This window comes from Rhodococcus sp. AG1013 (assembly GCF_003350365.1).
In the GTDB taxonomy this organism is placed as follows: Bacteria; Actinomycetota; Actinomycetes; order Mycobacteriales; family Mycobacteriaceae; genus Prescottella.
On record NZ_QQAT01000001.1, the window covers coordinates 375147 to 431629 of the forward strand.

Here is a 56483-nt window from a genome sequence, read left to right on the forward strand (position 1 = left end):
CCGTGGGCAGCGTCCCGTCCTTGCAGTGCGCGTCGAAGTCCGTCAGGTCCCACCTCGTCATCGCGTCGATGTATCGGGGATCGTCCTCGGCAAAAGCGTGGAACTGGGGGAAGTACTCGAGGGCGTTGTCCTCGTAGTTGCCGTCCCGCTCGTCCAGGCCGGGCGTGTGGTACACGCGCCAGGAGACGCCGGCGTCCGAGAGACGCTCGGCATACGTCGTCCAGTCGCACACCGGGCTCTCCGGCAGCGGCGTGTTGTCGATCCACGGCCCGGTCGTGCCGTCGCGACCCGGTCCCACCGTTCCGGTCCACAGGTAGAGGCGGTTGGGGCTGGTGGGGCCGGCCATCGAGCAGAAGTACGCGTCGCCGATCGTGAACGCGTCCGCAAGCGCGTACTGATAGGGGATGTCCTCCCGGGTGAGGTATCCCATGCTCTGCTCGCCCTTGGCCGAGGTCCAGCGGTTCATCGCACCCTGGTTGATCGCATCGTGACCGCTCTCCCAGTCGTGCGGCAGACCCTCCGCATTCTGGGCGTTGTACCGAGTGGAGTCCATCCGGAACGGCAGGAGCACACCACCGTCGCCCCGGGACAGCGTGGGCTGCCGGAAGACGCTGTCGCCGTTGGGAAAAGTCAGGGTCTGCCGGTCCTCGAACCCGCGGACGCCGCCGAGCGTGCCGAAGTAGTGGTCGAAACTGCGGTTCTCCTGCATCAGAATCACCACGTGGCGGATGTCGTCCATGCTCAGTACCTTTCGACCGAATGCAACAGGGAGGCGAGGAAGGCGACGTCGGCCCCCTCGAGTGAGTCCAGGATCGTTCGACCCGCCGCCGGCGGGACCGCGACGGAAGGAACGACGAGCACGGCGCATCCCGCAGCCTCGGCCGCCGCCACACCCACGGGCGTGTCCTCGACGGCGACACATGCGCGCGGGTCGACCCCCAGGGCCGCCGCGGCCGCGAGATAGGGGTCCGGCGCCGGCTTGGAGCAGACCGTGTCCTCGACGGCGATCGTCGTCGTGAACCGCGTCGCGCCGAGCGTCTCGCGCACCACGTCGACGACACGTCGTGGTGATGCCGTCACGATCGCGGTGGGAATCCGCGCGCGGACCAGTTCATCGAGCAGCGACAACACGCCGGGACGCGGAACCACGTCGTTGGCGACCAGGGCTGCGAACGCCTCGTCGAGCTCGTGGGCAAGCGCATCCGGGTCGGGCGCCGCCGGCCCCAGTGCCCGGCACAAGTGGGCCGCGGTGTGATCGGCGGGCCGCCCCACGACCGCCGGCGCGTCGGCATCGGAGAGGGGGCGTCCGAGCCGTGCCGCGACCTGCTCGACGGCGTCCCACCACAGTCGCTCGGTATCGACCAGTGTCCCGTCCATGTCGAAGAGGACGGCTGCCGGGGCACCGGGGAGGGTATCAGGGCTCATCGGGCGCGCCTCCAGAATCGACGACTGGACGAAACGGATTGCTGAACTGCACTTCTGACCGGTTCGGCGGTCCCGCTCGGACGGTCCACCAGCACCGGACGGTCCGGTAGTGCGAGGGTCACGGCGGTGCCCGCGCCGAGCGCGGCGGCGGCGGTGGTCGACACGTCCGCAATCACCACGCGGCCGTCCGGCAGCTGCACGGTCAGCCGCGTGCCGGCGCCGCGGAATGCTGCACCGGTGATGCGGGACGTTCCGTCGTCGGACGCCGTCACGCCGAGGGATTCCGGGCGCACGAGCACATCGACGTCGCGGGCTCCGCTTCCGGACTCCGCAGAGCCCGGAAGTTCCCCATGGACGGGCAGCCTGCGGCCGAGGACGTGCACCGCCCGCCCGCCCGCCTCGAGCCGTCCCGGTAGTCGGCTCATGACCCCGACGAACTCGGCGACGAACGCCGTCGCGGGGCGCTCGTAGAGCTCGGTCGGAGGTGCGCACTGCTCCATCTGCCCGGACCGCATGACCGCAACCCGGTCGGCCATGGAGAGGGCCTCCTCCTGGTCGTGGGTCACGAACAGCGTCGTGATGCCCAACTGCTTTTGTAGACGGCGGATCTCGTCCCGCAGAGTCTGTCGCACCTGCGCATCGAGCGCGGACAGCGGCTCGTCCAGCAGCAGGACCCGGGGCTGCAGCGCGAGGGCACGCGCCAAGGCGATCCGCTGCTGCTGCCCGCCGGAGAGCTGGCTCGGGAACCGCGCGGCGTGCTGCGGCAGCCCGACCAGCTCCAGCAACTCCATCGCGCGGGCACGCCGGGCGGACTTGCCCGTCCCCTGCATCCGCAGACCGAAGGCGACGTTGTCGACGGCGGTCAGATGCGGGAAGAGGCTGTAGGACTGGAACACCATGCCCACGTCCCGCCGGTGCGCGGGAATCCTCGTGATGTCCTCGCCGTCCATGCGCACCGTGCCCGCGTCCGGGCGTTCGAAGCCGGCGACGGTGCGCAGCGCGGTTGTCTTGCCGCAGCCGGACGGGCCGAGCAGGGCCAGCAGTTCGCCGGGGTGGACCTCCAGGTTCAGGCCGTCCAATGCCGTTGTGGCGCCGAAGGTACGGCGCAGTCCGCGGAACTCCACGGTGGAACCGGCTCCCGCGGTGGCGGCGGGCGTCCGATCGGTCAGTAGTGCGGTCATGAGGCCTCCTCGAGGCGTTTGGTGCGTCCGGCTGCGGCGACGAGCATGAGCAGCGCCCAGGTGCCGAGCAGGCCGACGATGGACACGGCCACCGACATCTGCGCCTCGGAACCGCTGATGACGACGGTCCACACCGCGAACGGCTGGTACCCGAGCAGTGCGGCGACGGCGTACTCGCCGAGGACGAGGGCAAGGGTCAGGAAGGCGGCGTTGAGAAGCGCGCCGCGCAGATTCGGCAGCACCACGTGGATGAGGGTGCGCGGCCACGAGGACCCGCAGGACCGCGCGGCTTCGACGAGGACCCGCAGATCGAGTGCCGACAGGCCGGCGTCGAGCGTGCTGTAGGCCAGCGGCAGGGCCATCACGGCAAAGGCGAGCACCAGGATCACGGGAAAGTCGGGATCCTGCAACGCAACCAGGCCGTCGAACAGCGGCGTGCCGTAGTAGCGATCCGCGCCCCACCTCAGCAGCGTGGTGATGCCGGCGCCCAGGGCGACGGCCGGGACGACCAGCGGCAGCAGACAGACCGCCTGGACGAGCGTGCGCAGACGTGGTGCGGCGATCCGCACCGCCAGCAGCGCCGGCACCAGCAATCCGAGTACGACCGCGATCGTTGCCGCGGCCACCTTCAGCGTCAGTGCGAGGCTGCCGGCCAGGCCCGTCGCGCTGCCGATGCCGGTGTAGGCGTCGAGGCTGACCTGCCGGCCCGGCGACCCGATGCCCACGCTGAACGCGAACGCGCACACGATCGGGACCACGAAATAGATACCGGCGACCAACAGCACGACCCTGCGACCGAGTCCCGGCCTGGACATCGTCAGGCCAGCCATCGTGCACTCCTTCGCTGCAGCGGCAGGTAGATGGCCATGACGATCGCCGCGATCAGCACCATGTCCAGGCCGAGGGCAAGGGCGACGTTGCCCTGCCCCACCAAGACGTCGCCCGACAGGCCTGCCGCGATCTGCACCGTGACCAGTTGCACGCTGCTGCCGGCGATCGCCGCGGCCGTCGCGTAGGTGCTGAATGCCGTCCCGAACAGCAGGACGAACCCGCCGAGCAGCGACGGCAGCAGGATCGGCAAGGCCACGTGCCGCCAGTACTGCGCCGTGCTCGCGCGATTGTTGGCGGCCGCCTCACGCCACTGCACGCGCAGACCCTCGAGTGCCGGGGTGAGGGTCAGGACCATCAGCGGGATCAGGAAGTAGAGGTAGACGACGGTCAGGCCCCGCATGTCGTAGAGGCTCCAGCCGAGGTCGCCGAGATGGAAGGCGTTGGTGAGGACGCCCGCGTTGCCGAGGGTCGCGACGAACGCGAAGGCCAGGGGAACTCCGCCGAAGTTGGCGAGGACTCCGGCCGCCGCCAAGACTGCCTCGCGCAGGGCCCGGAACCGCGACGTCACGATGGCGTGCGCGATCGGCAGTCCGACGATCGCGCCGATCGCCGCGGCCGTCGCCGAGAGCTTCATGCTGCCGATCAGGCTCGATCGGTACGGATCCTGCAGCGTCGCAGTCATGTTGGCTGTGGTCAGCCCACCCTCGCCGGAACCGGTCGAGGGCGTGGTGAACGCGCCGATCACCATCGTGGCGACGGGCAGACCCAACGCGATTGCCGCGAACAGCAGCAGCGGGAGGACGCCGAGCCAGCCCCCCATGGCCACCCGGTGGCGACGCCGGGGGACGGACTGGGTGTCAGCGGCGGGGACCGGGGTGCTCCCACTCCCGGCAGTGGTCATCTGGATACTCATCTGGCGAGCACGCCGCCCCAGCCTTGGCTGACGACTGCCTTGGCCTGCGTCGACTGTACTTCCGTCGGGAAGACCGGCGCGGCGGCGTCGACCTCGGGCAGCCTGGCCGCCGCGGTGGCGTCGAGCGTTCCCGCCTTCTCCATCGCGGGCATGAGCGCCGGACGGGCGTAGCCCTTCAACCACAGGTTCTGTCCCTCAGGGCTGTAGAGGAACTCCTGCCAGAGCCGCGCCGCGGCCGGGTGCGGCGCCCACTTCACGATTGCCTGCGAGTAGAACTGGGCGAACAAGCCGTCGGCCGGGATCGCGACCTGCCAATCGACCCCCTTGTCTCGGAGCGAGTCGCTGTAGCCGGCGTTGAGGTAGTCCCAGTTGACGCTGATGGGGGTCTCGCCCTTCTGGATGGTCGCGGGCGTCGACTCGACCGGGTTGAAGTTGCCGACTTCGCTGAGCTTGGCGAAGTAGTCCAGGCCCGGCTGGATGTTGTCGTAGGAGCCGCCATTGGAGAGAGCGGCCGCGAAGACGGCAGCGAATGCTGAACCGGACTGCGTGGGGTTGCCGGTCAGCGCGACCATGCCCTTGTACTGCGGGTCGAGCAGGTCGGCAAAAGTCTTCGGGCACTTCGCAACGCGCGCGTTGTCGCAGCCGATCGAGACGTAACCGCCCATGTCGTTGTACCACCGCGCGTCGGCGTCCTTCTGGCCCTCGGGGATGTCGCCGAACGCCTGCACGCGGTACGGCGCCAGCAGGCCCTGCTCGGCGGCGCTGATTCCGAAAGTGTGGCCCACGTCGAGGACGTCCGGCGATCGGTCCTGCCCCTTGCGCGAGGTCGCGGCGTTGATCTCGTCCTGACTGGACGCGTCCGGATTCTCGACCTCGACGTCGATCCCGTACTTCGCCTCGAAGGTGTCGATGATCTCGCCGTAATTGGCCCAGTCCCGCGGGAGGGCGATGGCGTTCAACTTGCCCTCCTGCTTCGCGGCGGCGATGAGGCCGTCCATACCGCCGAAGTCTTCGGCCGAGGTGGCGGTCGAGGACTTGCCGGTGTCGCTGTCCGTCTTCGTGCTGGTCAGTCCGCAGCCTGCGAGTGTCGACAGGGCGATCGCCAGCGAGCAAGCAAGGCTCGCCTGGCGAAGGTGGTGCATTCGCATCGTGTCTCCTGATCAATGTTGGCTATACAACTTCGCCATCATTCCGCCAGAGCGACGTTGCCATGAGGTGAACGATTCGGAATCGAGTCGTGAAGATTGACCGGCCGAGAACCGTCGATCTCTCGCCGAGGGACGCCTGTGACCAGTGGGAAGAGTTCTGAGAGCTACGATCGGGTCAAAGAGCACCGGGTGCCGGAAGGAGACGGACATTGGCTGATTCGGGGGGCAAGCGCCCGCGCGCCGAGTATCGAAGGTTGGCGGCCGAGTTGAAGGAGGCGATCACGTCGGGAGAGTTCGGTTCCGGGGATCGGCTGCCCAGCGAGGAGAGTCTCGCCGGGCAGTACGGCGTCTCCCGTGGCACCGTCCGCCAGGCCCTGGCCGTCCTGCGCGCGAACGGACTGGTCACCTCACGACGTGGTACACGCCGCGTCATTCTCGGCACTGCGCGCACGCAGAGCTTCTTCGAGTTGCTCAGCTTCACGGGCTGGGCGCACTCGATCGGCGAGGATCCCGGAAGTCGAACGGTCGAGATCGAGCACCGGGCCGCGGTGCCACTCGAGTGCGAGCAGCTCCAGCTCGAACCGGGATCGCACATCTACCGGGTGGTGCGTCTGCGGACTCTCTCGCGGGTTCCCGTCATGCTCGAGCGCGCCATCTACCCCGAGCGGATCGGAAAACTGATAGCCGCCTTGCCTCCGGATGCCCCCTCTCACGCGAACCCCCTGCTGGAGGAGGGTGTTGTGTTCACCGATGCCGATCACACCATCGACCTCGTCGACGCAGATGCGGACGACGCCCGTCTCCTGGGTTGCGCCGAGGGCTCACCGCTGCTCCGCGAGCGCAGGCGTGTCACCGACCCCGCCAGCACCCCGTTGCTGTGGTCCGACGACCGCTTCCTTCCCGGCACGGTCTCGTTCACCGTGCACAACTCCGTAGCCACAACGGCCCTGTCGCGCCGCCGTGGCTAGTCTCGGTTGGGTGGCGACGTCCCTGCCGCAGCTGCGGCTGAGTCTCCCCGCGGTCCAGCACAACGTCGATCTCATGGCGGCGTGGTGCCGCGACCGCGGCGTCGAGCTGTGCCCGCACATCAAGACGACGATGACCCGGCCCATCGTCCAGAGACAGCTGGACGCCGGCGCGTGGGGCGTCACGGTCGCCACGGTTCGTCAAGCCTCCATTGCCCTCGAATGGGGGGCGCGGCGCATCCTCATCGCCAACGAGGTGATCCACGGCCCCGATCTCGAACAGCTCCGGGCGTGGCTGGACGCGGACCCGTCGTTCGAGCTCTACCTGCTGGTGGACTCGACGGCGGGCCTGAGCCTGGCGGGAACGGTCATGCGGGGCGCTGCCAATCCACTGAGGGTCCTCGTCGACGTCGGGACCCCGGGCGGGCGAACCGGAGTCCGGGACGCCCCGGCGGCGCTGGGCCTCGCCCGGGAGTGTGAGAACGTGCCGGGAATCGCCCTCGCGGGCGTCGCGGGGTACGAGGGTGTTCGCCCCAACCGTCGGGACGCGGACATCGTCACGCAGGTCGATGCGCATTGCCGGGAGACGGTGGACGCCTTCCGCGCGGTGTCGCCGTGGATCCAGACCGAAAAGCCGGTGTTCAGCATGGGTGGCTCGGCCTTTCCGGATCGGGTCATCGAGGCTATCGCGGAGCTGCCGGAACGGGGCGGGCGTGTGATCCCGGTGTTGCGGTCGGGTTGCTACGTGACGCACGACCACGGAACTTACGCGGAGGTGTCACCGGTGCCAGGCCTGCGTGCGGCGCTGACGGTCCGGGCTGTCGTCCTGTCCACGCCGGAGCCGGGGAGGATCGTGGTCGGCGCCGGAAAACGCGAGCTTCCCTACGACGCCGGCCTGCCGGTGCTGGTGTCTGCCACCGATGCCCAGGGAACCCCCCGCCGGTCGGCGAAGGCGACCGCGACCCAAATCTACGACCACCATCTCGTCCTCACCGATACGGTGGGGCTGGATGTCGGTGACATAGTCGATCTCGGCATCTCCCACCCGTGTTCGGCCTTCGACCGCTGGCCCGACATCACAGTGGTCGACGACGGCCGTGTGGAGGCGGTGTGGCACCCGCAGTTCCGCTGAATCCATCCTTGGATGGATTTCTCGAGCAGAGTTGTGAAGCCGCCGGATCCGTAAAGCTAAGGTAATAGCATGTCTGTCGTCTACAACATCCTCGTTGCCGTCCACCTGCTGGGCATGGCCGCGATCGTCGGTGGTTACCTCTCGGTCCTGAAGGCCCCCCGCGTCAGCGAGGTGATGGTCTGGGGCGCTCGAATCCAGTTGCTGTCCGGCATCGTGATCGTCGGGCTCGGCGAGTCGATCGACTCGCTCGGCAAGGACTACGACATGGCGAAGATCGGCGTCAAGCTGGTGATCACCCTGATCATCGTGGCTGTTGCCGAGATCGGCCGGGCCCGGCAGAAGCGTGGCGAGGGCAACCCCAACTTCGCGCACATCGTCGGAATCCTGGCGATCGTCAACGCGCTGATCGCGGTGCTCTGGACGAGCTACTGACATCCGACTCGAACACACGACGGGCGCCCTCCACACGGAGGGCGCCCGTCGTCGTAGGCGGCGGCGATCAGCCGGGGACGTTCGCCATCTTGCCGAGCCAGATGCGGGCATCCTCGGGCAGATTGCCCGACGCCTCCGCGTGCTTGCACCACTTCTTCGCCATCGACAGGAAGTTCATCGGGTTGTAGGCGTCCTCCTCGTGCGACCACAGGTTGTCGCCCGCGTAATGCAGGATCGTGATGTTCGCGGCGCCGTGATCGGTGCCGTCGCCGGGATCCTCCATCGGGTTCTGCACCTCGCAGATCACCCAGCCACGCTCCTCGTCGATGACGTACCAGGAGACGGGGAACTCGGGCATACGGTTGCCGGGGAAGGCCGTCATCGTCCGGGTGACCCAGCGGCGGATCTCCTCGCGGCCGGTGAAGCTGCCGAACGCGTGCTCGAGGTAGGTCGCGTCCTCGGTGAACTGGTCGGCGAAGGCGTTCCAGTCGCGGGTCTGCGTCGCCTGCACGACGGTCTTCTGGTAGTTCTCGAACGCGGCTTCGAGTTCTTCGCGGGTCCACGCCATCGCTGCGCTCCTCCTGGTCGGTTGCGGGACGACTTCACCTGCAACCTAACGCAGGGCTGGAACGTGTTTCAGTTTTTCGTCGCAATCGACCAGATTGTCAGGTTCCGTGGAGTTCGGTCCATATGCCGAACGGCGGTGGTCCCTCGCCGAGCACCTTGACGCCGTGCGCCGGCGTGCCGGTCAGGGCGTCGGCGTGCTTGACGTGCATCCACTGGTAGCCGGCGAGGAGGTGCTCTTCGGACGTCGCCTTGTTGACGACCACGTTGTCGCCGTTGGCGCGTTGTTCGAGGTACCAGCCGCTGTCCGGGCCCGCCAGGACCCACCACTTCTCTCTGCTCATGGTCGTTACTCCCGTCCTGGAGCGACTACGCGATGCCCCTCTCAACGCTACCGCTGCGGTGGGGTGAAACAAGTCGTGCCGAATGACCGATATGTGGATGCGGTCCGGGCCTCGGATCGGCTTCGGATACCGTTAGCGGTCCGAAATCAGCTACGACGCGGAGGGTCTCGTGGAATTCCTCATCAACCTGTTCTATACGATCGCTGCGAATCTCTACATGGGCTCCTCGGGGGCAGTGAACGGCGGATCGTCGGGCGGGGGCCAGACGACGCAGACGCCGTAGCCCGCGGGCTCGAACGTCGAACGCCCGCCCCGATGCATATCGGGGCGGGCGTTCGTGTCTGTGCGCCGGAAGCCGCGTGTCAGGCGTGGCGCTTGCCCGCGGCTCCCGGCGTCGTGGCTTTCGGGATGAAGAACGCGAACACCAGCGACACCACGGCGGCCACGATGGCGATGACGAACGTTGCGCGGAAGGCGTCGAACGACGGAATCGTCGCCGTCCCGAGCGTCACCGTCATGCTCGCCAGCACGACGCTGATGACCGCCGCGGCACTGGACGTGCCGACGGACCGCATCAGCGAGTTCAGACCGTTGGCCGCCGCGGTCTCCGAGACGGGGACGGCGCCGATGATGAGGGCCGGCATGGAGGCGTACGACAGGCCGACGCCGGCACCGATGATCATTCCGCCGACGACGATCATCCACACCGAGGACGACAGGAAGTAGACGAACCCGTAGCCCAGGCCGACCACGACCGAGCCCACCATGAGGGTGAAGCGCGGGCCGCGCCAGGCCGAGATCTTCGCGGACACGGGTGACAGCGCCATCATCACGAGACCGCCCGGCGCCAGTGCGATGCCGGCGGTGACCATCGACAGGCCGAGCCCGTAGCCGGTGGACTCCGGTGCCATCAGCAGCTGGGGGAGCGTCAGCGAGTTGCCGTACATCGAGAAGCCGATCGCGATCGACGCCAGATTCGTGAACAGGACGTTCGGCCGTGCGGACACGCGCAGGTCGACCAGCGGACGAGCGGTCCGCAGCTGCACGAAGCCCCACGCCACGAACACCACGACGGACCCCGCGAGCAGGCCCAGGGTCAGTGGATCGCTCCAGCCCCACGTTCCGCCCTTGGTGATCGGGAGCAGGAACAGGATCAATGCCGTGCTCAATCCGACGGCGCCGACGAAGTCGAAACGTCCGGGATTGCGGACCGTGGACTCGGGGATCACGATCACGGCGAGCGCGACACACAGGAGTCCGAGTCCGGCCGACATCCAGAACAGCACGTGCCAGTCCGCGACCTGTGCGACGGCCGCGGCGACCGGTAGCCCGATCGCACCGCCGACGCCGAGGGTGGCACTGACGATGGCCATCGCGCCGGCGACCTTCCGCGGCGGAAGTTCGTCTCGCAGGATGCTGATGCCGAGCGGGATCACACCGACCGACGCGCCCTGCAGTGCGCGACCGACGATCAACGGAATCAGTGAATTGGCGAAGGCGCAGACCACCGAGCCGATCACGACGAGCAGCAAGCTCGCGACCAGAATCCTCTTCTTGCCGAACATGTCGCCGAGGCGTCCGCTGATGGGTGTCACCACCGCGGCCGCGAGAAGCGTCGCGGTGACCGCCCACGAAGCGTCGGCCGGCGTCGCCGAAAGAAGGTGCGGCAGTTGCGGAATGATCGGAACGACCAGTGTCTGCATAAGGGCGACGACGATGCCGCAGAAACCGAGAATCGCGACGATGGCGCCGCTGGATCTGGATTTCGCGGTGTCCGTCGACGGGGACGCGACGGTTGCACTCAAAATGGGGCTCCTCGGATTTACTGCTACACAACAAATTTGCAAGAATGTGTACGGTACACATGGATGTGCACGATGCACAAAGCGGACATTGGGGGCAATGTCGGAGCGAGAGGGTGACGGGTGTCCGACGGAGACCGGACGATGACGGACATCGAGTACGAGTTGACGCTGTTGTCGCGCTACCACGCCCTCGCGCAGCAGCGGGGCGGGCAGAAGCTCGACAGGTCCGCGTACCTGATCCTCGCGAGGCTCGAACTGGAACCGCCGATGAGCCTCAAGGAACTGGCGGAGGCGTTCGTGCTGGACATCTCGACGATCAACCGGCAGGTCGGCGCGCTCGAACGCCACGGCTTCGTCGAACGCGTCGCCGACCCGGACGGCGGTGTGGCGCGCAAGGTACGGCCGACGGAGTCAGGGCTGGACCGGCTGCACCTCGACCGCGACCTGAACCGCACCGGGATCGGTCGGGTGCTCGGCGGCTGGGACGTGGACGAGATCCGGCTCCTCAGGGACATGCTCGTCCGGTTCAACCGGGGTGTCGAGGAAATCGAGGGGCAGCCGTGGCCCCGTCCGGCGGCAGGCTAGGACTGGACGTGCCGCGTCGTCGACTGGACCAGGTCGGGTTCGTCGGGCACCACCACGAGCGTCGGGCGCTGGTCGGGGGCGTGACCCACCGCGCGCCACGACAGCAGTGACCACCGGGACAGTCCCGACAACGCGGAGCCCACGCTCGCGAACGACAGTGAGGACAGTGCGGAGCCGGCTGACCCGATGGATCCGATCGACAGGATCGAGCCGACGCTACCGATGGACAGGATCGAGCCGACGCTGCCGATCGAGAGGATCGAGCCCTCCGAACGGATCGAGAGGATGGATCGTCGGGAATGCCGGGAACGGATCGACTGCATGTTGTCGGCCATTCCCCGGTCTACCACGAACGGACGCGGTGTGAACAGTGAAGGCCCCACCGAATTCTCGGTGGGGCCTTCACTGTCCGGACGGTGAACCTACGCGACGGTGAACATTCCGATCGTCGGCAGGAAGTTGCACGTGAGCGGCGCCGCGCCCTCGGGCTCGGTGGTGAGGTCGCCGGAGATCACCGCGAGCACCCGGCCCGGGCCGGTGTTCGAGATGACCGACAGCGTCGCCGGGCCGTCCGGGTTGATCCGCGCCTCGGTGGTGAGGGTCTGCGTCTCACGACGGCCGTTGTCGACGTTGATCCAGGTGACCGTCATGCCCTGGGTGGGGGCGGCCTTCGCCGTGCCGAGCGCGGTGAAGACGAAACCGGCCTGGCCGGCAGCCGGCCCCGGCGGGGGCAGGTGTGCGGGGCCCGGCACCGCGAGGGCGGTGCCGACCGCGTCGCTCGACGGGGCGATGCAGCCCTTGCCGACGGTCGGGTAGAGGAACTGGGCGATCGCGGGCCCGTCCTGGGGGATCTCGGGTCCGCCGCCGCCGCTGCCGTCGAGGAAGGTGATGACACGCTCGAGGGTGGACTTGAGTTCGGGCGGCAGGTTGGCCGACTCGAGCAGTGCACGCGCCTGAGCGAGCAGGTCGTTCTTGGTGTCGACGTCGGCGATGTCCGCCGGAACGGCGGCCGCGCCCAGGATGGCGGGGGCGAGGGACGCCAGCGCGTCGATGGAGACGTCCTCGGGGACACCCGGAAGGGTCGGTTGCGCGACCGCGTTGGCCGGAACGGCGAGCGCCGCCGCGGCCGCAACTGCACACGCGGTGAGTGCTCGTCGCATTCCTCGGTTACGAATCACGGTTTACCCCATCCTTGTCGTTCAGACGCGTGCGGAGCAGCGTCGGTCTGCCGAGCGGGCGCCACGGCCCATCACGGTCGCGGGTCACTCTATGGATCGACCCCCGATGTGTACAGACTCTTCTGTACGACCCATTCGTGACCTGCGTCCCGAGGAGTCTATGCAAGCTGTGACGTGACTGCCATCGCTTGGTGACCATATCGCGTGACTTATGGGGAAAATGTGAACCTTGATGCAACTGTTACTGATGAGCAAGGTATTTTCTGTGCCCATCGGCGTCGGGTTAGGCTGACGCGACACCTGGTCGTTCCCCCGCTGCGTCACACTGGGTGCTTACTGCCAGCACACGATCACGGGAGAGCACCAGCCAGTGTCTCAGCTTGCACGTGCCGGGCGGCGGCCACGCGCGCACGCGGCGTATCGCACACTCGTCGGCTGGGCGCCCGCGCTGCTCGCACTGTCGGTGCTGGCCAGGCTGCTGTGGATGGTCCTGACGCCCAACGGTCTCAATCTCGTCGACCTGCACGTGTACGTCGACGGCTCCGCAGCGCTCCTGAGCGGTGACCTGTACGGATTCACGTATTCGGAAGAGACACCCGAGTTCCCGCTGCCCTTCACATATCCGCCGTTCGCGGCGCTCGTGTTCCTGCCGCTGCACTACCTGCCGTTCTCGGTCGTCGGATTCTGTTGGCAGCTGTGCACCGTCCTCGCCCTGTACTGGGTGATCCGAATCAGCCTCGAGCTGCTGGTCGGATCGGCCGCCGTCGGGGACCGGCACTGGAAGTACCTGGCGATGCTGTGGACCGCGATCGGGGTGTGGACCGAACCGGTGCGCACGACGCTCGACTACGGCCAGGTCAATGTGTTCCTCGTCCTCGGTGCGATGCTGGCCGTCCGCAGCACCCGCTGGTGGGTGTCCGGTGGCATCGTCGGGATCCTCGCCGGCATCAAGCTGACCCCCGCCGTCACCGGCCTGTACTTCGTCGCTCAGCGCCGCTGGCGCGCCGCGGTGTTCTCGGCGATCGCGTTCTTCGGAACCATCGGGCTGAGCTACCTCGTGATCAGTGCACAGGCTCGTGACTACTTCACGTCGAAGTTCGGTGACGCCGACCGGATCGGACCCGTCGGGTCGGCGTGGAACCAGTCGCTGCGCGGCGCCCTCAGCAGGATCGTCGGCCACGACGTCGAGTCGGGTCCCGTGTGGCTGATCGCGGTCGCGCTGTCGGCCCTGCTCGCCTTCCTGGCGTGGCGCGCCCTGGCCCGCGACGACAGGCTCGGCACGCTGGTCCTGGTGCAACTCTTCGGACTGCTGATCTCCCCGATCTCGTGGGTCCACCACTGGGTGTGGGTGCTGCCGATGCTCATCTGGCTCGTCCACGGTCCGTATGCGCGGATGGTCGGCACCCGCGTCGTCGCGTCGCTGTGGCTGATCGTGACCGTGATCGGTGTGCCGTGGGTCCTCAAGCAGGTCGAGGACGACGCGATCTCACGGCCCGGCGCGCTCGCGTGGGCGGGCACCGTCAACGTCGCCGGCGCGCTCGTCGTGTTCGCGTGGGTCGCCTATGCCGGCCGACGCGTGCGCGCTACGCAGACGCGGCCAGATCGTCGATCCGCCGTGCCAGCTCCAGATCCAGCGCAGTGATCCCGCCGGCGGAATGCGTGGCGAGGGAATACGTCACTTTCCGCCAGCGGATGTCGATGTCGGGATGGTGGTTCATCGACTCCGCGGCCTCCGCAACCCGATCCACCAGCGTGATCGCGGCGGGAAAGCTGGCGGATTCGACGGTGCGGACCAAGGTGTCGCCGTCGCGTCGCCAGGTCGGCAGGTTCGTCAGTGCGGAGTCGATCTCGGTATCGGACAGCAACTCGGCCATACCTCATGATGGTGCGATGGGGAGGGGACCGCAATGACCGGCGCACCTGAACGTGAGGTCGGGGAGGTCGGGGAAGTGGTGGCCGCGGCCGTGATCCGCGACGGCCGCCTACTGCTCGCGCAGCGCACCCGCCCGCCGGAGCTGGCGGGGCTGTGGGAATTGCCCGGCGGAAAGATCGAACCGGGCGAGACCCCCGCCGACGCGGTGCGTCGCGAACTGCGGGAGGAACTGGGCGTCGAGGTGACCGCGGGCGAGCGGATCGGCGTCGACGTGCCGCTGCGCGACGGACTGGTGCTGCGCGCATATCGCGCCGAGCTGATCAGTGGCGTCCCGCAGGCACTCGACCACTCCGCGCTGCGCTGGGTGGACGCGACGGATCTGCGCGAGATCGCACTGGTCGCCAACGACCGCGCATGGCTGCCGGACCTGACCGCACTGCTCGACGCCGACTGACCGGTCTCAGGCCGCGCGGGCCTTCTTGAGGCCCTTCTTGAGTTCCTTCTTGGTCGCGCCCTCGTTCTCGAGTTTCTTCATGCGCATGATGACGACGGGGCACTTGAGGCAGCGCGTCTTCTTACGGCAGCACTTCTTCTTGGGCTTGAGGCCGGAGACCTTGCTGGCCTTGACCTTTCCCTTGCCTTTGCCCATTGCCGAGCCCGGCCTTCCTCCCGAGTGCGGTGCCCAGGATCGGATCTGTCCGCACGCGAGTGAGCGTACCCTCATCCGTTGATCCGGCAAGGTGGTCCGGGGGCTGTCGATGCCCCACAGGGGCCGGCACCGGAGGGTCGTCGGGATGGTTTGCGCAGACGCCGTGACCGGCCAGTGGTGCAGATCACTATTGCCTGGTCAGAGGTATCGATCGGGGGTCACGATGCGAGGTTTCGCGCTGCGGGCGGGTAGGGTATTCGCTGGCCGCAATCCCGGCGCTGACGCGAACATCGTGAACCTTCAGTGACGCGGGGTCGCGAATGGGAATCACGCATGCGCGTAGCGGCAGCCAGAAGCCGTGCGACATCAAATTCGTGTGGCCCCGTCAGCAGCCAGGAGAACGCCCCGCGTGAGCACCACCAATTTCCGTAACGTCGCCATCGTCGCGCACGTCGACCATGGCAAGACCACCCTCGTCGACGCCATGCTGCGCCAGTCCGGCGCCTTCGCCGAGCGCGCCGAGCTGGTCGACCGCGTCATGGACTCCGGTGACCTCGAACGCGAGAAGGGCATCACCATCCTCGCGAAGAACACCGCTGTCCACCGTCACAACGCCGACGGCTCGGTCACCGTCATCAACGTCATCGACACCCCCGGCCACGCCGACTTCGGTGGCGAGGTCGAGCGCGGCCTGTCCATGGTCGACGGTGTCGTCCTGCTCGTCGACGCGTCCGAGGGTCCGCTGCCGCAGACCCGCTTCGTGCTGCGCAAGGCGCTCTCCGCGTCGCTGCCGGTCATCATCGTCGTGAACAAGACGGACCGTCCCGACGCCCGTATCGAGGAGGTCGTCACCGAGGCGCAGGATCTGCTCCTCGACCTGGCTTCCGATCTGGACGACGAGGCTGCCTCGGCCGCCGAAGCGCTCCTCGACCTGCCGGTCCTGTACGCCTCCGGGCGTGAGGGCAAGGCCTCGATGAACCGTCCCGAGGACGGTCACGCTCCCGACACCGAGAACCTCGATGTCCTGTTCGACGTCCTCATGGAGCACGTGCCGGCCCCCAAGGGCGATTCCGCTGCCCCGCTGCAGGCACACGTCACCAACCTCGACGCCTCCGACTTCCTCGGCCGCCTCGCGCTGGTGCGTATCCACAACGGCGAGCTGCGCAAGGGCCAGAACGTCGCGTGGATGCACGCCGACGGCGTCAAGAACGTCAAGATCACCGAGCTGCTGAAGACGGTGGGCGTCAGCCGTGAGCCCGGCGAGGTCGCCGTCGCCGGCGACATCGTCGCCGTCGCGGGCATCCCCGAGATCATGATCGGCGACACCCTCGCCGACATCGAGAACCCGGTCGCGCTGCCGACGATCTCCGTCGACGAGCCCGCGATCTCCGTCGTCATCGGCACCAACACGTCGCCGCTCGTCGGCCGCGTCAAGGGCCACAAGCTGACCGCTCGCATGGTCAAGACCCGGCTCGATTCCGAGCTGGTCGGCAACGTGTCGCTGCGCGTCCTCGACATCGGCCGCCCCGACGCGTGGGAGGTGCAGGGTCGTGGTGAGCTGGCGCTGGCCATCCTCGTCGAGCAGATGCGTCGCGAGGGCTTCGAGCTCACGGTCGGCAAGCCGCAGGTGGTCACCAAGCAGGTCGACGGCAAGCTGCACGAGCCGTTCGAGGAGCTGACGATCGACACCCCCGAGGAGCACCTCGGCGCGATCACGCAGCTGCTGGCCAACCGCAAGGGCAAGATGGTCCAGATGACCAACCACGGCACCGGCTGGGTTCGGATGGAGTTCATCGTCCCGTCGCGTGGCCTGATCGGTTTCCGTACCGACTTCCTCACCGAGACCCGCGGCACCGGCATCGCCAACGCCGTCTCGCACGGCTACGGCCCGTGGGCCGGCGAGATCCGCGCCCGCCACACCGGCTCGCTGGTCTCCGACCGGACCGGCTCGGTGACCCCGTTCGCGATGATCCAGCTGTCCGACCGCGGCACGTTCTTCGTCGACCCGGGCGCCGACACCTACGAGGGCATGGTCGTGGGCATCAACCCGCGCGCCGAGGACCTCGACATCAACGTCACCAAGGAGAAGAAGCTCACCAACATGCGCTCGGCGACCGCCGACGCCACGGAGACCCTCGCGAAGCCGATCGAGCTGACGCTCGAAGCCGCGATGGAGTTCTGCGCCGGCGACGAGTGCGTCGAGGTCACCCCCGAGGTGGTTCGCGTGCGCAAGCTGCACCTGTCGCAGACCGACCGCGCGCGCGAGCGTTCGCGTGCGAAGTCGCGTGACAAGGCCGCACTGTAAGTGTGTGACGCGTTCCGTGCGCGTTGTGCGAGTCTGAACACTCGCGCAACGCGCACGGGCGGGGGAGCCGCTCGCGGACGGGAGGACCGATAGTGGCGCAGGTCTGGCACGGGTTCTCCCGTGAGTTCGGTCGGCGGTTGCTGGGGGCAGCCGCCGCGGTGTCGGTGTTGACGGTGGCCGCGTGCACCGCCAATCCGCCACCGCCGGTGGAGAGCACCGACAGCCCCAAACCGACGACGGCCGTCCCGACGAAGAACACCGTCGTCGTCGCGATCGACGACGTCGGTATCGGGTTCAACCCGCATCTGCTCGCCGACCAGTCGCCCGCGAACTCCGCGGTGAGCGCCCTGGTGTTGCCGAGTCCGTTCCGCCCCGTGGTCGATCCGGCGCGGCCGGGCGTCACCACGTGGATTCCGGACCCGTCGGTGCTGGTCTCGGCCACAGCGACGCCCGAGACCCCTGCAACTACCGACACGGCCCCCGAGACGCCCGACGTGGCTCCCGCGGTGCCGACCACGATCACCTACCAGCTGCGCAACGAGGCCCAGTGGTCCGACGGCGCCCCGATCGCCGCCGAGGACTTCCGCTACCTGTGGCAGCAGATGATCAGCCAGCCCGGTGTCGTCGATCCCGCGGGATACGGGTTGATCGAGGACATCGCGTCGTCCGGTGGCGGGAAGACGGTGACGGTCAAGATGTCCGCGCCGTACCCCGCGTGGCGGGAGTTGTTCACCGATCTGCTGCCCTCGCACCTCGTGAAGGATTCGCCGGGCGGATTCGCGCGCGGTCTGGCGGACAACATCCCCGTGTCGGGTGGCCGGTTCCACATCAAGTCGGTCGATCGAGGTCGGGACGAGATCCAGCTCGAACGCAACGACCGGTTCTGGGACACCCCCGCCAAACCGGACCAGATCCTCATGCGGCGTGGCGGCTCGCCCGCGCAGCTCGCCGACTCGATGCGGTCCGGCGATGCGCAGGTGGCCCGCGTCCACAGCGGTGCCGCGACGCTTGCCCAGCTGTCGGTGATCCCGGACGTGCAGACCGGCACCGAGCTCCAGCCCCGCGTGCTGTCGGTGACGCTCAACGGACGGGTCCCCGCCCTGGCCGACCGGCAGGTCCGCAGGGGGCTCCTGGGCCTGCTGGACCCGAATCTGCTCGCGACGGTCGGTGCCGGCAGCGAGTCGGCGGCGGTGCCGGCGCGAGCACAGATTCTGGCTCCGTCCGACCCGGGTTACGCGCCCACCGCACCGCCACCGCCGACGCGTGAGCAGGCGTTCGGGCTGCTGGCCGTCGCCGGCTACCAGTTGCTTCCCACCACCACCGAGGGCGCTGCCCCCGAGACCCTGACGGAGGGCCGGATGGTGCACGACGGCGAACAGTTGACGCTGGTGCTGGGCGCCCCCGAGAACGACGACACCGCGGTCGCGGTCGCGAACACGGTGGCCGACCAGTGGCGTGGGGCCGGTATCGCCGCCTCGGTCCTGTCGCTGCCCGCCGAGGAGCTGTACGGGGAGGCGCTGGCGTCGGGCCGGGTCGATGCGGTCGTCGGCTGGGAACGCGCCGGATCGGATCCGGCGACCTCCCTCGCCTCCCGTTTCGGATGCCTGCCGTTGACGGCTTCCGCGGCCGCCTCCGCGACACCGGAACCGGGTTCCACGTCGGCCCGCGAGTTGCGGTCGCCGAGCAATCTCTCGGGCCTGTGCGAACCGGCGCTGCAGCCGGCGATCGACGAGGCGCTGCGCGGCCAGGGTGACGTGGCGCGAGTGATCGCGGACGCCGAGCCCAAGCTGTGGGATCTGGCGGCGGTACTGCCGGTGCTCCAGGACAACACGGTGGTCGCGGTGGGCCCCGGCGTGCAGGGCGTCGTGATGGGCGGTCCGGTCCAGGTCGGCATCTTCGCGGATGCCGGAGCGTGGACGCGGACGAAGTGAGCGAGAGAAACGAGTGGTTGTGAACGGTCGGCGCATCCTGTTCGTCCATGCGCATCCCGATGACGAGACCCTGACCACGGGCGGCACCATCGCGCGCTACGCGGCGGACGGGGCCGAGGTGACGGTGCTGACGTGCACCCTCGGCGAGGAGGGGGAGGTCATCGGTGACCGGTGGGCCGGTCTGGTGGCCGACCGCGCCGATCAGCTGGGGGGCTTCCGGATCCTGGAACTGACCCGCGCACTCGAGGCCCTCGGCGCCTCCGAGCCGCGATTCCTCGGCGGCGCCGGGCGGTGGCGCGATTCGGGCATGGCCGGGACGCCGTCGGCGGCGAACCCGCGCGCATTCGTCAACGCCGATCAGGACGAGGCGGTCGGGGAACTGGTCGCGGTCATCCGCGAACTGCGTCCGCAGGTCGTGGTCACGTACGACCCGGTCGGCGGGTACGGGCATCCGGATCACGTTCGGGCGCATCGCCTCACGACCGCCGCGGTGGAGGCCGCGGGCACCGACGCCTTCCCCGAGGCGGGCGGGCCGTGGGAGGTCGCGAAGTTCTACTGGACGGTGACCGAGGAGTCCGCGCTCGAAGCGGGGATCGCCGCGATCGATGCCGTGCCCGAGGGCTGGCGGTTGCCCGAGCCGGGCGAGCTGCCACGCGTGCCGGACTCGACGGTCACCGCGGTGGTGGACGTCGCGCCGGTGATGGCGGCGAAGCTCGCGGGTCTCCGCGCGCACCGCACCCAGGTGACGGTGGCGCCGTCCGGCACGGAGTTCGCGTTGTCGAACGATGTCGCGCAACCGGTCCTGTCCGAGGAACACTTCGTGCTGGTCCGTGGACAGTCCGGTCCCGTCGACGCGCGTGGGCGTGAGACGGACCTGTGCGCCGGACTCGGGTCCTGAGGGCGGTCCAGCCGAGTGGGATGTCCGGACGGTGTCGGCGCATCCAGGCCCCGACGGTGCCGTCACGCCAGTTCTCCTCGAACTTCGACAGGGATACCGCTGCGGTAGAAGTGCGGTAGGGCTGTCCGTCCTGCAGTCGGGACCCCATCGCTCGGTCGGTGGTGTCGCGAACGTGCTGCGACGCCCCGGCACCGGATACGCCACGCCACGGGATCTCCGTGACCGTCGAGCGGTCGGACCTGGTGAACCTACCCGGGCTCGTCGCCGCCCCACTCGCCGTATGCTGTGATCTACGCCACGTTCGTGGGGGTCCGTTCGTCGGCGCATGCAGCTGTCGAACGGGAGGGTGCGGCGGATGTACAACTGGGAACTCCAGAATGCGATCACGGCGTTCGTGGACAGTCTGCGGCCGATGGCCCCGTACTTCCACGACCTCTACATCGGGTCGTTGCACGCGTTCGTGCATCAGCAGAGCGAGCTGCTCACGATGCTCGGCTACCCGCCGGTCCCGTGACCCGGACCCCGCCGTGGCGGCGCCCTCGCGAATAGACCACGATCGGTGACATGACCGTCGAGAGCCACCCCGTCGAGCCGCCCGTGTCCACCGCCGAAGCCCGCACGACACTGGCGTTGCTCACGTTCGACGGGTTCCTGTGCGCGGTGCTCTCGGTGCTGTTCCTGCCCGCCTACCTCGGGACGACACCGTTCCCGGTGAGCATCCTCGTCGCGGCCGTGGTCAACCTGCTGCTGGTGCTCGGTGCGCGCAAGTTCACGGAGCGGCCGGTCCTCGCCGCGCTGCCGATCTTCGGCTGGCTGTTCGGGTTCGGCCTGTGCGTGATCGGCGGACCGGGCGGCGACTTGCTGGTGTTCGAGGACTGGCGCACGCTGCTGCTGTTCGTCGCGGCGGTGCTGCCGGCCGGGGTCTACCTGTTCCGCGTCCAGCTCGACTCGATCGTGGCCCGGGCCCAGCAGGGCTGATGCCGTCCGGACCGTCGGCGGGCACGGCCGCTCGGTGAGGCCGTGCGCGGGTGGGAATTCCTGCCCGTGCACGACCCCGAGCGCGGCTATTTCTTGTAGAACGCGGTCACGTCGTCGTTCCCGATCAGATCCGGAACGGTCCAGCCGTCCAGGTCGTACTCGCTCATGAACTGCTCGGCCAGACCCTTCATCGCGGAAACGCCTCCGCGATTCTCCGCCGCGAACAGCAGTTCGGCCTTGACGTTCTCGTGGTTGCCGGAGTAGTTGCGCTCGTAGAGTTCGTGCCGTCCGCCGAACTCGGATCCGATCGAGTCCCACAGTGCCTTCATGACCTTGACCCGGTCGACGGCCGTGATCCCGTCGCTGCCGCGGACGTACTTGTCGAGGTACGGACGGACGTCGGGGTTCTTGAAGTCCGCCGCCGACGACGGCAGATAGATCAGGCCGGAGGCGACGTCCTGTTCGATGATCTCCTTGATCCGCGGGTAACCCTGGATCATGAACATCCGGTAGGTGAGCCCGTACTCGAGCTTCGGGATGACGGTGTCGCCGATCCACTGTTCCGGGTCACGCGCCATCGATTCGCTCAGCGACCAGAACAGGTTGCGCCAGCCGATCACCTCACCGACGCGGGTCTGGACGCCGCGGAAGCCGCCGGCGCCGGTGGCGTCGAGGGCCTTCATCAGCAGTCCGGCGATGAAGTCGAGCTTGACCGCCAGCCGGGTGCAACCCTGGAAGGTGAACCGCGGCAGGAAGCCGGACTGGGGGAAGAAGGCGTTGATCTTCTCCACGTCGCCGTACATGAAGACGTTCTCCCAGGGCACCAGCACCTTGTCGAAGATGAAGATGGCGTCGTTCTCGTCCATCCGGGACGAGAGCGGGTAGTCGAACGGGGAGCCGACGACGGCGGCGTTCTGCGAGTACGACGCGCGCGAGATCAGTTTGATACCCGGCGCGTCCATCGGCACCGTGCAGATCAGCGCGTATTCCTTCTTCTTGATCGGCAGCCCGTAGTGCGCGATGAAGTTGTAGTTGGTGATCGCCGATCCGGTGGCGACGACCTTCGCGCCGGAGACGATCAGACCGGCGTCGGTCTCCTTCTCGACCTTCATGAACACGTCACCGACCTGGTCCGGAGGCAGCTGACGGTCGACCGGCGGGTTGATGATCGCGTGGTTCCAGTACAGGACCTTCTCCTGCGACTCGCGGTACCAGCGCTTGGCGTTGTCCTGGAACGGCGCGTAGAGCTCGCTGTTGGCGTTGAGAGTGCCGAGGAAGCTGGCCTTGTAGTCGGGGGAGCGGCCCATCCAGCCGTAGGTCATGCGGGCCCAGGTGGCGATCGCGTCGCGTTCGCGGAGCAGATCGTCGGAACTGGTGGGGGTCTTGAAGAACGGCATGGTGATGCCGCCGTTGCCGGTGTCGGTGGGGCAGGTGAGCGTGTCGACGTGCTCACCGGTGTGCAGCGCGTCGTACAGGCGTGCCGTCATCCGGATCGAGTTGCGGAAGGCCGGGTGGTTCCAGAACTCCTTGACCTTCTCGCCGTGCAGGTAGATTTCGCGGCCGTCCTTGATCGACTCGATGTACTCGTCGCCGGTCATGGGGCGGGATGCGAAGTTCGTGGTCCGGTTCGCGTCGGAGTCGGCCGCGACATTGACCTGCGAACGGTCGACGTCCGTGTCGGTGGGGCGGGGCTCGGTGGTGGTCATCGTTTCTCCTGCATCGGGGATGGGGTCAATTGGTTGCACCGGACAGGTGCAGGGGTGTGAAAGTGGTCTCGGAGTCGAACCATCCGCGGTGCGGATCGTCCATCGATCCGTTCCAGGCGGCACTCCCGCTCGGTGCTCCGAGATCGTGGAATGTGCTGCGGTAGAAGAGCAACGGATCGGTGTCACGGAACTGGGCATCGACGATCTCGCCGATGAAGATCACGTGGTCGCCGCCGTCGTACTCGCGCCACGGAACGCACGACAGGGTGGCGGCGCTGCCGGCCAGCACGGGCGCGGTGGGCCCCTGGGCCCACACCGGTTCGGGGGACTGCGGGCGACCGGCGAAGTGAAGCGCGACGTCGGTCTGGTCCGCGGCGAGGATGTTGACCGCGAACGGTGCGCCGGACAGGAACGCGCAGGCTTTGGACGTGCGGGTCAGGGTTACCTGGCACAATCGCGGTTCGATCGAGACTGCGGTGAAGGCCGTCACCGTTGCGCCGTGGGGCGTACCGTCCTGCCGGGTGCAAGTGATGACGGTGACCCCACTTGCGAACTGTCCGAATATGTTTCGCAGTCGACGCGAATCCATGTCGGGGCTCCTTGCTGGTGGTCGTTGGCTGTGACGGAGACCATAGGTCGATCGGATCGCGGTAGGCGATCCGCTGAGCGGCCTCACTATCCGGATTGCGCGACGGGTTCGACCACCCGTTATTGCCAGAGGAGGTGTTCCCGATCACACTGGGGCCGAAGTCCCGAACTGGACGGGATGGGAAGGGTGCGAGGGTATGGCGATGAACGTGGCCGCCGATCCGGGGGATTGGGACGAGGCGGAGAACGTGGTCTCGAATGCGTACTTCCCGCACGACCTGATGCCGCTGTCGGCCGGATCGGAGCCGCATCTGAACGTGCGGGCGATGCAGATCGGGCCGCTCCGTCTGGCGCGGATCGGTTGGGGAGCCGAGGTTTCCGTCGACACGGAGCATCCCGGCGGGTATGCGGTGAACATCCCGCTGTCGGGTCGGATCGAATCCGTGACCGCCGGCGGTGACGTGATATCGGGTGTCGGGAAGGCGTCCGTGTTCCGGCCGGACACCCCGGCCGTGATCACCCGGTGGACCGCCGACTGCGAGATCGTCGGTGTCAAGGTGGACCGGGACTACCTGCACCGCGAGCTGGGGCGTGTCCTCGGCCGTCCCGACCGCCGACTGCCCGATCAGGTGGACCTGTCGACGGAGGCCGGGCAGACCTGGATGGCGTTGTTGCGCTCGATCGTCCAGCAGGCCCGGGGCGGCGAGGGGCTGTGGCAGACCCCGGTCGTCGCGGAGCAGTTGTCGGGGGCCATCACGGGCGCGTTCGTACTGGCGGCGATGCCCGACGACGCGGCCGCGGCCCCGCGGCCGCGGATCGTCAAGCGGGTCCTCGACCGGATCGACGACGACCCGTCCCTCGCCTGGACTGCGAGCGACATGGCCGAGGCCGCGGGTGTGAGTGTGCGCCGGTTGCAGGAGGGATTCCGGGAGTACCTGGGCATGTGCCCGCGGGACTACCTGCTAGACGTCCGGCTCTCACGCATCCACGACGACCTGGTGACCGGGGATCCGTCGGTCACGTCGGTGACCGACGTCGCCCTGCGCTGGGGTATCACCCACACCGGACGGTTTGCGGCGGCCTATCGACGCAAGTACGGGTACGCGCCCTCGGAGACGTTGCGTTCCTGATGTTCTCGTATCGGGTCATCCGCGGTGGCCGAGGTCGGCGCTGAGCGCGTCCGCGGCGGCGACGACGTGCTGTGCGGCCGCGTCGCGGAACTGTTCGGGGGTGTGTCGTCCGGAGGAGGTGGAGCACGCGGTGACGGCGACGACGGTTCCCGCCGCGTCCCGCACGGGGGCGGCGATCGAGATCAGGCCCTCCTCGAGTTCGGCTGCGGTCAGCGCGTAGCCCTGGTCGCGGACCCTGGCCAGCTCTGCGCGCAATTCGTCGGGCGTTCCGAGGGTTGCCGGCGCCAGCTTGTCGAATCGGGTTGTGGCGATCACCCGGTCGACGGTCTCGTCCGGCGCCCAGGCGAGCAGTGCACGCCCCATCGACGTCGCGTAGGCAGGCACGCGGGTGCCGACCGAGACGTTGATGCTCATGATCCGGCGCACGGGCACGCGGGCGGCGTACACCACGTCGCCCCCGTCGAGTACACCCAGCGAGGCGGATTCGCCTGTGCGCTCGGACAGTTGGACGAGCCGCGGCATCGCGGACTCGACGAGTGCGTGGGACGCGGAGTAGTGCTGGCCGATGCTGAGCACGCGGGGAGTGAGCGACCACCGGGTCCCGTTCGCGGCGACATAGCCGAGCTTCTGCAGGGTGAGCAGGATGCGGCGTACCGCCGGGCGGGACAGGTCGGTCTTGGCGGCGAGTTCGGCCAGCGACGGGGTGGGGTCCTGCTCGTCGAATGCGAGCAGGACGGCGAAGCCCCGTTCGATGCTCTGGATGAAATCCCGGTCTTCGTTCGGCATCTGATGCTCCTGGCTGCGGGTTCGGTGTGACTTCGAGGTCGGGTGTTGACAACGGCTGTGACTCGACGCACAGTATGGTGTGTACGCATTGCGACGTGCATGTACGCACAGCGTACAACTTCGGTGGGGGACGCGCCTGCCCCGCGTTCACCGCCGCCACAACTTTCTCGACCGTCACTGTTCGAGCCTCGACGAGGAGGACCCATGACCAGCACCGAAACGGCGACCGCGCACGCATCGGGTAATGCCGCCACCGACAAGTTCAAGTCCGAGCGCGTGTCGGCGGACACGTCGAAGGAGCGGGCGGCCGCGATCTACCGCGACGTGCTCGCGGCGTTCGGGGAGATCATCCACAAGCACGGTGTCACCTACGACGAGTACCGGGTGGTCAAGCAGTGGATCATCGACGTCGGCGAGTACGGCGAGGTGCCGCTGTGGCTGGACGTGTTCGTCGAACACGAGATCGAGGACGTCAACTACAGCCGCAACGGACTCGCCGGCACCAAGGGCAGCATCGAGGGCCCGTACTACGTCGCCGATGCGCCGCAGCTGCCGTCCACGTGCACGATGCCGATGACCGACAAGGACGCCGAGGCAACCCCGTTGGTGTTCTCCGGCCAGGTCACGGATCTGGCGGGCAACGGTCTCGCCGGCGCCACCGTCGAACTCTGGCACGCCGACGAGGACGGCTTCTACTCGCAGTTCGCGCCGAACCTGCCCGAGTGGAACCTGCGCGGCACCATCGTCTGTGATGGCGAGGGCCGTTACGAGATCACCACGCTGCAGCCCGCGCCGTACCAGATCCCGCACGACGGGCCGACGGGCTGGTTCATCGAGTCCTACGGCGGTCACCCGTGGCGTCCGGCCCACCTGCACCTGATGGTGAAGGCCCCCGGCAAGGAGACCATCACGACCCAGCTGTACTTCGCGGGCGGTCAGTGGCTCGAGAACGACGTCGCGACCGCGACCAAGCCGGAACTGATCCTCGATCCGAAGGCCGGGGACGACGGCAAGAACTACGTGACCTACAACTTCGCCCTCGACCCCCAGGCCTGAGTCGAAGCGAATGCCGGTGTCCCACTGGGGCGCCGGCATTCGGTGCTTCCCGATCCGATTGAGAGCTGTTCGATGCCCGACCCTGATCTCGCAATCGTCTCCGTCGAGACGACCATCATCGACGTGCCACTGGTGCGTCCGCACAAGTTCGCCACCACCACCGCGGAGAAGCAGTCGATTCTGCTGGTCGCGATCACCACTGCCGGCGGCGTCACCGGCCACGGTGAGGGCGTGGTGCCCGGTGGGCCCTGGTGGGGTGGTGAATCAGTAGAGACGATGAAGGTGATTGTCGACCGTTACATCGCGCCGTACATCATCGGGCGTGGTGTCGACGAGATCACCGGCATCATGGTGGATCTCGAGAAGATCGTCGCCAATGCCCGGTTCGCGAAGGCTGCCGTCGACGTCGCGCTGCACGACGCGTACGCCCGGCACCTCGGCGTGGGGGTGCACACGCTGCTCGGTGGCGCGTTCCGGACCGGCGTCGACGTCCGCTGGGCTCTCGGAGCCGCTCCGGTCGAGGAGATCCTCGAGGAGGTCGCGCACAGGATGGGGGCGCGCCTGAACTTCTCCTTCAAGCTCAAGATGGGTGCGCTGGACCCGGCCGTCGATACGGAGCGGGTGGTCTCGATCGCACAGTCGCTCAGCGGCAAGGCGGGCGTGAGCATCGACGTCAACGCGCGATGGGATCGGTTCACCGCGTTGCGTTTCGTGCCCGAACTCGTCGACGGCGGCGTCGAACTCGTCGAGCAACCCACCCCCGCCGAGCAGATCGAGGTGCTCGCCGAGCTCAACCACCTCGTCGCCGCACCGGTCATGGCCGACGAATCGGTGCACACGCCGCACGACGCCCTCGAGATCGCCCGCGCCGGTGCCGCCGACGTCATCGCCCTCAAGACAACGAAATGCGGTGGGCTGCAACGCAGCAAGGAGGTGGTCGCGGTCGCGAAGGCGGCCGGCATCCGTTGCCATGGCGCCACGTCCATCGAGGGGCCCATCGGCACCGCCGCGTCGATCCACTTCGCCTGCGCCGAACCGGGTATCAACTTCGGAACCGAACTGTTCGGCCCTCAGCTGTTCGCCGTCGAACTGCTGCAGACACCACTCGACTACTCCGCCGGCCAGGTCCACCTGCCATCCGGACCCGGGCTCGGCGTCGAACTGGACATGGACGTCGTCAGGCACCTCGCCCGCGACTGATCACACGCACGGAGAGCACGGAGAACGAGGAGAACTTCATGGCACTGTTCCACGTCCGGATGGACGTCGACATTCCCCGCGATCTGGATCCCGGGGTGCGCGACGAGACGATCGCGCGGGAGAAGGCGTATTCACAGGATCTCCAGCGTCAGGGCAAGTGGGCGCATCTCTGGCGAATCGTCGGGCAGTACAGCAACATCAGCATCTTCGACGTGGACTCGGCCGACGAACTCCACGAGCTCCTGTGGAGCTTGCCGCTGTTCCCGTACATGACGATCGAGGTCACGCCGATGACGAAGCACGGCAGCTCGATCCGCTAGGAAGGCCTTCGCCAGATCCCGCCCGCACCGGGCGTGACGGCGTCGACCAGCGCCCACGCCTGCTCGACCGGGAGGTCGTGGACGACGTACTTGCCGGTGCCCGCGGGTGTCGCCGCGATCACGGTGGCGACGCCGGCGCGGCGCTGGAAGAACGTCTGGCGCACCGTCCAGCCGATGATGCCGGCGGCCTCGATGCTGTCGCGGCGGCGGTCCAGCGATCCGCTGCGGGTGATCAGCCAGCCGGGCAGCACCGCGTGCCCGAGTCCGCGGTAGCGGTCCCACGCGAGTCCCGCGCCTGCCAGCGCGAGCACGACGACGCCCGCCCACGCGGGCCACGGCACGTGACGGCCCGCGACGACGAATCCGGCGGCGATCAGCGCGGCGAGGGCGGCCGGCCACAGCGCGCGGGTGTAGCGGCGCCGATGCGCGGCCGGTCCGTGCGGGAGCAGCGCGACGTCCGCCTGCTGGTCGTCGCCGAGAACGGTCGCCATCACCCGCGTCGCGTCCGCCCGCGGGCTCTGCGGCAGCAGCAGTGACGACTCACGGTGTTCGGCGCTGACACCGGTCATGATCGCGTCGAGGGACGCCCCGCCGGCGACGCGAAGCAGCAGCGGCTCCTTGAGCGTCGTGCCGCGGAGCCGGGCCCGGTCCAGGGTGGTCTGCCGGGTGCGCAACAGTCCGTGACTGACGTGCAGCGTGCGGCCGTTGTCGGTGACGCTCATGCGGCCGTACACCACCAGATAGCGCCCGCACGCGAGGACGCTCGCGGCGACAAACAGGATCACCAGCCCGGCCAGGCCGAGTACGGCGAGGCCCAGTGCGCCGGCCTGTTCGGCGGAATCGAATCCGTCCGCGAGGGCGGGGGAGCGGGCGATCCGGTCGGCCAGCCCGTACTGGAACACGATGCCGACCAGCGCGCCGATCGCGATCAGCCCGGTCACCGAGAACGGCGCGTACCGCACCCATGACGGCGACCAGTGCCCGATCTCGACGCCCGGCCTCCCGGGCGGTGCGGTGTCCGAGGCAGCATCGGTGCCCGCCTCGGGCCGGAGCTCCCGGTGTCCGGCGAGCAGCGCCGCGCGCAGGTCCGGGACGAGGGTGGCGTCGAGCGCATTGAGTTCGAACCTGCTCTCGCCGCGCTGCGCCTGCCGGCCGGTGCCGATCCGGAGCACCGCCAGCCCGAGGAGCCGGTGCAGCACCCCGGCCTCGACGTCGACGGAGCGGATGCGGGTGCGCGGCATCGACAGGACCTTCTTCTCGAAGACGCCGTGCCGCAGCTGCACGTGGACCGGACCGATGCGGTAGGTGGTGGTGAACCAGCGGAGCACGCCGTAGACGACGAGGACGGCGACGGCGACCAGCCCCCAGTAGTGGTTGCCGTTCCGGCTGCCGACGATCCACGACACCGCGATCACGGGGAGCAGTTTGAGGACCTCGTTGACCGGGTGGACGAGCAGCATCCGCTTGTCGAGGCGCAGCCACGGCTGTTCCTCCTCGGCGGCCAGGGCGGCGTCACCGGACTGTTCGAGGGGCACGCTCACGTCGCATCCCCGGCGTTGCGGGCGGCGATCTCGGTGAGGTGTTCGACGGTGCGGTCGGCGACGTCGAGGTCGAGTGCGGTGATCTTCACGGCGCCGGCCGACGACGCCGTGGTGACGGTGACCGTCGCGAGGCCGAAGAATCGGTCCAGCGGTCCGCGTTCGGTGTCGACGGTCTGGACGCGGGTGATGGGTGCGATCCGGCGCTCCTGGTTGAACCAACCGGTGCGTGTGTAGACGGCGTCGTCGCTGATCTCCCAGCGGTGCACGCGGTAGCGCCACCGCGGCACGACCACGATGTCGACGACCGCGACGACCGCGGTGAGCGCGAAGACCAGCACGTGCGGCCACGTGGTCCAGCGTCCGTCGACGACCGCCCACACGACCTGCGCGACGAACACCGGCAGCCAGATCAGGGTGGCCGTCGTCGCCCACAGTCGCGGGGCGCGGACGCTGGGGCGCCACTTCGGTTCGGCCATCGTCACCGTTCGCTCGAACGGTGCGGGGTCGGGAGGGAAGCTCACGATCTCATCCTGCCCGAGTCGACGTCCCGCGTCCTATGGTGGAGGTGGCCGCGAGTGTCTGCCGAGACGGAAGGTGGTCGTCATGCAACGATCCGGAACCGACAACGCCCGGGACGCCGAGGGCTCCGAGGAGGCCGAGGACGTCGTCCGCCCGACGGACGTGCCCGAAGCCGATCTGGTGGAGCAGATGACCCCGGCCGAAGGCGACGACGACCGCGACGATTCGGACCGGATCGAGCCGCCGCTGGAAGTGAACGAGGCGGACGCGGCCGAGCAGCGCCGCAGCGTCCCCGTCGACGAGGACTATCCCCGCGGCTGAGCGGATCGACCGGGACCCGCGGTGGCAGGTACCGGGGCGGGTGACGCATGATCGACGGGTGACCCACTCAGGCGATGACACCGACCGGTCCACGATCCTGCCGATTCCGTCGGTACCGCGGCCCCAGGTGAAGACCGAAGCGCCGTCCGCGAGTGCGATGCGGCGGGTACTGCGTCGCGCCCGGGACGGGTCCACCCTCAACGTCGACGAGGCGACTACCCTGCTGCACGCGCGTGGCACGGACCTCGAGGACCTGTGCGCGTCGGCGGCGAAGGTGCGTGACGCGGGACTGGTCGCGGCGGGCCGTCCGGGGACCGTGACGTATTCGCGGAAGGTCTTCATCCCCCTCACCCGCCTGTGCCGCGACAAGTGCCACTACTGCACGTTCGTGACGGTCCCCGGCAAGCTGCGGGCCGAGGGCCACAGCGTGTACCTGGAACCGGACGAGGTGCTCGAGATCGCGCGGCAGGGCGCCGAGATGGGCTGCAAGGAAGCCCTGTTCACGCTCGGGGATCGCCCGGAGGACCGGTGGCCCGAGGCCGAGCAGTGGCTCGACGAGCGGGGCTACGATTCCACACTGGACTACGTGCGCGCGATGTCGATCCGGGTGCTCGAGGAGACCGGTCTGCTGCCGCACCTCAACCCCGGCGTGATGAGCTGGGAGGAGATGTCCCGGCTCAAGCCGGTGGCGCCGTCGATGGGGATGATGCTCGAGACCACCTCGAAGCGTCTGTTCACCGACAAGGGCGAGTGCCACTACGGCAGCCCCGACAAGGACCCCGACGTCCGTCTGCGCACACTGACCGAGGCGGGCCGACTCTCGATACCGTTCACGACCGGGATTCTCGTCGGCATCGGCGAGACGCCGGCCGAGCGTGCCGACTCCATCATGGCGATCCGAAAGGTGCACAAGGCTTTCGGTCACGTGCAGGAAGTGATCGTGCAGAACTTCCTCGCCAAGCCGGATACCGCGATGCGGGATGCGCCCGACGCGAACCTCGAGGAATTCCTGGCGACCATCGCGGTGACCCGGCTGCTGCTGGGCCCGGGTATGCGGATCCAGTCGCCGCCCAACCTCGTCTCGCACGCCGAGTGCCTCGCGCTGATCGGCGCCGGCGTCGACGACTGGGGCGGCGTCTCGCCGCTCACCCCGGACCACGTCAACCCGGAGCGGCCGTGGCCCAACCTGGACACCCTTGCCGAGATCACGGCGCAGGCCGGGTTCGCGCTCACCGAGCGGACCGCCGCGCAGCCGCAGTACGTGCTGGCCGGACACCCGTGGATCGACCCGCGGATCGGCGCACACGTGCGGGCGCTGGCGGACCCCGAGACGGGTCTCGCGCGGGAGGGCGTGAAGCCGGCCGGGTTGCCGTGGCAGGAACCGGACGAGGAATGGGTGTCGACCGGTCGTGTCGACCTCAACACCGAGATCGACACGCAGGGCCGCAACACCGAGACCCGCTCCGATCTGGGCAGCGCGTTCGGCGACTGGGAGACGGTCCGGGAGCAGGTGCTGGAACTGGGCCGCGCCGCGCCGACCCGGGTGGACACCGACGTTCTGTCGGCGTTGCGCAGCGCCGAGCGCGATCCCGCCGGCCTCAGCGACGACGAGTACCTCGCGCTGGCGACGGCGGACGGTGACGGGCTCGAGGCCGTCGTCGCGCTCGCGGACGCGCTGCGCAGGGAGGCCGTCGGCGACAACGTCACGTACGTGGTGAACCGGAACATCAACTTCACCAACATCTGCTACACCGGCTGCCGGTTCTGCGCGTTCGCGCAGCGCAAGGGTGACGCGGACGCGTTCACGCTGTCGGCCGAGGAAGTGGCCGACCGGGCATGGGAGGCGTACGTCGCCGGTGCGACCGAGGTGTGCATGCAGGGCGGCATCGACCCCGAACTGCCGGTCACCGGGTACGCCGATCTGGTGCGGGCGGTCAAGCGCCGGGTGCCGTCGATGCACGTCCACGCCTTCAGCCCGATGGAGATCGTCAACGGCGCTTCCCGTGGTGGGCAGAGCATCCGGGACTGGCTCACCGAACTGCGCGCGGCCGGACTGGACACGATTCCCGGCACGGCCGCCGAGATCCTCGACGACGAGGTCCGCTGGGTGCTCACCAAGGGCAAGCTGCCGACGTCGGCGTGGATCGACGTGATCACCACCGCCCACGAGGTGGGCCTGCGATCGAGTTCGACGATGATGTACGGCCACGTCGACAGCCCCAAGCATTGGGTGGGTCACCTGAACGTGATCCGTGGAATCCAGGACAGGACAGGCGGATTCACCGAGTTCGTGCTGCTGCCGTTCGTGCACCAGAGCGCGCCTCTGTACCTCGCGGGCGCGTCCCGGCCGGGCCCGACGCAGCGGGACAACCGGGCCGCGCACGCGCTGTCGCGGATCATGCTGCACGGGCGGATCCCCAACATCCAGACCAGCTGGGTGAAGCTGGGTATCGCCGGCACGCAGGCGATGCTGCAGGGCGGCGCGAACGATCTCGGTGGCACGTTGATGGAGGAGACCATCTCCCGGATGGCCGGTTCGCAGCACGGATCGGAGAAGACCGTCGAGGAGCTGCGGGCCATCGCCGAGGGGATCGGGCGTCCCGCCCGCGAGCGGACCACGGGCTACGCGTTGCGCGAGCACGCGCCAGCCCTGCCGTTGGTCTGAGTGCCGCGATGAGCGACGACGGCCGCCCGAGCGACCGGACCGTGGCGGTCCTGCTCGACCAGGCGGCGTGGGGCATCAGCCCCGTGCTCGACGTGCTGCACCTCGATCCGCTCGGCATCAAGGCCCGCACGTTCGAGCCGCCGAGCGCGGCCGACCGGGCCCTGGCCGAGAAGGTGCTCGACGCCGCGGCGTGGGTGCTGGACGAGCTGACGGTGCCCGGCACCGCGGCCTGGGAACGGTCGAGCGCGGCGGACCGGGCCGACTGGTGGGTGACGCGGCTCGGTGCGCTCAACACCGTCACGGTCGCGTTCCCCGGCGTTCTCGGTGCGCTGGTCGGCCGGCTGCCGATCCAGGACCTGCTCGGCTTCGCGAACCAGGCGCTGGTGTTGGTGGCGGTGGCGCGCGAGTACGGCGTCGAGGACCGGGCACGGCAGGTGGATCTGCTCGCGGCGGTGCTGTGCCGACGCGAGCTCGATGCCCGGCCGATCCTCGAGTGTTCCTCCCGCCACGAGGATGCCGAGCGTGACCACACTGCGGGATGGCGACCGTTCGCGGTATTCGGATCGATGTGGCGTACGGCACACACGGTTCGCGGGCTGCTGTCCGAGATCGAGCGGCGGCCGCGCGGCAATGGGCCGTACCGCGTCCTCGGTCGGCTCCCGGTGGTGGGTGCGCTCGCCGAATACCTGGGTGAACGCGGCGCGCTCGCGGAGGTCGCGAGCGAGGTGCGGGACCGGATCGACGCGGGTCGGCCCGCCGCCCGCGCGGTTCGCTGAGGCGACCCTTACCTGACTGTTGCGGTCGGGGAGATTCATACTGGACACTCCGGAAGTTCGTCGGGTCGAGGACCCGACCAGCCGGGTCGTCGAGGCGCCTCGGCGCCCGGGTCAGAAAGGCAGGGAGAGCAGCAGTGACCTACACGATTGCCGAACCGTGCGTCGATGTGCTGGACAAGGCATGTATCGAGGAGTGCCCGGTCGACTGCATCTACGAGGGTGGTCGCATGCTCTACATCCATCCGGACGAGTGTGTGGACTGCGGTGCGTGTGAGCCGGTGTGCCCCGTCGAGGCCATCTTCTACGAGGACGACGTGCCGGATCAGTGGACCGGATACGTGAGCGCGAACGTCGACTTCTTCGACGATCTCGGTTCGCCGGGCGGTGCCGCGAAGCTCGGCAAGGTCGACTTCGACCCGCCGCTGATCAAGGCGCTGCCCCCCATGGGCGAGGAATAGGTCGAGGAAGAGCGTTGCCCCGTAACCCGGTAGCCAAGTCCCTGCCCGATTTCCCGTGGGATTCCCTCGTGTCCGCGAAGGAGAAGGCGCAGTCGCATCCCGACGGCATTGTGAACCTGTCCGTGGGAACCCCGGTCGATCCGGTGGCTCCGGCCATCCAGGCCGCATTGTCGTCGGTGGCGGCCGAGCCCGGCTACCCGACCACGCACGGCACCGATGCGCTGCGCGAGGCCACGGCCGCGTCGGTGGCCCGCCGCTACGGGATGACCGGAGTGGATCCGGCGGCGATCCTGCCGGTGATCGGCACCAAGGAAGCCATCGCGTGGCTGCCGCGCCTGCTCGGTCTCGGGGCCGGCGACCTCGTGGTGATCCCCGAGGTTGCCTACCCGACGTACGAGGTGGGCGCGCTGCTCGCCGGTGCGCGGGTGCTGCGGGCCGACGGGACCGCGCAGCTGGGCCCGGAGAATCCGGCACTCATCTTCGTCAACTCGCCGTCGAATCCCACCGGCAAGGTGCTCGGGGTCGAACACCTGCGCAAGGTCGTCGCGTTCGCGCGCGAGCGGGGAGCGATCGTCGCGTCCGACGAGTGCTACCTGGGTCTGACGTGGGACGCCGACGCGGTCTCGATCCTCGACCCGCGGGTGTGCGACGGCGACCACACGGGCCTGATCGCGATCCAGTCGCTGTCGAAGACGTCGAACCTCGCCAGCTACCGGGCCGGCTTCCTCGCGGGCGACCCGGCGCTGATCGCCGAACTGCTCGAGGTCCGCAAGCATGCGGGCATGATGATGCCGACGCCGATACAGGCCGCGATGGCCGCTGCGCTCGCCGACGACGAGCAGGAGGCCGAGCAGCGTGAGCGGTACCGGCGTCGTCGCGACGTCCTGCTCGCCGCGGTCCGTGGAGCAGGTTTCACGGTCGACGACTCGGAGGCCGGGCTGTACCTGTGGGCCACCCGCGGTGAGGACTGCCGGGACACCGTCGACTGGTTCGCCGAGCGCGGCATCCTCGTCGCGCCGGGAGACTTCTACGGCCCGCGCGGGCAGAAGCACGTGCGGATCGCCCTCACCGCGTCCGACGAGCGGATCGCCGCGGCGGCAGCGCGTCTGTCCTGACCACACCGGGCACCCGGGTCCTCACGTTTTGCGCACTTCTCGCGCGCGTGGGGCCCGCGTTCTCGCGTTTTGCGCACTTGTCGCGGAAAGCGGGGCGCAGGTTCCGACGCTTCGCGCACTTGTTGCGGGGCGCCGGAGGCAGTGTCGGGCGTAGCCTGAGCTTGGTTGCAGTCACCCAGCTCGAGGGCAGGAGGGCAGCATGGATGCCGTCACGCAGGTACCGGCGCCGCACAACGAGCCGGTCCACTCCTACGCGCCGCGGAGCCCCGAACGCGATCGTCTGAGGAAGTCGCTGGCGGATCACATGTCCGCCGCGATCGAGATCCCGCACGTGATCGGTGGCAAGCACCGACCGGGCAGCGGTGAGGCGATGGAAGTGGTTCAACCGCACCGGCATTCCTCGATCCTCGGCACGATCACCAACGCCACCTACGACGACGCCCGCGCGGCGATCGACGCCGCGACCGCGGCCGCGCCGGCCTGGCGGGACCTGCCGTTCGACGAGCGGGCCGCGGTGCTGCTGCGGGCGGCGGACCTGCTGTCCGGTCCGTGGCGCGAGACGCTGGCCGCCGCGACGATGCTGGGTCAGTCCAAGTCGGTGCAGCAGGCCGAGATCGATGCCCCGTGCGAGTTGGTCGACTTCTGGCGGTTCAACGTCCACTTCGCCCGGGCGATTCTCGCCGATCAGCCGGTCTCGTCGCCCGGGGTGTGGAATCGGCTCGAGTACCGGCCGCTCGAGGGGTTCGTGTACGCGATCACGCCGTTCAACTTCAGCGCGATCGCCGGCAATCTGCCGACCGCGCCGGCGCTGATGGGTAACACGGTGATCTGGAAGCCGTCGCCCACCCAGACCCTGGCCGCGTACTGGACGATGCGCGTGCTCGAGGCCGCCGGACTGCCGCCCGGGGTGATCAACCTGCTCACCGGTGACGGCCTCGCGGTGTCGGATGTGGCACTGAGCGATCCGCGACTGGCCGGCATCCACTTCACCGGATCCACCGCCACCTTCCACCGTCTGTGGCGCGAGGTGGGCGCGAACATCGACCGGTACCGCAGCTATCCCCGAATGGTGGGCGAGACCGGCGGCAAGGACTTCGTGGTGGCGCATCCGTCCGCCGATCCCGCGGTGTTGTCGACGGCGCTGATCCGCGGCGCGTACGAGTACCAGGGGCAGAAGTGTTCGGCGGCGTCGCGCGCCTACATCCCGCGGTCGCTGTGGTCGCGGATGAAGGACCAGTTCCTGGCCGAGGTGGACGCACTCACCTACGGCGACGTCAGCGATCTGGAGAACTTCGGCGGCGCGGTGATCGACCGGCGCGCCTACGACAAGAACGTCGCGGCGATCGAGCGGGCGCGGGGCGCGGCCGGAGTCGAGATCGCGGTGGGCGGCAAGTACGACGACGGCGTCGGCTACTTCGTCCGGCCCACCGTGCTGCTGGTGGACGATCCGCGCGACGAGGCGCTGTCCAAGGAGTACTTCGGCCCGATCCTGTCTGTACACGTGTACGACGACTCGGCGCCGAACGCGTTCGCGGACGTGCTGACCGCGGTGGACACGGCGTCGGCCTACGCGTTGACCGGCGCCGTCGTCGCCGACGACCGGGCCGCGATCGAACAGGCCTCGGCCGCATTGCGATACACGGCCGGGAACTTCTACGTCAACGACAAACCGACCGGGGCGGTGGTGGGTCAGCAGCCGTTCGGGGGTGCGCGCGCGTCAGGCACCAACGACAAGGCCGGCTCGCCGCTGAACCTGCTGCGGTGGGTCTCGGCCCGCACGATCAAGGAGACCTTCGTTCCGCCGACCGACTACCGCTACCCGCACATGGAACCCGGGACCGGTCGATGACACCGTCGGTCCTGTCGAATCCGCTGCGGCCGGCGATCCTCGCCGCCGCCCGGTCGGCGCGGGTCAAGAGCGCGGTGACGCGCGCGCCGGTGACGAAGTCGATCGTGCGCCGGTTCGTCGCGGGGGAGACGCTCGCCGACGCGATGGCGGCGTCGTCGACCCTGCTGGCGGCGGGACGGGCGGTGAGCATCGACTACCTCGGCGAGGACACGCTCGACCCGGCCCAGGCGCGCGACACCGTCGTCACGTACCTCGAGCTGCTGGCCGAACTGGGCCGCCTGCCGCAGGTTCGGGACGCCGTCGTGCGCCCGATCGAGGTGTCGGTGAAACTGTCCGCGCTCGGACAGGGCCTGCCGGTGGACGGGGAGAAGATCGCGCTCGACCACGCCCGGACGATCTGTGCGGCCGCGCGCGAGCACGGGGCGGCGGTCACCGTCGACGCCGAGGACCACACCCGAACCGACTCCACACTGGCGATCGTGCGCGAGCTGCGGGCCGACTTCCCGTGGCTCGGGACCGTCCTGCAGGCGTACCTGCGACGCACGGAGGGCGACTGCCGGGACCTGTCGGGGGCCGGCTCACGGATCCGGCTGTGCAAGGGTGCGTACCGCGAACCGGAGTCGGTGGCGTTCCGGTCCCGGGCGGACGTCGACGCGTCGTACGGGCGGTGTCTGGCGATCCTGATGCGCGGGGACGGTTACCCGATGGTCGCGACCCACGACCCGGCGATCATCGCGTCGGTGGACGACCTGGTTCGCGAGACGGGCAGGGGGCCTGACGATTTCGAACACCAGATGCTGTTCGGGATCCGGGACCTGGAGCAGGCTCGCCTGGTGGACGCCGGACGGCGCGTGCGCGTCTACGTGCCGTACGGCGGGCAGTGGTACGGCTACTTCATGCGCCGACTCGCGGAGCGGCCGTCGAACCTGACGTTCTTCCTTCGCTCGACGCTCACCCGGGGCTGACGCGCGATGTGAGACAGTGGGCGTCGTGCTGCTCAGTTCGCTGAATCCTCTCGCAGTCGCCCGCGGCGACGACATGCCCGACGCCGTCCGGGTCGGCGACGCCACACTCTCGCGCACGGACATCCTCGGTGCTGCCGGAGCGCTGGCCAAGCGCATCACCGGCGCCCAGCGGGTCGCTGTGCTGGCCACGCCGTCGGCCTCGACGGTGGTCGCGATCGTCGGCTGCCTGCTCGCCGGCGTCACCGTCGTCCCGGTGCCACCGGATTCGGGCCCGGACGAGTTGGCGCACATCCTGTCCGACTCCGGGGCGCAGGCGTGGCTGGGGCAGGCACCCGAGGGGAGCGACCTGCCGGTAGTGCCGGTCCGGGTGCACGCCCGTGACTGGCACTCGCATCCCGAACCGCACCCCTCGTCCACCGCTTTCGTGCTCTACACGTCCGGCACGACGGGCCCACCGAAGGGTGTGCTGCTGAGCCGCCGCGCGATTGCCGCGGGCGTCGATGCCCTCGCCGAGGTATGGGGCTGGACATCGAAAGACATTTTGGTGCACGGCCTTCCGCTGTTCCACGTGCACGGACTGATTCTGGGTGTGCTCGGCCCGCTACGCATCGGCAGTCGGCTGATCCACACCGTCAAGCCGACGCCGCAGGCGTACGCGGAGGCGGCGAAGGCGGGCGGATCGTTGTTCTTCGGGGTGCCGACCGTGTGGTCGCGCGTGGTCGAGGACGAGGAGTCGGCCCGCGCGCTGAGCAGCGCCCGGCTCCTGGTGTCGGGCAGCGCGGCACTGCCGGTGCCGGTGTTCGAGCGGCTGCAGGAGCTGACCGGCATCGCCCCGGTCGAGCGGTACGGCATGAGCGAGAGCATGCTCACCCTCAGTACCCGCGTCGACGGCGAACGCCGGCCCGGTTGGGTGGGCACCCCGGTGCGCGGCGTCGAGACCCGGCTGCGCGACGAGCAGGGCGGCGACGTCCCGCACGACGGCGAGAGCATCGGCGGCCTGCAGGTGCGCGGGCCGATGCTGTTCGACGGTTATCTCGATCGCCCCGACGCGACCGCCGAGTCGTGGACCGAGGACGGGTGGTTCAAGACCGGTGACGTGGCGGTGACCGACGAGGGCGGCTTCCACCGCATCGTCGGCCGCGAATCCACCGACCTGATCAAGTCCGGCGGCTACCGCATCGGCGCCGGCGAGGTCGAGACCTCGCTCCTCGGGTATCCGGGCGTGAAGGAGGCCGCGGTGGTGGGACTGCCGGACGCCGACCTGGGGCAGCGGATCGTCGCGTACGTGGTGGGGGAGGGCCTCGACGAGGAGGCCCTCATCGCGCACGTGGCGGGTCAGCTGTCGGTGCACAAGCGGCCCCGCGAGGTCCGCATCGTCGACGGCCTGCCGCGCAACGCGATGGGCAAGGTGCAGAAGAAGCTGCTCGCCTGAGGCGACGCCGCTACAACAGGTACGTCACCTTCGACTCCCCGAGGAAGTCACCGGGGTGGGTGACCGGGGCGCCGAGCATGCCCGCGCAGGCGTCGATGAGGAAGTAGCCGAGGCCCGTCCAGTCCGCTGGGGTGGGTTCCACCTGGACCCGGGATTCGTACTCCGCGCACGCGTCGATCACCGTGCGTCCGAGCATCCAGGATCTTCCGTTGAAGATCGGTTCGGGGACCGCGGAGAAGTGCGCCCGGATCCGGTGGATCAGGTGGTCGGTGAGCGGATCTGCCGTGACGGACTCGGCGACCGAGGCGGCCACGGACGGCACCGTGCGTAGTTGCTGCAGAAACCGTGCCCGCCAGCTGGGGGCGGGACGCGCGGCCAGCAGATCGGTGAACGGCAGGATCAGGCAGGCCAGCAGGCCGGTGATCGGGGCGTCGTCGCCGAGTTCGGCGACCAGTTCGGCGCGCCGAGCCCGCGCGTACTCGGTGTGGCGATCGAGCAGTGCCCGCACCAGTTCGTCGCGGCCGCCGAAGTGATAGCTCACCGCTGAATGGTTGGCGTTGCCGGAGTGTTCGGCGATACGCCGGTTGGAGACCGCGTCGATGCCGTCCGTGGCGTACAGCTCCTCGGCCGCGTCCAGCAGGGCATTGCGCACCCGGTCGCCGTGCTGTCCCAATGTGGTTCCCCTCTCGCCGTGACCGTGGGCCGAGTCGCGGCTGCGGTGCCCTGGTGGGACGAACGTCACCGCCTCGATCATTGTCTAATTTAAGTCAGGCGGCGTAATTTTTGGGTGTCGGTTCGGATCGACGCGTTCATGCACGGACAACGAGTAGCGGGAGCACGACTGTGACATCCACATCCACGGCGACCACCGACGGTCCTCCGGGGCACACCCCCGAGACCGAGGCCGATCCGGCCCGGGCCAAGAAGGAGAGGATCGGTCGCTACGTCGCGATGGTCCTGCTCCCGTTCCTGATGGTCGGGATGATGATCACGGGCTACCTGGCGACCATGCACGCGCCGACGCCGCACGACATGCCGATCGCCGTCGCGGGTCCCGCGCCGCAGGCCGAGCAGTTCGCCGACGCCCTCGCTGCCGAGAACCCGTCCGCGGTCGACGTTCGGGTGGTCGCCACCGATGCCGACGCCCGGCAGTTGGTCCTCGACCGCGAGGTCGCGGGATCGGTGGTGCTCTCGGACCCGGGTGAGGGCAGCGCGACGGTGTACACCGCCACCGCGGCCGGTGCGTCCCAGGTCGGCACCGTCACCGGACTCCTGGCGCCGGAGGTGGTGGGGCAGGGCCTCACGTTGCAGACCGAGGACCTGGCCCCGCTACCCGACAACGACAGCGCCGGCCTCACTGCGATGTTCATGACGACGGCGCTGATGCTGGCGGGCTACATGCCGCTGAGCCTGATGCTGTCGAACTCGCCGGAACTGCTGCGCTTCCGCCGGTTCGTGCCCATCCTCGCGGGCTGGTCCGCGCTGATCGCCGGGCTGGTGTGGCTCGTCGCAGGGCCGGTCCTCGGTGCGGTGGAGGGGAACACCGCGGTGATCCTGGGCATCTCCTGGCTCGCGGTCTTCGCGGTCGGCTCCGTGCAGCTGTTCCTCACCCGGATCCTCGGCCCGATGGCCGTCCTGGCCGGCATGTTGTTCCTGATGGTGCTCGGCGTGCCCGCGTCGAACATGGGCATGTCGGTCCACACGATGCCGTCGTTCTACACGACGTTGCACAGCTTCCTGCCGACACCGGCCACCGGTGAGGCGCTGCGCTCGGTCCTGTACTTCGGTGGCGACGGTGTCGGCACACACCTGACGGTCCTCGTCGTCGGCACACTGCTCGCGCTGGCGGCGACGCTCGGCATCGACGCGCTGAAGCGTCGTCGCAACCCGGACGCCGGGACGCCGGAGGTGACCATGCAGTCGCTGACCGCGGGCCCGCGTCCCGCCAGCAACCGGATTCGCTACGCCACGCTGGCGTTCTTCCCGCTGGGCATGGTCGTGATGATGATTTCGTTCATGCTCGGCGCCATGTACCAACCGGCGCCGCAGGACATGCCCGTCGCGGTGGTCGCGGCGAATGCCGAGCAGGCCGAGCAGGCAGTGGGCGGTCTGGATCGGAGCATGCCCGGCCTGTTCGACCTGCATGCGTCCGACTCGGTCGATGCGGCCCGCGCGCAGGTGGAGGACCGGACCGTGGTGGCCGCCTACGTGCTGCCGTCCGCCGAGAATCCCTCCGCGACCCTGATCACCAACGAGGCCGCCGGTGTCAGCCAGAAGCAGGTCGTGGAGCGCGTGTTCGGTCAGATCGCGACGGGACAGCAGGTGCCGATGTCCGGTGAGACCGTCGCCTCGCTCGATGCCGGGGACACGATGGGCACGGTGAGCCTGTACGTCGCGATGGGTTGGATCATGGCCGGCTTCATGATCGTCATCGTCGCGTCGAGTGCCGCGCCGATGGTGATGGGGCTGCGCAAGCTGCTGCCGGTGATCGCCGGGTGGGCGGTGTTCATGTCCGTCGTCGTCTGGCTGATCGCGGGCCCGCTCGTCGGCGCCGTCGACGGGCACTTCCTGCCACTGGTCGGCGCCGGCATCGTGGCGATCGTCGCGACGGCGCTGTTCACGACCGTCTTCGTGCGTCTGCTGGGCTTACTGGCGGTGCTGCCCGTCGTCGCGATCCTGATGTTCCTCGGTGTCCCGGCCTCCGGTGGTGCGCTGTCGATCTACATGGAGCCCGCGGTCTTCCGGTTCCTGCACGACGTCCTGCCGATGCCGGCAGCCGTCGAATCGGTGCGGTCGATCCTGTACTTCGGCGGCGACGCCGTCGGCTCGCACCTGATCACCTTCGCGATCTGGGGTGTCATCTCCCTGCTGTGCGTCGTGGTCATCGAAAGGGTCCGCCCGCTGCCGGCGGCGGAGCCGGTGCAGGCGCCCGCACCTGACGACGCCGCCGTCGAGGTGGCCGCGCGGATCTGACCGGGGTAAGGCGAGCGGGCGTACCGTTCGGTTATGAGCGCCGTCACGAGCACCCGCATCGTCCTCGCCTCACGTCCGCACGGCGAGCCGACCGCCGACAACTTCCGCACCGAGACCGTGGACCTGCCCGCGCTGCAGGACGGCCAGGTCCTGCTGCGCACCGTGTATCTGTCGCTGGATCCGTACATGCGCGGCCGGATGAGCGCCGCCGAGTCGTACGCCGCGTCGGTGGAGGTCGGCGACGTCATGGTGGGCGCCACGGTGTCGCAGGTGGTCGAGTCCCGGCACCCGCGGATCGAGCCCGGCGCCTACGTGCTCGCGTACTCCGGCTGGCAGTCGCACGCCGTGGTGGACGGCGACGCGGTGCGGATCCTGGATCCGGACCGCGCGCCGCTGTCCACCGCGGTCGGTGTGCTGGGCATGCCCGGATTCACCGCGTACTCGGGCCTGCTGAAGATCGGGCGCCCGCATCCGGGGGAGACCGTCGTGGTGGCCGCGGCGTCGGGTCCGGTCGGGTCGGCCGTGGGTCAGATCGCGAAGATCCACGGCGCGCGGGCGGTCGGGATCGCCGGGGGTCCGGACAAGTGCGCGTACGTGCGGGACGAACTCGGGTTCGATGCCGCGATCGACCACCGCGCACCGGACTTCGCCGAGCAGTTGACCGCGGCGGTCCCGGGCGGCATCGATGTCTACTTCGAGAACGTCGGCGGCGCCGTCACCGCCGCGGTGCTGCCGCTGCTCAACCTGTATGCGCGAATCCCGGTGTGCGGGTTGGTGGCCCAGTACAACGCCGCTGCCGTGCCGGAGGGGCCGGACCGGCTGCCCGGATTCATGGGGCTGGTTCTCGTCAAGAGCCTCACCGTCCGCGGCTTCATCCAGTCCGAGTTCGTCCGGGAGATGTACGCGGACTTCGAACGCGACGCCTCCCGGTGGATCGGAGAGGGCCGGCTGAAGTACCGGGAGGACGTCGTCGACGGACTGGAGAATGCGCCGACCGCGTTCCTGGGAATGCTGCACGGCACGAACTTCGGCAAGCTCGTCGTCCGGGTGGGCCCGGACGACGAGTGACGGTCAGGCCGGGATGCCGACCGGCTTGTCGCCGACGATCGAGATGCGGTCCATGACCCGGCGGGCCGGGTAGTAGTCGCTGGCCGCGTAGTGCTGGCAGGTCCGGTTGTCCCAGAACGCGATCGTGTTGGTCCGCCACCGCAGCCGGACCTGGAACTCGGGACGCTGCACGTGCCGGTACAGCATCGTCAGCAGTTCGTTGGACTCCTGCTCCGACACACCCAGAATGCGCTGCGTGAAGCCGATGTTGACGAACAGCACGCGCCGGCCGGTCTCCGGGATGACCCGCACCACCGGGTGCGTCACCGCGGGGAAGTTCGGTCGGAGCATCTCCACGGCCTCCGGCGGCATGCCGCGGCCGAACGAGTTGATCCAGTCGTGCTCGGCGTCGAGGTGGTCGATCCGCGCCCGGATGTCCTCGGGGAGGAGATCGTAGGCCGCGGCGGTATCGGTCCACAGCGTGTCGCCGCCGACCGGTGGGATCTCGACCGCGCGCAGAACGGCTGCGAACGAGGGGAATTCGTGCCAGGTGACGTCGTTGTGCCACAGGTTCTCGACACCGATCGCCATCGCGTCCTTCGCGAGGGTGGCGACGTCCGTGTCGCTCTGGCCGGGCTGGGTGTACTTGAAGAACGGGTGCTGTTCCAGATCGCCCCATCGGGCCGCGAACGCGCGGTGGTCGGCGCGGTCGATGTCCTGGTCGCGGAAGAACAGCACCTTCCACTCGAGCAGCGCGCGGCGCAGTTCGGCGAGCACCTCGTCGGACAGGTCGCCGTCGAGTCGGATCCCGGAGATCTCCGCACCGATCGTGGGGGTCTGCGGATCGAGCGAGAACAGTTCGTAGGGGCGGTCTTCGGTGGTCGGCGCGGCCCCGGCGGTCCGGGGTGCCACGAGCGGGCCGAAGGCGGCCAACGGATCCGTCGGCCGGGGCGCGATGTTGGTGTGGAACGCCTGTGGTGTGGACGAGACGGTCATGGCGGACTCCTCAGGAATCGAAGGTGGCGGGGTCTCCGGTGATTTCGGTGGTTTCCGGCGACATCGGTGCGGTCAGCACGGCCACGCAGATGTCGACGAGATCCGAGACGATCGCGGCCGTCTGTCGCGGCGTGCGATCCTGGCCCTCCCGCATCGCGAGAGTGACCATGGCGAGGGTGATCGCGTCGGACGCCCGCCAGGCCGCGACCTCCCGGGGAACCTCGGCGAGGTTGACGAGCAGGTCGTGCATGTGCCGGAAACTCTTGGCGCTCATGTGCTTCTGGATGATGTCGGCGAGCGCGGGATCGAAGGTGGCCTGGACCAGGAATCGGGCGTAGCGGCTGCCGGGGCGGCCGAGGGTCTGCGCGGCCAGTGGCTGGACGAGGGCCTCGACCACCTGACGCGGCGTGGGCGACAGACCCTGCCGCGCCCACTCGTCGAGGATCTCCTGGCGGCGCCGGTCGACCGGCGACATGCGGGCCTCGACGACGGCCTCGATAAGACCGTCGCGGGAACCGAAGTGATACTTCGCGGCCGACTTGTTCGACTGGTCGGCCGCGATCTGGACGTCCTTGAGTGTCATCGCGGGCATGCCCCGTTCGGCGACGAGGCGTTCGGCCGCGTCGATCATCGCCTGGCGGGCAGTGGTCCGGGTCACAGTGACAACATTAAGGCCGTGGCCTTAAACCGTCAATACTCGTCGACGGCTAGGTGGCATTCTTCTGTCGCGGCGGAACCTACCTGGCGTCGCGGAAGACCGGATCCCGCTTCTCGCGCCGTGCGAGGGTCGCCTCCTCGAAGTTGTCGGTCATCAGCCGGATGAGCAGCTGCCCGAGCCCCTCCTGGTTCATGTGTTGCGCCATCGACGACGCATCCAGGCTCGACCACAGCGTTCGTTTGGTCAGCTCGATGCCGGGGCGGGAGAACGACGCGATCCGCTGCGCCAGGTCGAACGTGTCGTCCAGTAGATCCTCCTGCGCGACGATGCGCGACACCAGTCCGATCCGTGCGGCCTCGTCGGCGTCGATGTCCCGGCCGGTGAGCATGATCTCGAACGCGCGCGACGATCCGATCGCGCGGGGCAGCAGGTAGCTCAGGCCCAGCTCGCTCGCGGTCAGACCGTTGTTGATGCCGGCCGCCCGGAAGTACGCCTCCGGCGCGGCCAGCCGGATGTCCGCCGCCATCGACAGACAGAAGCCGCCACCGATCGCGGCGCCGTTGACCGCCGCGATCACCGGCTGGTGCATGCGGCGCAGCGTGAGCACGACGTCGTCGAGCATCTCCATCGACCGCAGCGCGATCGACGGTCGGGTGAGCCCGTCGATGTGGGGCGGGCTGCCCGCGGACGTCTGGTCGGCGCCGGAGCAGAAGCCGTGGCCCGCCCCGGTCAACACGACGGCGCGCACCGAGTTGTCGTTGCTGATCGCCTCGAGCGATTCCTTGAACGGGACCATGACGTCGAACGCCATCGCGTTCATGCGTTCCGGACGGTTGAGGGTCACCAGCGCCACGTTCTCGCGCGGCCGTTCGACGAGGATGAAGCTCAACGGATCTCCTACGGTCCCGGGGGCGATTGTGCGCCGACCCTACGCCGCAGGAGCGTCCGGTGTGCCCGTTCTCGCGACCTAGATCGCGGGGTCCTCGACTGCCGCGGCCTTCCGCGCCCGGCGGCGCGAATTGATCATCGACAGCAGCAGAATGAGGAGGAACAGCCCCGCCGTGGCGATCAACTGGTCGCGGGCGTCGTCGTCGAACATCATCAGTACGGCGAACGCGGCGAGCAGTGCCAGCGTGAGGTAGCTCAGGTACGGGAACAGCCACATCTTCACGGTGAGCTTGCCCTCGCGCTCGAGCTGCGGCCGCAGCCGAAGGTGCGAGATGACGATGAACACCCAGATCACCAGCAGCGCCGCACCGACCGCGTTGAGCAGGATGCCGAGCAGGTCGTCGGGCAGCAGCCAGTTCAGCAGGACACTGACGAAGCCGAAGAACACCGACAGCAGCACCGCATTGGTGGGCACGCCGGTCTTCGAGAGCTTCGCGAGCGGTGCCGGGCCGTCGTTCCGCCGGGCGAGCGAGAACGCCATCCGGGACGTGCCGTAGACGTTCGCGTTGAACGCGGACAGCAGCGCGATCACCACGACCAGTTCCATCAGGCCGGAGACGTACGGGAGATTGGCCCGCTCGAGCACGGCGACGAACGGGCCGTCCTGCAGGCCGGGATCGTTCCACGGCAGGACCAGGACCATGATGCCGATCGCGCCGATGTAGAAGACGCTGATCCGCCACATGACGGTGCGGACGGCCGTGGCGATCGAGCGCTCGGGGTCCTCGGACTCGGCCGCGGCGATCGTGACGATCTCGATGCCGCCGAACGCGAATGCCACGACCAGCAGGCCCGCCGCGACACCCGCGAATCCGTTGGGCATGAATCCGCCCTCACCGAGCAGGTTCGTGAATCCGACCGGATCGGTGTCCGGGAGCAGGCCGAAGACGAGCAGCACACCGACGACGAGGAAACCGATGATGGCGGCGACCTTGAGGGCCGCGAACCAGAACTCGAATTCGCCGAAGTTGCTGACCTTGGCGAGATTGACGACCGCGAAGAACGTCACGAAGACGAGGGCGATCACCCACTGCGGCACACCGGGCATCCAGTCGTTGACGATCGCCGAGGCGCCCGTGATCTCGGCGCCGAGCACCATGATCAGCATGAACCAGTACAGCCAGCCCATGACGAAGCCGGCCCATTCGCCGATGCCGATGCGCGCGTAGTGCGAGAAGGATCCGCTCGCCGGCAGCGCGGCGCCCATCTCTCCGAGCATGCGCATGACGCACACCACGACGAAACCGGCGATCACGTAGGAGATCAGGACCGCGGGGCCGGCCTTCGCGATCCCGACGCCGGTCCCGAGGAAGAGACCGGCGCCGATGGCCGACCCCAGGCCCATCATCGTCAGATGACGGACCTTGAGGCCGTGCCCTAATCGGACTGGGGTTTCGGTGGAGCTCACAAGCTGCGGATCAGTCGTTGGCGTGCAGTGCTGCGTTCAGTTCCACGCCCGTGCCCTTCCACGGCACCACCTCGACGGCGCCGGAGACGGAGTTGCGACGGAACAGGATGTTCGACTGGCCGCTCAGGTCGGCGGCCTTGACGACGGTGCCGTCCGGGCCGGTGACCTTGGTGCCGGCGGTGATGTAGAGGCCCGCCTCGACGACGCAGTCGTCGCCGAGCGAGATGCCCAGGCCGGCGTTGGCGCCGAGCAGGCAGCGCTCGCCGACGGAGATGACCTGCTTGCCGCCACCGGACAGCGTGCCCATGATCGAGGCGCCACCACCGACATCGGAGCCGTCACCGACGACGACGCCCGCGGAGATGCGGCCCTCGACCATCGAGCTGCCGAGCGTGCCGGCGTTGAAGTTCACGAAGCCCTCGTGCATGACGGTGGTGCCGCTCGCCAGGTGGGCACCCAGGCGGGCGCGGTCGGCGTCGGCAATGCGCACACCGGCCGGGACGACGTAGTCGACCATGCGCGGGAACTTGTCGACACCGAACACGGTGACCGCGCCGCGGATCCGCAGCCGCGAGCGGACCAGCTCGAAGCCGTCCACGGCGCACGGGCCGAAGTTGGTCCACACCACGTTCGCGAGCAGACCGAACTGGCCGTCGAGGTTGACGCCGTGCGGCTGCACCAGGCGGTGCGACAGGAGGTGCAGACGCAGGTAGACGTCGTGCGCGTCGACCGGCGGCGCGGACAGGTCCGTGATCGTGGTGCGCACCACGACCTGCTTGACCTCACGGGCTTCGTCGTGGCCGGCGAGCAGAGCGAGGTCCGACGGAATGTCGGTGCCCTCGAGCGCGACGGTTCCGGCGACGGTGCCGCCCTCGTACTCGCCCAGCTCGGGGGCCGGGTACCAGGTGTCGAGAACCGTGCCCGACTCGGTCACGTTGGCGACGCCTACTGCAGATGCTCCCTGTGCACTCACGGGTGCACAGGTTACGCGAGGTGTGCGAGGCCGTCCGGGGCGGTGAGCCGATTGTGATCCCGACCGCGCGTTCCGACCGGTCGGGTGCCCTGGTGGACAGGGCACCTAACCTGGAAGCCGTGAGCATCCTCGATCTGCACGCCGACCCCATCGACCTCACCACCGCGCTCGTGGACATCCCCAGCGTGTCGCAGGACGAGGGCGTCATCGCCGACGCCGTCGAGGCCGCGCTGCGCGAACAGACATCCGGGTTCGAGGTGATCCGCAGCGGCAACGCGGTGCTCGCCCGCACCGCCCGCGGGCTGCCGAGCCGGGTCATGCTCGCCGGTCACCTGGACACCGTGCCGATCGCCGACAACGTTCCGAGCCGGCGCACGACCGACGAGCGGGGCGACCTGCTGCACGGCTGCGGCACCGTCGACATGAAGTCCGGCGACGCGGTCTTCCTGCACCTGGCCGCGACGATCTCCGACTTCGCGCACGATCTGACGCTGGTGTTCTACGACTGCGAGGAGATCGCCGCGCAGTACAACGGGCTCGGACGCATCGAGCGTGACCTGCCCGAGTGGCTGGCCGCGGACGTCGCGATCCTCGGCGAGCCCACGGCCGGGTTCATCGAGGCGGGGTGTCAGGGCACGCTGCGGGTGCGCCTGACGACGTCGGGTGTGCGCGCGCATTCGGCGCGATCGTGGCTCGGCGACAACGCGATCCACAAGTTCGCCCCGGTGCTGGACCGGTTGTCGGCGTACGAGGCGCGGTCCGTGGACATCGACGGCTGTGTCTACCGGGAGGGGCTGTCCGCGGTGCGGATCGCGGGCGGGGTCGCGGGCAACGTCGTGCCCGACGCCGCCGAGATGGACGTCAACTTCCGCTTCGCGCCCGACCGCAGCGTGGAGCAGGCCGTCGAGCACGTGCGCGAGGTGTTCGAGCCGTCGGCGCTCGGCGGTCTCGAGCTCGGCTTCGAGGTCACCGACAGCTCGCCCGGCGCGTTGCCGGGTCTGTCGAACCCCGCGGCCGCGGCGCTGATCGAGGCCGCCGGCGGGCAGTATCGCGCCAAGTACGGCTGGACCGACGTATCCCGGTTCTCGGCGCTCGGTATCCCCGCGGTCAACTACGGTCCCGGCGATCCCAACCTGGCGCACAAGCGGGACGAGCACGTCCCGGTGGAGCAGATCACCGACGTCACGCGGGTGCTGCGCGGGTACCTCAGCGCGTAGGTGTGCGCCGCGGGTGAACGGCTAGCCTTGCCCGCATGGCACCAGACAGGAAGACCGGGGCCGCCCGGCGCAGTAGTTCCTCGGTGAAACACCGCGGTCCGATCATGTTGCGGCGCGACCGCAAGGTGGAGGCGACCACCACCGACCAGCGGCTCCTCGACCAGCGCGGGCCTACGGACTGGGTGCACACCGATCCGTGGCGGGTACTGCGGATCCAGAGCGAGTTCATCGAGGGCTTCGGCGCGCTCGCCGAGGTGCCGCGCGCCGTGACCGTGTTCGGGTCGGCCCGGACGGGGGAGGGCACCTCCGAGTACGCCGCCGCGCGCGAACTCGGCACGGCGCTCGCGGCGGCCGGATTCGCGATCATCACCGGCGGCGGACCCGGTGTCATGGAGGGCGCCAACCGCGGCGCCAGCGAGACCGGCGGATACTCGATCGGCCTCGGCATCGAGTTGCCGTTCGAGCAGGGACTCAACGAGTGGGTCGATCTCGGCATCAACTTCCGCTACTTCTTCGCGCGTAAGACGATGTTCGTGAAGTACTCGCAGGCGTTCATCTGCCTTCCCGGCGGATTCGGCACTCTCGACGAGCTGTTCGAGGCGCTGACGCTGGTGCAGACCCGCAAGATCACCCGGTTCCCGATCGTGCTGATCGGCACGGAGTTCTGGGGCGGGCTGATCGACTGGGTCCGCGGCACTCTCGAGCGGACCGGGAAGATCTCGCCCGGGGACGCCGATCTCATCCATGTCACCGACAATGTCGAGGAGGCGGTCCGGATCGTCGTCGAGTCGCAGCACGGCGTGGACGAGGCGGCACTGCTGGGAGACGAGGACGAGTGGTGAGCACGAGCGACAAGAAGTTCAGCGTCTGCGTGTACTGCGCGTCGGGGCCCGTGGATCAGCAGTTCCTCCAGCTGGCATCCGAGGTGGGCACGGCGATCGGCCGCCGGGGATGGCAGTTGGTATCCGGCGGCGGCAACGTCTCGATGATGGGCGCCGTCGCGACCGCGGCCCGCGAAGCGGGCGCGTGGACCGTCGGCGTCATCCCGAAGGCGCTGGTGCACAAGGAGGTTGCGGACGTCGACGCCGACGAGCTGATCGTCACCGACACGATGCGTGAACGCAAGCGCATCATGGAGGACCGCGCCGACGCATTCATCACGCTGCCCGGTGGGATCGGCACCCTCGAGGAACTGTTCGAGACCTGGACCGCCGGATACCTCGGTATGCACGAGAAGCCGGTGGTGATGCTCGATCCCGTCGACCACTTCCGCGGACTGCTGCACTGGCTCGAGGGGCTGCGCGGTCAGGGGTTCGTCGCGCAGCGTGCACTTGACGGGCTGATCGTCACGGGCGACGTCGAATCCGCGCTGGACGCCTGCGTGCGCTGAAAACGGTTCCTGTCGAGGGGTTCCGGGGGCGGGTCGTAAAGGTTACTGTGGAGTAAGAAACGTCCCCTTTCGACCCTCCCTGCCCCTTCCGACAAGGATGCCGATGAGTTCAGACGCCACCGCTTCGACGATCAGTCTCGTGCAGCTCGCGCTGCAACTGCCGCGGATGGCGACCGAACTCCCCAGCCTGGCGCGCGGGGCGCTGGGGATGACCCGCAAGCCGGAGTCGCGCGAGTCGATCGGCCGGGTGTTCCAGGAACTGGCCCGCCGCCAGCCGGATCAGCCGTTCATTCGCTTCGAAGGCGAGTCGATCGGCTACGGGGATGCCAATTCTCGGGTCAACCGCTACGCCGACGTCCTCGTGCAGCACGGCGTCCGGCGCGGCGACGTCGTCGGGATTCTCATGAAGAACCGGCCCGAGACGTTGCTGCTGACCCTGGCGGTGGTCAAACTCGGCGCGGTCGCGGGCATGCTCAACCACAATCAGCGCGCCGATGTGCTGGCGCACAGCCTGTCCGTGCTGGACAGCCGGGTGCTGGTGGTGGGGGAGGAGTGCGGCGAGGCGATCGCCTCACTGGGGAGCGAGGTGCACGCGAAGGCTGTGTTGGCCGCGGTCGATCTGGACCGACTCGCGCAGGATGCGGACTCGTCGAACCCCGCTGTGTGCGAGCAGATCCGGGGCACGGAGCGTGCCTTCTACATCTTCACCTCGGGCACGACCGGATTGCCGAAGGCCAGCCTGATGAGCCACTTCCGGTGGCTCAAGAGCATGTCCGGGCTGGGCGCGATGGGAGTTCGACTGCGCCGCAACGACACTCTGTACTGTGCGTTGCCGCTGTACCACAACAACGCGTTGACGGTGTCGCTGTCGTCGGTGCTCTCCGCCGGGGCCGCGATCGCGATCGGACGCACCTTCTCCGCCTCCCGGTTCTGGGACGACGCGAAGTCCAACCAGGCCACCGCGTTCGTCTACATCGGTGAGGTCTGCCGGTACCTCCTCAACCAGCCGCCCAGGGCGAACGACCGCGACAACGGAATCCGCCTGATGGTCGGCAACGGGCTCCGGCCGGAGATCTGGACCGAGTTCACCGAGCGCTTCGGCATCGAGCGAGTCGCCGAGTTCTACGGCGCCAGCGAGTGCAACATCGCGTTCGTCAACGCCCTCGGCGTCGACCGCACCGCAGGGGTGTGCCCGCTGCCGTACGCGGTGGTGGAGTTCGACCCCGAGACCGGGCGTGCCCGCCGCGACCCGAAGGGGAGGCTGCGGCGCGTCGGCACCGGCGAGGTGGGGCTGCTGCTGTCGAAGGTGACCGATCGGGCGCCGTTCGACGGCTACACCGACCCGGAGGCCAGCGAGAAGAAGCTGGTGCGGGACGGATTCAAGGACGGCGACTGCTGGTTCGACACCGGCGATCTCGTGCGCAGCCAGGGCTTCATGCACGTCGCGTTCGTGGACCGTCTGGGTGACACGTTCCGGTGGAAGGGCGAGAACGTCGCGACCACCGAGGTGGAGGGGGCGCTGTCCGCGCACCCCGCGATCGAGCAGTCGGTGGTGTACGGCGTCGCGGTGCCCGGCACGGACGGCAAGGCGGGGATGGCGGCGGTGACGGTGCGCTCGGGTCACGCGCTCGACGGCGTTCGGCTCGCCGAGGAGCTGTACACCCGGCTGCCGGCGTACGCGATCCCCCTGTTCGTGCGTGTCGTCGACTCGCTCGAGACGACGTCGACTTTCAAGAGCCGCAAGGTGGAACTGCGCGAGGAGGGGTACTCGTCGACCGTCGACGAGGTGTACGTGCTCGCCGGCCGGGGTGAGGGTTACCGGCCCGCATACGACGGATACGTGCGTGATGTCGCCGAGGGCAATGCTCCCCGGGCGTAACGTCCTCCCGCTCATGCGACTATGGGGGCATGGCACCGCGCCCCGCCTCCGGCGACGACTCGGCCGTCTCGGCCCCCGGACACGTCCTGCCCACCCTGTGTGGCAGGCCGGTCGCGACCGATCGCGCCCTCGTGATGGCGATCGTCAACCGCACCCCGGACTCCTTCTACGACCGCGGTGCGACGTTCTCGGACGAGGCGGCGATGGCGGCGGTCGATCGCGCGGTCGCGGAGGGTGCCGATCTCGTCGACATCGGGGGCGTGAAGGCGGGCCCCGGCGCGCTCGTCGACGCCGCGGAGGAGACGCGCCGCGTGGTGCCGTTCGTGGAGGCGATCCGGGCGCGCTACCCGGACGTAATCATCAGCGTGGACACGTGGCGCAGCGAGGTCGCCCGACTCGCGTGCGGTGAGGGCGCCGACCTGATAAACGACACGTGGGCGGGGGCCGACCCCGAACTGGTGGAGGTCGCGGCCGAACTCGGTGCCGGGATCGTCTGCTCGCACACCGGGGGAGCGGTACCGCGCACGCGCCCGCACCGCGTCCGCTACACCGACGTGGTCGCCGACGTCGTCGGCGAGGTGGTCGCCGCGGCCGAACACGCGTCGCGGCTGGGGGTGCGGGCGGACTCGATCCTGATCGATCCCACCCACGATTTCGGGAAGAACACCTTTCACGGGCTCGAATTGTTGCGTCGCGTGGAAGATCTCGTTAAGACCGGATGGCCCGTGCTGATGGCGCTCAGCAACAAGGACTTCATCGGGGAGACTCTGGGTGTGGAACTGGCCGAGAGGTTGGAGGGAACCCTGGCGGCGACTGCTCTGGCGGCCGCCGGTGGGGCCCGCGTATTCCGCGTCCACGAGGTTGCCTCGACCCGGCGTGTGGTCGACATGGTCGCCGCGATCATGGGAACCAGGCAACCCGTCCGCACCGTACGGGGGTTGGCATGAGCATCACCGAAGCGTCGCGCACCTGGACGGACGCCAACAGTTGGGACCACCCGGTCTGGAGCATCGCGGAACTCGAGCGGGCCAAGGCCGGGCGCACCGTGTCGGTGGTGCTGCCGGCCCTCAACGAGGAGAAGACGGTCGCCGGTGTCGTCGACACCATCCACCCGCTGCTGGGCGGACTCGTCGACGAGCTGATCGTCCTGGACTCGGGCTCGTGCGACGCGACGGCCGAGCGCGCCGCGGCCGCCGGGGCGACGGTGATCAGCCGGGAGGACGCCGTCCCGGGACTCGCTCCGGTGCCGGGCAAGGGCGAGGTGCTGTGGCGTTCCATCGCCGCGAGCACCGGTGACCTCATCGCCTTCGTCGACTCCGACCTGGTCGAGCCGGATCCGGCGTTCGTCCCCAAGCTGCTGGGTCCGCTGCTCACGGTCGACGGGATCCATCTGGTCAAGGGCTACTACCGACGTCCGTTGCGGGTCAGCGGCACCGAGGACGCCAACGGCGGAGGGCGGGTGACCGAACTGGTGGCCCGGCCGATGCTCGCGGCGCTGCGTCCCGAACTGACGTGCGTCCTGCAGCCGCTCGGTGGCGAGTACGCCGGCACGCGTGAGCTGCTGTCGTCGGTGCCGTTCGCGCCCGGCTACGGCGTCGAGATCGGCCTGCTGCTCGACACCTACGACCGGCTCGGGCTCGGCGCGATCGGCCAGGTCAATCTGGGTGTGCGCAAGCACCGGAACCGGCCGCTGTCCGAACTCGGCGTGATGAGCCGCCAGATCATCGGCACGATGCTGCGCCGGTGCGGTGTCGAGGACACCGGCGGCGGTCTGACCCAGTTCCTGGTGGACGGAGACTCGTTCGTGCCCGCCCGGACCGACGTCGCGCTCACCGATCGGCCGCCGATGAACACGATCCGTCCCTGACTGCCGCGCGCGGCGACGTTCCTGTCGGTGGTTCGTGACAGTATCGGGGCATGCTGACGGTCCTTCTGTACCTGTTGATCATGGTGCTGGTCGGTGGCCTGCTGTACTTCGCCGCGAGCATGGTGTTCGGCCGTTCCGAGGAGTTGCCGCCGCTGCCGGCCGGCACCACCGCGACGGTGCTCCCCGCCGAGGGCGTCACCGGCTCCGACGTGCGCGCGCTCCGATTCCAGCAGACGCTGCGCGGGTACAAGGCGAGTGAGGTGGACTGGGCGCTCGACCGTCTCGGTCGGGAGATCGATTCCCTGAGAGCGCAATTGGAGACTCGGGTAGGCCCTGCGCCGGCCGATCGCGGCGAGGCCGCGGACGGGTCCGACAGTGCGGAGCCGGAGCGGTGAGCGCCGTCGGGATCGACGTCGGCGCACCGCCGGAAGAGCGGGTGCGTTGCCCCTGGGCCACCGACACCGACGGCTCCCGAATCTACAGCGACTACCACGATTTCGAGTGGGGGCAGCCGCTGCACGGCCGCGACGAATTGTTCGAGCGGCTGTGCCTCGAGGCGTTCCAGTCGGGGCTGTCCTGGATCACCATCCTGCGCAAGCGGCCGGCGTTCCGGGACGCGTTCGCGGACTTCGACCCCGAGATCGTCGCGGCCTACACGGAGTCCGACGTCGACCGCTTGCTGGGCGACGCGCGGATCGTCCGGAACCGGGCGAAGATCGAGGCCGTGATCGGCAATGCCCGTGCGGTCCTGGATCTGGCCGACACCGATCTCGACACGCTGTTGTGGTCGTTCGAACCGCCGCGGCGCGCGCGGCGGTTCGAGCGAGTCGACGATGTTCCGGCGGTCACGCCCGAGTCCACCTCGATGGCCAAGGAACTGAAACGTCGGGGCTTTCGTTTCGTGGGCCCTACCACGGCATATGCGCTCATGCAGGCCACCGGGATGGTCGACGACCACATCGCGGCGTGCTGGGTGGAACCCGGCCTGTGACGCTGTCTGATTCGGGTGGTTTTGTGCCTCAGCTTCCCGGCAACCCACTCGATAGGGAAGAATGGACTCCAGAGCCTCGCTAATTGCTGGCGAGGTATCCACGGTAACCCGAGGCGCTAGAAAAGTCCGGCGCAGATTTGGAGGGAGCAGAGGATGGCGGCCATGAAGCCCCGGACCGGGGACGGTCCCCTCGAGGCAACCAAAGAGGGACGAGGAATCGTCATGAGGGTTCCACTCGAGGGCGGTGGACGTCTGGTCGTCGAACTCACCCCGGAGGAAGCAGCAGCGCTCGGGGACGAACTCAAGGGTGTCACCAGCTAGCGGATCAACCCTCTTCGGCGTTCCGGCCGGGTCGGCAAGACGACCCGGCCGGAGACGTTGATGCGTGATCGGACGAACGGGTGATCTCCGGAAAGGGCACGGCGGTACAGGTGCTGGCGGATGTGTGCGCGCTACTCGCGTGCCCGCAGTGCGGCGACGAGTTGGATCTGGCCGATCGTGCCCTGGTGTGCGCGCGTGGCCACAGCTTCGACATCGCGCGGCAGGGATACGTCACGTTGCTGACCGGTGCC

Annotated in this window: 59 protein-coding genes (2 of these 59 cut by a window edge); 35 read left to right on the forward strand and 24 right to left on the reverse strand. The window is 68.8% G+C overall.

Going from position 1 to position 56483, the window contains the following annotated elements:
* The 6 genes in view from DEU38_RS01835 to DEU38_RS01860 are tightly spaced (at most 8 nt apart) and all read right to left on the reverse strand, a layout consistent with a single transcriptional unit that may run on beyond the window.
* Nucleotides 1-739, reverse strand: partial view of a phosphocholine-specific phospholipase C gene (locus DEU38_RS01835; RefSeq protein WP_181818653.1) — the 5' end (the start) only. The gene continues 1142 nt to the left of window position 1, outside the view; 739 of the gene's 1881 nt are visible here — the first part of the coding sequence; its start codon is at nt 737-739; its stop codon lies off the left edge, out of view.
* Nucleotides 740-741: 2 nt separating this feature from the next.
* Nucleotides 742-1425, reverse strand: a complete 684-nt coding sequence (locus DEU38_RS01840; RefSeq protein ID WP_114718403.1) for an HAD family phosphatase — start codon at nt 1423-1425, stop codon at nt 742-744.
* Nucleotides 1422-2606 (reverse strand): ABC transporter ATP-binding protein, encoded by a 1185-nt coding sequence (locus tag DEU38_RS01845; RefSeq protein ID WP_114718404.1) that lies wholly within the window; start codon nt 2604-2606, stop codon nt 1422-1424. Before DEU38_RS01845 ends, DEU38_RS01840 begins: the two co-directional genes overlap by 4 nt.
* The gene (locus tag DEU38_RS01850; protein ID WP_217487193.1) at nt 2603-3436 is read right to left on the reverse strand and encodes an ABC transporter permease; all 834 of its coding nucleotides are present in this window, start codon (nt 3434-3436) and stop codon (nt 2603-2605) included. Before DEU38_RS01850 ends, DEU38_RS01845 begins: the two co-directional genes overlap by 4 nt.
* Nucleotides 3424-4338, reverse strand: a complete 915-nt coding sequence (locus DEU38_RS01855) for an ABC transporter permease subunit (protein ID WP_114718567.1) — start codon at nt 4336-4338, stop codon at nt 3424-3426. Before DEU38_RS01855 ends, DEU38_RS01850 begins: the two co-directional genes overlap by 13 nt.
* Nucleotides 4339-4346: 8 nt before the next feature.
* Entirely contained in the window at nt 4347-5498 is a 1152-nt protein-coding gene (locus tag DEU38_RS01860; RefSeq protein WP_114718406.1) for an ABC transporter substrate-binding protein, read from the reverse strand.
* 209 nt (nt 5499-5707) lie between these two features.
* On the opposite strand from DEU38_RS01860, the gene DEU38_RS01865 reads away from it, so the two are divergent.
* The 3 genes from DEU38_RS01865 to DEU38_RS01875 all read left to right on the forward strand — a co-directional run bounded on the left by DEU38_RS01865 (nt 5708) and on the right by DEU38_RS01875 (nt 8027).
* Nucleotides 5708-6466 (forward strand): GntR family transcriptional regulator, encoded by a 759-nt coding sequence (locus DEU38_RS01865; protein ID WP_114718407.1) that lies wholly within the window; start codon nt 5708-5710, stop codon nt 6464-6466.
* Between the two features lie 10 nt (nt 6467-6476).
* Nucleotides 6477-7595, forward strand: a complete 1119-nt coding sequence (locus tag DEU38_RS01870; RefSeq protein ID WP_220181876.1) for an alanine racemase — start codon at nt 6477-6479, stop codon at nt 7593-7595.
* Between the two features lie 69 nt (nt 7596-7664).
* Nucleotides 7665-8027, forward strand: a complete 363-nt coding sequence (locus DEU38_RS01875; RefSeq protein WP_114718408.1) for a hypothetical protein — start codon at nt 7665-7667, stop codon at nt 8025-8027.
* Nucleotides 8028-8094: 67 nt separating this feature from the next.
* Here the strand turns inward: DEU38_RS01875 and DEU38_RS01880 are convergent, their stop codons facing one another.
* The 3 genes from DEU38_RS01880 to DEU38_RS01890 form a co-directional block, all read right to left on the reverse strand.
* Complete coding sequence (locus DEU38_RS01880) at nt 8095-8595, reverse strand: nuclear transport factor 2 family protein (RefSeq protein ID WP_114718409.1); 501 nt, start codon at nt 8593-8595, stop codon at nt 8095-8097.
* 97 nt (nt 8596-8692) lie between these two features.
* A complete protein-coding gene (locus DEU38_RS01885) occupies nt 8693-8935 on the reverse strand; it encodes a maltose regulon activator MalT (protein ID WP_114718410.1) in 243 nt (80 codons plus the stop codon).
* 362 nt (nt 8936-9297) lie between these two features.
* Entirely contained in the window at nt 9298-10740 is a 1443-nt protein-coding gene (locus DEU38_RS01890; RefSeq protein ID WP_114718411.1) for an MFS transporter, read from the reverse strand.
* A gap of 141 nt (nt 10741-10881) precedes the next feature.
* Here DEU38_RS01890 and DEU38_RS01895 point away from each other — a divergent pair, with 141 nt between their 5' ends.
* Entirely contained in the window at nt 10882-11325 is a 444-nt protein-coding gene (locus DEU38_RS01895; protein WP_174909090.1) for a MarR family winged helix-turn-helix transcriptional regulator, read from the forward strand.
* On the opposite strand, the gene DEU38_RS01900 is transcribed toward DEU38_RS01895, so the two are convergent.
* A complete protein-coding gene (locus tag DEU38_RS01900) occupies nt 11322-11660 on the reverse strand; it encodes a hypothetical protein (protein ID WP_114718413.1) in 339 nt (112 codons plus the stop codon). The two genes, DEU38_RS01895 and DEU38_RS01900, sit on opposite strands and share 4 nt — an antisense overlap.
* A gap of 87 nt (nt 11661-11747) precedes the next feature.
* Complete coding sequence (locus tag DEU38_RS01905) at nt 11748-12485, reverse strand: hypothetical protein (RefSeq protein ID WP_114718414.1); 738 nt, start codon at nt 12483-12485, stop codon at nt 11748-11750.
* Between the two features lie 388 nt (nt 12486-12873).
* On the opposite strand from DEU38_RS01905, the gene DEU38_RS01910 reads away from it, so the two are divergent.
* The gene (locus DEU38_RS01910) at nt 12874-14145 is read left to right on the forward strand and encodes a mannosyltransferase (RefSeq protein WP_114718415.1); all 1272 of its coding nucleotides are present in this window, start codon (nt 12874-12876) and stop codon (nt 14143-14145) included.
* On the opposite strand, the gene DEU38_RS01915 is transcribed toward DEU38_RS01910, so the two are convergent.
* Nucleotides 14087-14377: a 4a-hydroxytetrahydrobiopterin dehydratase gene (locus DEU38_RS01915; protein WP_114718416.1), complete on the reverse strand. Its 291-nt coding sequence runs from the start codon at nt 14375-14377 to the stop codon at nt 14087-14089. The two genes, DEU38_RS01910 and DEU38_RS01915, sit on opposite strands and share 59 nt — an antisense overlap.
* A gap of 33 nt (nt 14378-14410) precedes the next feature.
* Between DEU38_RS01915 and DEU38_RS01920 the strand changes: the two genes are divergently transcribed.
* Nucleotides 14411-14830: a (deoxy)nucleoside triphosphate pyrophosphohydrolase gene (locus DEU38_RS01920; RefSeq protein WP_174909094.1), complete on the forward strand. Its 420-nt coding sequence runs from the start codon at nt 14411-14413 to the stop codon at nt 14828-14830.
* Nucleotides 14831-14836: 6 nt separating this feature from the next.
* Here the strand turns inward: DEU38_RS01920 and DEU38_RS01925 are convergent, their stop codons facing one another.
* Nucleotides 14837-15025, reverse strand: a complete 189-nt coding sequence (locus tag DEU38_RS01925; RefSeq protein WP_031940253.1) for a hypothetical protein — start codon at nt 15023-15025, stop codon at nt 14837-14839.
* A gap of 409 nt (nt 15026-15434) precedes the next feature.
* On the opposite strand from DEU38_RS01925, the gene typA reads away from it, so the two are divergent.
* The 5 genes from typA to DEU38_RS01945 all read left to right on the forward strand — a co-directional run bounded on the left by typA (nt 15435) and on the right by DEU38_RS01945 (nt 21137).
* Complete coding sequence (typA, locus tag DEU38_RS01930; RefSeq protein ID WP_114718417.1) at nt 15435-17330, forward strand: translational GTPase TypA; 1896 nt, start codon at nt 15435-15437, stop codon at nt 17328-17330.
* A 92-nt stretch (nt 17331-17422) separates the two neighbouring features.
* Nucleotides 17423-19261 (forward strand): ABC transporter family substrate-binding protein, encoded by a 1839-nt coding sequence (locus DEU38_RS01935; protein ID WP_181818646.1) that lies wholly within the window; start codon nt 17423-17425, stop codon nt 19259-19261.
* 19 nt (nt 19262-19280) lie between these two features.
* The gene (mshB, locus tag DEU38_RS01940; protein WP_258557601.1) at nt 19281-20159 is read left to right on the forward strand and encodes an N-acetyl-1-D-myo-inositol-2-amino-2-deoxy-alpha-D-glucopyranoside deacetylase; all 879 of its coding nucleotides are present in this window, start codon (nt 19281-19283) and stop codon (nt 20157-20159) included.
* 325 nt (nt 20160-20484) lie between these two features.
* Nucleotides 20485-20673: a hypothetical protein gene (locus DEU38_RS27995; protein WP_147283446.1), complete on the forward strand. Its 189-nt coding sequence runs from the start codon at nt 20485-20487 to the stop codon at nt 20671-20673.
* Nucleotides 20674-20723: 50 nt separating this feature from the next.
* The gene (locus DEU38_RS01945) at nt 20724-21137 is read left to right on the forward strand and encodes a hypothetical protein (protein WP_114718419.1); all 414 of its coding nucleotides are present in this window, start codon (nt 20724-20726) and stop codon (nt 21135-21137) included.
* An 86-nt stretch (nt 21138-21223) separates the two neighbouring features.
* Here the strand turns inward: DEU38_RS01945 and DEU38_RS01950 are convergent, their stop codons facing one another.
* A complete protein-coding gene (locus DEU38_RS01950) occupies nt 21224-22843 on the reverse strand; it encodes a 4-hydroxyphenylacetate 3-hydroxylase family protein (RefSeq protein ID WP_114718420.1) in 1620 nt (539 codons plus the stop codon).
* Between the two features lie 25 nt (nt 22844-22868).
* Complete coding sequence (locus DEU38_RS01955; RefSeq protein ID WP_114718421.1) at nt 22869-23432, reverse strand: flavin reductase family protein; 564 nt, start codon at nt 23430-23432, stop codon at nt 22869-22871.
* 202 nt (nt 23433-23634) lie between these two features.
* On the opposite strand from DEU38_RS01955, the gene DEU38_RS01960 reads away from it, so the two are divergent.
* Nucleotides 23635-24561: an AraC family transcriptional regulator gene (locus DEU38_RS01960; RefSeq protein WP_114718571.1), complete on the forward strand. Its 927-nt coding sequence runs from the start codon at nt 23635-23637 to the stop codon at nt 24559-24561.
* A gap of 15 nt (nt 24562-24576) precedes the next feature.
* On the opposite strand, the gene DEU38_RS01965 is transcribed toward DEU38_RS01960, so the two are convergent.
* Nucleotides 24577-25347 carry an IclR family transcriptional regulator C-terminal domain-containing protein gene (locus DEU38_RS01965; protein ID WP_114718422.1) on the reverse strand — a complete coding sequence of 257 codons (771 nt, stop codon included), beginning with the start codon at nt 25345-25347 and terminating at the stop codon, nt 24577-24579.
* A gap of 204 nt (nt 25348-25551) precedes the next feature.
* Here DEU38_RS01965 and catA point away from each other — a divergent pair, with 204 nt between their 5' ends.
* The 3 genes from catA to catC all read left to right on the forward strand — a co-directional run bounded on the left by catA (nt 25552) and on the right by catC (nt 27923).
* Nucleotides 25552-26403, forward strand: coding sequence for a catechol 1,2-dioxygenase (catA, locus tag DEU38_RS01970; protein WP_114718423.1), 852 nt, complete (start codon nt 25552-25554; stop codon nt 26401-26403).
* 72 nt (nt 26404-26475) lie between these two features.
* Nucleotides 26476-27603 carry a muconate/chloromuconate family cycloisomerase gene (locus tag DEU38_RS01975; protein ID WP_114718424.1) on the forward strand — a complete coding sequence of 376 codons (1128 nt, stop codon included), beginning with the start codon at nt 26476-26478 and terminating at the stop codon, nt 27601-27603.
* A 38-nt stretch (nt 27604-27641) separates the two neighbouring features.
* Nucleotides 27642-27923, forward strand: coding sequence for a muconolactone Delta-isomerase (catC, locus tag DEU38_RS01980; RefSeq protein ID WP_114718425.1), 282 nt, complete (start codon nt 27642-27644; stop codon nt 27921-27923).
* Here catC and DEU38_RS01985 read toward each other — a convergent pair.
* Nucleotides 27920-29464: a PH domain-containing protein gene (locus DEU38_RS01985; RefSeq protein WP_114718426.1), complete on the reverse strand. Its 1545-nt coding sequence runs from the start codon at nt 29462-29464 to the stop codon at nt 27920-27922. The two genes, catC and DEU38_RS01985, sit on opposite strands and share 4 nt — an antisense overlap.
* A complete protein-coding gene (locus DEU38_RS01990; RefSeq protein ID WP_114718572.1) occupies nt 29461-29940 on the reverse strand; it encodes a PH domain-containing protein in 480 nt (159 codons plus the stop codon). The genes DEU38_RS01985 and DEU38_RS01990 overlap by 4 nt, the downstream gene beginning before the upstream one ends.
* A 127-nt stretch (nt 29941-30067) precedes the next feature.
* Here DEU38_RS01990 and DEU38_RS01995 point away from each other — a divergent pair, with 127 nt between their 5' ends.
* The 8 genes from DEU38_RS01995 (at nt 30068) to DEU38_RS02030 (ending at nt 39564) form a co-directional block, all read left to right on the forward strand.
* The gene (locus DEU38_RS01995; protein WP_147283447.1) at nt 30068-30304 is read left to right on the forward strand and encodes a hypothetical protein; all 237 of its coding nucleotides are present in this window, start codon (nt 30068-30070) and stop codon (nt 30302-30304) included.
* A gap of 40 nt (nt 30305-30344) precedes the next feature.
* Nucleotides 30345-32969 (forward strand): bifunctional FO biosynthesis protein CofGH, encoded by a 2625-nt coding sequence (locus tag DEU38_RS02000; RefSeq protein WP_114718428.1) that lies wholly within the window; start codon nt 30345-30347, stop codon nt 32967-32969.
* Nucleotides 32970-32977: 8 nt separating this feature from the next.
* Nucleotides 32978-33745 (forward strand): hypothetical protein, encoded by a 768-nt coding sequence (locus DEU38_RS02005; protein ID WP_114718429.1) that lies wholly within the window; start codon nt 32978-32980, stop codon nt 33743-33745.
* Nucleotides 33746-33879: 134 nt separating this feature from the next.
* A complete protein-coding gene (fdxA, locus tag DEU38_RS02010; RefSeq protein WP_114718430.1) occupies nt 33880-34203 on the forward strand; it encodes a ferredoxin in 324 nt (107 codons plus the stop codon).
* Between the two features lie 14 nt (nt 34204-34217).
* Nucleotides 34218-35318 (forward strand): succinyldiaminopimelate transaminase, encoded by a 1101-nt coding sequence (dapC, locus tag DEU38_RS02015; RefSeq protein ID WP_114718431.1) that lies wholly within the window; start codon nt 34218-34220, stop codon nt 35316-35318.
* 199 nt (nt 35319-35517) lie between these two features.
* Nucleotides 35518-37167: an L-glutamate gamma-semialdehyde dehydrogenase gene (pruA, locus tag DEU38_RS02020; RefSeq protein ID WP_114718432.1), complete on the forward strand. Its 1650-nt coding sequence runs from the start codon at nt 35518-35520 to the stop codon at nt 37165-37167.
* Nucleotides 37164-38132 carry a proline dehydrogenase family protein gene (locus tag DEU38_RS02025; protein ID WP_114718433.1) on the forward strand — a complete coding sequence of 323 codons (969 nt, stop codon included), beginning with the start codon at nt 37164-37166 and terminating at the stop codon, nt 38130-38132. The genes pruA and DEU38_RS02025 overlap by 4 nt, the downstream gene beginning before the upstream one ends.
* A gap of 25 nt (nt 38133-38157) precedes the next feature.
* Nucleotides 38158-39564, forward strand: a complete 1407-nt coding sequence (locus DEU38_RS02030) for an acyl-CoA synthetase (RefSeq protein ID WP_114718573.1) — start codon at nt 38158-38160, stop codon at nt 39562-39564.
* 10 nt (nt 39565-39574) lie between these two features.
* On the opposite strand, the gene DEU38_RS02035 is transcribed toward DEU38_RS02030, so the two are convergent.
* On the reverse strand, nt 39575-40318 hold the full coding sequence (locus tag DEU38_RS02035) for a TetR/AcrR family transcriptional regulator (protein WP_254622854.1): 744 nt from the start codon (nt 40316-40318) through the stop codon (nt 39575-39577).
* 89 nt (nt 40319-40407) lie between these two features.
* Here DEU38_RS02035 and DEU38_RS02040 point away from each other — a divergent pair, with 89 nt between their 5' ends.
* Entirely contained in the window at nt 40408-42537 is a 2130-nt protein-coding gene (locus DEU38_RS02040) for an ABC transporter permease (protein ID WP_181818647.1), read from the forward strand.
* A 33-nt stretch (nt 42538-42570) separates the two neighbouring features.
* Nucleotides 42571-43605 carry an NADP-dependent oxidoreductase gene (locus DEU38_RS02045; RefSeq protein ID WP_114718435.1) on the forward strand — a complete coding sequence of 345 codons (1035 nt, stop codon included), beginning with the start codon at nt 42571-42573 and terminating at the stop codon, nt 43603-43605.
* Nucleotides 43606-43608: 3 nt separating this feature from the next.
* On the opposite strand, the gene DEU38_RS02050 is transcribed toward DEU38_RS02045, so the two are convergent.
* The 5 genes from DEU38_RS02050 to dapD form a co-directional block, all read right to left on the reverse strand.
* Nucleotides 43609-44580 carry a TauD/TfdA family dioxygenase gene (locus tag DEU38_RS02050; RefSeq protein ID WP_114718436.1) on the reverse strand — a complete coding sequence of 324 codons (972 nt, stop codon included), beginning with the start codon at nt 44578-44580 and terminating at the stop codon, nt 43609-43611.
* Nucleotides 44581-44590: 10 nt separating this feature from the next.
* Entirely contained in the window at nt 44591-45238 is a 648-nt protein-coding gene (locus DEU38_RS02055; RefSeq protein WP_309473062.1) for a helix-turn-helix domain-containing protein, read from the reverse strand.
* Between the two features lie 79 nt (nt 45239-45317).
* Nucleotides 45318-46127: an enoyl-CoA hydratase gene (locus DEU38_RS02060; protein WP_114718437.1), complete on the reverse strand. Its 810-nt coding sequence runs from the start codon at nt 46125-46127 to the stop codon at nt 45318-45320.
* A 78-nt stretch (nt 46128-46205) separates the two neighbouring features.
* Nucleotides 46206-47594 (reverse strand): amino acid permease, encoded by a 1389-nt coding sequence (locus tag DEU38_RS02065; RefSeq protein WP_114718438.1) that lies wholly within the window; start codon nt 47592-47594, stop codon nt 46206-46208.
* Between the two features lie 10 nt (nt 47595-47604).
* Nucleotides 47605-48567 carry a 2,3,4,5-tetrahydropyridine-2,6-dicarboxylate N-succinyltransferase gene (gene dapD, locus DEU38_RS02070; protein WP_114718439.1) on the reverse strand — a complete coding sequence of 321 codons (963 nt, stop codon included), beginning with the start codon at nt 48565-48567 and terminating at the stop codon, nt 47605-47607.
* 119 nt (nt 48568-48686) lie between these two features.
* On the opposite strand from dapD, the gene dapE reads away from it, so the two are divergent.
* From dapE to DEU38_RS02120, 10 genes are all read left to right on the forward strand, one after another.
* Nucleotides 48687-49784 (forward strand): succinyl-diaminopimelate desuccinylase, encoded by a 1098-nt coding sequence (dapE, locus tag DEU38_RS02075; protein ID WP_114718575.1) that lies wholly within the window; start codon nt 48687-48689, stop codon nt 49782-49784.
* A gap of 35 nt (nt 49785-49819) precedes the next feature.
* Complete coding sequence (locus DEU38_RS02080) at nt 49820-50626, forward strand: TIGR00730 family Rossman fold protein (protein ID WP_114718440.1); 807 nt, start codon at nt 49820-49822, stop codon at nt 50624-50626.
* The gene (locus DEU38_RS02085) at nt 50620-51174 is read left to right on the forward strand and encodes a TIGR00730 family Rossman fold protein (RefSeq protein WP_114718441.1); all 555 of its coding nucleotides are present in this window, start codon (nt 50620-50622) and stop codon (nt 51172-51174) included. Before DEU38_RS02080 ends, DEU38_RS02085 begins: the two co-directional genes overlap by 7 nt.
* 103 nt (nt 51175-51277) lie before the next feature.
* Entirely contained in the window at nt 51278-53053 is a 1776-nt protein-coding gene (locus DEU38_RS02090) for a long-chain-acyl-CoA synthetase (protein WP_181818648.1), read from the forward strand.
* A gap of 29 nt (nt 53054-53082) precedes the next feature.
* Complete coding sequence (folP, locus tag DEU38_RS02095) at nt 53083-54000, forward strand: dihydropteroate synthase (RefSeq protein WP_114718443.1); 918 nt, start codon at nt 53083-53085, stop codon at nt 53998-54000.
* Entirely contained in the window at nt 53997-54920 is a 924-nt protein-coding gene (locus tag DEU38_RS02100; protein ID WP_114718444.1) for a glucosyl-3-phosphoglycerate synthase, read from the forward strand. The genes folP and DEU38_RS02100 overlap by 4 nt, the downstream gene beginning before the upstream one ends.
* Nucleotides 54921-54970: 50 nt before the next feature.
* Nucleotides 54971-55315 carry a DivIVA domain-containing protein gene (locus tag DEU38_RS02105; RefSeq protein WP_114718445.1) on the forward strand — a complete coding sequence of 115 codons (345 nt, stop codon included), beginning with the start codon at nt 54971-54973 and terminating at the stop codon, nt 55313-55315.
* Nucleotides 55312-55911 carry a DNA-3-methyladenine glycosylase I gene (locus DEU38_RS02110; protein ID WP_254622857.1) on the forward strand — a complete coding sequence of 200 codons (600 nt, stop codon included), beginning with the start codon at nt 55312-55314 and terminating at the stop codon, nt 55909-55911. Before DEU38_RS02105 ends, DEU38_RS02110 begins: the two co-directional genes overlap by 4 nt.
* A gap of 153 nt (nt 55912-56064) precedes the next feature.
* Nucleotides 56065-56232: a DUF3117 domain-containing protein gene (locus DEU38_RS02115; protein ID WP_003931055.1), complete on the forward strand. Its 168-nt coding sequence runs from the start codon at nt 56065-56067 to the stop codon at nt 56230-56232.
* A 110-nt stretch (nt 56233-56342) separates the two neighbouring features.
* A protein-coding gene (locus DEU38_RS02120; RefSeq protein ID WP_114718577.1) for a putative RNA methyltransferase crosses the window boundary here: on the forward strand, nt 56343-56483 show its 5' portion. Its footprint extends 714 nt past the window's final position; 141 of the gene's 855 nt are visible here — the first part of the coding sequence; the start codon lies at nt 56343-56345; its stop codon lies off the right edge, out of view.

Bases quoted from the DNA above. Each gene is read 5' to 3' on its own strand.
- DEU38_RS01840 (WP_114718403.1), bottom strand. From the start codon at position 1,425: ATGAGCCCTGATACCCTCCCCGGTGCCCCGGCAGCCGTCCTCTTCGAC.
- DEU38_RS01845 (WP_114718404.1), bottom strand. From the start codon at position 2,606: ATGACCGCACTACTGACCGATCGGACGCCCGCCGCCACCGCGGGAGCC.
- DEU38_RS01850 (WP_217487193.1), bottom strand. From the start codon at position 3,436: ATGGCTGGCCTGACGATGTCCAGGCCGGGACTCGGTCGCAGGGTCGTG.
- DEU38_RS01855 (WP_114718567.1), bottom strand. From the start codon at position 4,338: ATGACCACTGCCGGGAGTGGGAGCACCCCGGTCCCCGCCGCTGACACC.
- DEU38_RS01860 (WP_114718406.1), bottom strand. From the start codon at position 5,498: ATGCGAATGCACCACCTTCGCCAGGCGAGCCTTGCTTGCTCGCTGGCG.
- DEU38_RS01875 (WP_114718408.1), top strand. From the start codon at position 7,665: ATGTCTGTCGTCTACAACATCCTCGTTGCCGTCCACCTGCTGGGCATG.
- DEU38_RS01880 (WP_114718409.1), bottom strand. From the start codon at position 8,595: ATGGCGTGGACCCGCGAAGAACTCGAAGCCGCGTTCGAGAACTACCAG.
- DEU38_RS01885 (WP_114718410.1), bottom strand. From the start codon at position 8,935: ATGAGCAGAGAGAAGTGGTGGGTCCTGGCGGGCCCGGACAGCGGCTGG.
- DEU38_RS01895 (WP_174909090.1), top strand. From the start codon at position 10,882: ATGACGGACATCGAGTACGAGTTGACGCTGTTGTCGCGCTACCACGCC.
- DEU38_RS01900 (WP_114718413.1), bottom strand. From the start codon at position 11,660: ATGGCCGACAACATGCAGTCGATCCGTTCCCGGCATTCCCGACGATCC.
- DEU38_RS01905 (WP_114718414.1), bottom strand. From the start codon at position 12,485: ATGCGACGAGCACTCACCGCGTGTGCAGTTGCGGCCGCGGCGGCGCTC.
- DEU38_RS01915 (WP_114718416.1), bottom strand. From the start codon at position 14,377: ATGGCCGAGTTGCTGTCCGATACCGAGATCGACTCCGCACTGACGAAC.
- DEU38_RS01920 (WP_174909094.1), top strand. From the start codon at position 14,411: ATGACCGGCGCACCTGAACGTGAGGTCGGGGAGGTCGGGGAAGTGGTG.
- DEU38_RS01925 (WP_031940253.1), bottom strand. From the start codon at position 15,025: ATGGGCAAAGGCAAGGGAAAGGTCAAGGCCAGCAAGGTCTCCGGCCTC.
- DEU38_RS27995 (WP_147283446.1), top strand. From the start codon at position 20,485: ATGCAGCTGTCGAACGGGAGGGTGCGGCGGATGTACAACTGGGAACTC.
- DEU38_RS01945 (WP_114718419.1), top strand. From the start codon at position 20,724: ATGACCGTCGAGAGCCACCCCGTCGAGCCGCCCGTGTCCACCGCCGAA.
- DEU38_RS01950 (WP_114718420.1), bottom strand. From the start codon at position 22,843: ATGACCACCACCGAGCCCCGCCCCACCGACACGGACGTCGACCGTTCG.
- DEU38_RS01955 (WP_114718421.1), bottom strand. From the start codon at position 23,432: ATGGATTCGCGTCGACTGCGAAACATATTCGGACAGTTCGCAAGTGGG.
- DEU38_RS01960 (WP_114718571.1), top strand. From the start codon at position 23,635: ATGAACGTGGCCGCCGATCCGGGGGATTGGGACGAGGCGGAGAACGTG.
- DEU38_RS01965 (WP_114718422.1), bottom strand. From the start codon at position 25,347: ATGCCGAACGAAGACCGGGATTTCATCCAGAGCATCGAACGGGGCTTC.
- catA (WP_114718423.1), top strand. From the start codon at position 25,552: ATGACCAGCACCGAAACGGCGACCGCGCACGCATCGGGTAATGCCGCC.
- DEU38_RS01975 (WP_114718424.1), top strand. From the start codon at position 26,476: ATGCCCGACCCTGATCTCGCAATCGTCTCCGTCGAGACGACCATCATC.
- catC (WP_114718425.1), top strand. From the start codon at position 27,642: ATGGCACTGTTCCACGTCCGGATGGACGTCGACATTCCCCGCGATCTG.
- DEU38_RS01990 (WP_114718572.1), bottom strand. From the start codon at position 29,940: ATGGCCGAACCGAAGTGGCGCCCCAGCGTCCGCGCCCCGCGACTGTGG.
- DEU38_RS01995 (WP_147283447.1), top strand. From the start codon at position 30,068: ATGCAACGATCCGGAACCGACAACGCCCGGGACGCCGAGGGCTCCGAG.
- DEU38_RS02005 (WP_114718429.1), top strand. From the start codon at position 32,978: ATGAGCGACGACGGCCGCCCGAGCGACCGGACCGTGGCGGTCCTGCTC.
- pruA (WP_114718432.1), top strand. From the start codon at position 35,518: ATGGATGCCGTCACGCAGGTACCGGCGCCGCACAACGAGCCGGTCCAC.
- DEU38_RS02025 (WP_114718433.1), top strand. From the start codon at position 37,164: ATGACACCGTCGGTCCTGTCGAATCCGCTGCGGCCGGCGATCCTCGCC.
- DEU38_RS02035 (WP_254622854.1), bottom strand. From the start codon at position 40,318: ATGATCGAGGCGGTGACGTTCGTCCCACCAGGGCACCGCAGCCGCGAC.
- DEU38_RS02045 (WP_114718435.1), top strand. From the start codon at position 42,571: ATGAGCGCCGTCACGAGCACCCGCATCGTCCTCGCCTCACGTCCGCAC.
- DEU38_RS02050 (WP_114718436.1), bottom strand. From the start codon at position 44,580: ATGACCGTCTCGTCCACACCACAGGCGTTCCACACCAACATCGCGCCC.
- DEU38_RS02080 (WP_114718440.1), top strand. From the start codon at position 49,820: ATGGCACCAGACAGGAAGACCGGGGCCGCCCGGCGCAGTAGTTCCTCG.
- DEU38_RS02090 (WP_181818648.1), top strand. From the start codon at position 51,278: ATGAGTTCAGACGCCACCGCTTCGACGATCAGTCTCGTGCAGCTCGCG.
- folP (WP_114718443.1), top strand. From the start codon at position 53,083: ATGGCACCGCGCCCCGCCTCCGGCGACGACTCGGCCGTCTCGGCCCCC.
- DEU38_RS02100 (WP_114718444.1), top strand. From the start codon at position 53,997: ATGAGCATCACCGAAGCGTCGCGCACCTGGACGGACGCCAACAGTTGG.
- DEU38_RS02105 (WP_114718445.1), top strand. From the start codon at position 54,971: ATGCTGACGGTCCTTCTGTACCTGTTGATCATGGTGCTGGTCGGTGGC.
- DEU38_RS02115 (WP_003931055.1), top strand. From the start codon at position 56,065: ATGGCGGCCATGAAGCCCCGGACCGGGGACGGTCCCCTCGAGGCAACC.